Below are 56,450 nucleotides of genomic sequence, written 5' to 3'. Positions count from 1 at the left end.
TGCGATGTACGCGCCGCAGGCGGCCTTCTTCTCGGAGATGTTCGCGACCCGCATGCGGTACTCCGGCGCCTCCATCGGCGCCCAGTTCGCCTCCGTGGCCGCGGGCGCCCCGGCGCCGCTCATCGCGACCGCGCTGCTCGCCGCCTACGACAGCTCGGTGCCGATCTCGCTGTACGTCATCGCCGCCGCCCTGCTCACGCTGGTCGCGGTCGGGGTGGCCAAGGAGACGCGCGGCCGGGACCTCGACGCCCTCGATGCCGAGACGGCGCAGGACGCCCCGCTGGCCCGGTCCGGCCGGGTGGGCTGACCCGGGGGGGCGGCCACCGTCCGCACCCTCGATGCGTGGACCCCGCCGCTGTCGGTGGCGGGGTCTACTGTCGTGACCGTGGGTGACGGGAGAGCGGTGACGGGGGTGCTGCACCATGTCGAGCTGTGGGTCGCGGATCTGGAGCGCGCGGACGCCGAGTGGGGCTGGCTGCTGGGCGAGCTCGGCTACGACCGGTACCAGCGGTGGGAGGCCGGCCGCAGCTGGCGGCTGGGGGCGACCTGTATCGTCGTCGAGCGGTCGCCGGATCTCGTCGTGGGGCGGCACGAACGCCGCAGGGCGGGGCTGAACCACCTCGCCTTCCATGTGGCGGGCCGCGCGGAGCTGGACGCGCTGGTGACGCGCTCGCCGCCGCACGGCTGGACACTGATGTTCCCCGAGCTGCATCCGCACGCCGGCGGCGAGGAGCACTACGCCGCCTATCTGGAGAACGGCGACGGGTTCGAGGTGGAGCTGGTCGCGGGCGCGGATCAGTCCTGACCGGCGGGCCCGGACGGGTCCGGCCGCCCGGCCGCGAGCCGGTGCAGGCGCAGCGCGAGCTGGATCTCCAGCGCGCGCTCCGGGGACTGCCAGTCGGCGCCGAGCAGGTGGGAGATGCGCTCCAGGCGCTGCGCGACGGTGTTGACGTGCACGTGGAGGGCGTCCTTGGTGCGTACCGGGCTCATGCCGCTGGCGAAGTAGGCGTCCAGGGTGCGCACGAGATCGGTGCCCCGGCGGCCGTCGTAGTCGGCGACGGCGCCGATCGTGCGGTGCACAAAGCCGTCGACGTCGCGCGACCCGGTCAGCAGCAGGCCGAGGAAGCCGAAGTCGTCGCCCGCGGCGCCCTCCCCGGCCCGGCCGAGGGCGCGCAGCGTGTCACCGCAGCGCTGCGCCTCCGCGTAGGCCAGGGCGACGGCGCCGGGAGCGCCGCCCGGCGTGCGGACGGGGCCCGAGGCCCCCACGGTGACGGCCGCCTGCACCGCCGTGCCCAGCTGCTGGGCGATGCGGCGGGCGGTGGCGGAGGCGTCGGAGCCCGGCTCCAGCGGGAGCATCAGCACCGTGCCGCCGTCGCGCGCGGCGGCCAGGCCCCGCCGTGTGGCGGCGAGGTGGGAGGCGGCCGACCAGAGCCGCTGCCGGTCGGCGGCGGCCCCGGCGTGCTCCTCGTCGACGCGGGCGGCGAGCACGACGTGCGGGGCGTCGAGGTCGGCGCGGAGCCTGCCCGCGCGTTCGCGCAGCAGTCCGGGGTCGCGGTGCGGGGCGTCGAGCAGGTCGTCCAGGAGTTCGCCGCGGAAGCGCTGCTCGGCCTCGGCGGCGGTGCGCCGGGCGAGCAGCAGCAGGGAGGTGACCATCGCGGCCCGCTCCAGGGTGCGCTGGTCGACGGGGTCGAGTCCGGGGTGGCCGTGCAGCACCAGGGCGCCCAGCAGTTCGCCGCCCGCGGTGACGGCGGCCGTCCAGGTCTCGCCCTGCCGTACGGCGTGGCCGTCCTTCCGGGAGCGGGCGACGGCGTCGGCGAGCGCGTCGGGGACGGGATCGCGCTCGGTGCCGACGACTCGCACCGTCCCGGAGAGCACCTCGGCGACGGCGTCCGCGACGTCGTCCACTCCGCCGCCGCGCAGGACGAGCTCGGTGAGCCGGTCGTGCACCTCGGAGGCCCGTTCCAGCACGGCGCTGTGGTTGCGGATGGTCTCGTTGGCGGTTCCGAGGTCGGCGAGCGCGGAGCGCGTCTCGTCCAGCAGGTTCGCGGTGTCGATGGCGACGGCGGCGAGCGAGGCGAGGGAGGCGAGCAGGGCGATCTGGCCGCGTTCGAAGACCCGGGCCCGGCGGTCCGCGGCGTACAGGACGCCGATGACCCCGGTGCCGAGCACGAGGGGCACGCCGAGGATCGCCACCAGTCCCTCGTCGTGCACCGCCGAGTCGATCGGGTGGGTGTGCCGGAAGCGCTCGTCGTCGAAGTAGGAGTCGGTGACATAGGGCAGGGCGGTCTGCGCGACCAGGCCGCCGAGCCCCTCCCCCATCCCGAGCCGCACGCGCTGGAACTCGGCGGAGACCGATCCCTCGGTGACCCGCATGTAGGTATCCCCGGCCTTGCGGTCGATCAGGCTGAGGTAGGCGACGTCCGTGCCGAGCAGCGACCTGGCCCGCTGCACGATGGCCTGCAGCACCGAGTCCAGGTCACGCAGCCCCGCCAGGTCGCCGGCCGTCTCGAAGAGCGCCGACAGCTCGGCCTCGCGCCGCCGCCGGCCCTCCAGCTCCGCCCGCACGCGCAGGGCCAGCAGCTTGGCCTGCTCCATCTCCGCGAGCACGGCGGACGGCGCGCCCTCCGCACGGGCCGCGAGGACCGGCCGCTCGTACTCCTCGGCCGGTGCCCCGCGGGCGAGCAGCCGCAGGAAGGGTGCGTCGGAAGGGCTGTGGGGGGCCATGGTTCCGCCGTGGTCGTCGGGGGCTTCTTCTGGGTCACGCGGCACGCTGTCAGGGATACCGGCAGATCAGTGCGCCGTCCATCCACCGTCCATGCTGAGCGAGGCACCGGTGATGAAGGATGCCTGCGGCGAGCAGAGGTAGGCGGTGAGTTCGGCGACCTCCTCCGGCTCCACCAGCCGCTTCACGGCGGAGTCGGCGAGCATGATCTCGGTGACGACCCGCTCGGGCTCGATGCCGTGCGCGGCCGCCTGGTCGGCGATCTGCCGCTCGACGAGCGGGGTGCGCACATAGGCGGGGCTGATGCAGTTCGAGGTGACGCCGCGCGCCGCGCCCTCCAGGGCGGCGGTCTTGGAGAGCCCCTCGAGCCCGTGCTTGGCGGAGACGTAGGCGCTCTTGTAGGCCGAGGCCCGCAGTCCGTGGACGGAGGAGATGTTCACGATCCGGCCCCAGCCCTGCCCGTACATGTGCGGCAGTGCCCCCCGGATCAGCCGGAAGGGGGCCTCCAGCATCACCCGCAGCACCGTGGCGAAGACCTCGGGCGGGAAGTCCTCGATGGGGCGGACGAGCTGCAGCCCGGCGTTGTTGACCAGGATGTCGGTGCCCTCGGCGGCCTGCTCGGCGGCGTCGAGGTCGGTCAGGTCCAGGGTCAGGGTCTCGACGGCCCCGGGGCGGCCGCCCGCCGCGGCCTGTCCCGCGAGCTCGGCCAGGCCTTCGGCGTCCCGGTCCGCGGCCCGCACCTTGGCGCCGGCGGCCGCCAGGCGCAGGACGCACGCGCGGCCGATGCCGCCGGCGGCACCGGTGACGAGCGCGGTGCGTCCGTCCAGGTCCGGCACTCCGGACGGCGGGACGGGGCCTGCTGCGGGACGGGGCGCGGGGGGCGTGAGCGTCATGTACTGCAGGCTAGGCAGCGCGCGGGCCCCGACCGATGTGTGCGCCGCCCACACTCATGTCACCGCCCGTGGGGGCGGCGCACACTCACTCGGGCGGCGGGCCCGCGGGCTCGAACCAGGTGGGGCCGTCGGTCAACGCGTGCTTGAGGCGCAGCCGCCCGTGGTTGCCGAGGTCGGGCAGACCGTCCACGTCGAACCAGCCGACGTCCAGCGACTCGTCGTCCGCGACCCGGGCCTGCCCGCCGACGGCCCGGCAGCGGAAGGTGATGTCCACGTACTGGCAGCGGTCCCCGTTGGGGTAGAGGACCGGGTCGATCGTCTGGACGAGGACGGCACGCTCCGCGACCGCCCGTACCCCGGTCTCCTCCAGCACCTCGCGGACGGCGGTCGCGGCGGGTTGCTCGCCGGGTTCCGCGATGCCGCCGATGAGGGACCAACGGCCGTTGTCCGCCCGCCGGTTCAGCAGGACGCGGCCGTCGTCGTCGAGGACGACCGCCGTGACACCGGGCAGGAGCAGCTGCCGGTGGCCGACGAGGGCCCGCAGCTCGCGAAGGAATTCGGGAATCGGCACGCCCCCGAGCCTACGTCCTCGGCCGTGCCCTCCCGTGGATCACGCCCGCGATCGCGGCACTTGCCGTTCGCGCACCGGACCTCCACATCCGAAGGCCCCAGCGGTTACGGTGACCCCCGGGGTCGGGGGGTTCCCCGGGGGTCAGGGGGTGCGGGTGATGGACACGCGAACCGGTGGCGCGCGGCCGGGCGCCGGGATTGCCGCGGGCGGCCAGGCGGAGCGCCCGCGCTCCGGATGGACGGACGCCGTCGGCGCGCTGGTCCTCGCCGGCTGCGCGGTGTGGTCGCTGGTCGCCGCGGCGGGCCGCCCGGCCCGCCCGGAAGGGGTGCTCCTGGCCGTCCTCGCGGTCGCCGCCGGATACGCGGCCGGTCGCATCGGCGGCGCCCTGCGGCCGGTTGGCGTCCCCGCCGTGGCCGCCCTCACCGTGGTCGTCCTGGTGATCGCCCTGCCCGGCCGGCTGTCCGGAGGCCCGGACACCCCGCCGCTCGGGTACGCGAACGCCGACGCCGCGCTCATGGTGCTCGCCACCGGCGCCGCCTGCTGCGCCGCCTGGGCCGCGCGGTCACGCCCGCTCCGGGTGGGCCTGCGCCTGCTCGGCGCCACCGCGGCCGGGTTCGCGCTCGCCGTCGGCTCCGCGGCGGGCTTCGCCGCGTGCCTCGGGGTGGTCCTGTGCTCCCTCGCCGCCGACCGCACGCGCCGCGCGCTCGGTCTCGCGGGCCTGGCCCTTGCCCTCGTCGTGGCGGTCGGCGGCACGTGCGCGGTCGCCGTCGACGCGCTGCCGCCCGGCCTGTCGGCCTCGCTGTCCGGGCAGCTCACCCCGGCCCGGGTCCGGCTGTGGAGCGACGCCCTGGAGACCGCCCGGGAGCATCCCGTACGCGGGATCGGCCCGGGCCGCTTCACCGAGGCGGGCGCGGGAACGGCGCCGTCGGCGACCGGCGCGGGCACCCCGCAGTCCGCGCCCCTGCAACTGGCGGCGGAGCAGGGCGTGCCGGGCGTCGCCTTGCTCGCCGCCTGCTGTGTCTGGCTGCTCTGGGCCCTCCAGCGCTCCCCGCGCCCGACCCCGGTCGTCCTGACGGCCGCGGCCGCGCTGACCGGCCTCGCCATGCAGTCAGCCGTCGACCACGTCCTCAGCTACCCCGTCGTCACCGCCGGCGCCGGCCTCCTCGCCGGGCTCGCCACCTCCCGCCCGCTCAGCGCTCCCCCGGACCACGGCGCGGACCCATGAGCGCTGGCCCGCCCCGCCGCCCCACGGGCGACAGGGGCCCATTGCCTCACCCCGGGGCGCCGACGTAGCATCGTGCACCGTAGTGGTGAATCGATTCGACGAATCGATTCGACAACCGGTACCGGTACAGGGGCCGCGAAGGAGCCGCATGACCACCATCAAGGACGTCGCCCAGCGCGCCGGGGTCGCGCCCAGCACCGTGTCGTACGTCTTGAGCGGCTCCCGCAAGATCTCCGAGGACACCCGCCGCACCGTGCAGCAGGCGATCGACGAGCTCGGCTACCACCCGCGCGCCAGCGCCCGCACCCTGCGCAGCACGCGCACCAACGTGCTGGCGCTCGCGCTCCCCCGCGTGGCGGGCGGCTACCGGGCGGTCGACGGGCGCTTCGCGATCGAGATCAGCGACGCAGCCCGCGCCCACGGGTACGACGTCCTGCTCATGACCGCGCAGGAGGGCGTGCCGGGACTGCGCCGCATCGCACGCAGCGGCCAGGCGGACGCCGCCATCCTGATGGCCGTCGAGATGGACGACCCGCGCATCGCGGCCATGCTCGAACTCGGCTTCCCCGCCGCGCTGCTGGGACGCTCCGCCGACGACGCCGCGCTGCCGTGGACGGACCTGGACTGGGAGGCGGCCGCCACCCTCGCCGTCCGCGAACTCGCCGCCGCCGGCCACCGGGACATCGCGTACCTGGCCACCACCGAGCGCGAGATCCAGGCGCAGCGCGGCTACGCGATCCGGGGCCTGGCCGGTGCCCGCCGCGCGGCGCCGGAGACCGGTGCCGACGTGCGCGTGCACCAGTCGACCGGGGACATGGCGCGGCTGGCCCGCCGCATCGGCACGCTGCTGCACGGGGAACGCCCGCCCACCGCACTGGTGGTGCAGCACGTCGCCGCGCTCCCGCACATCCTCGCCGCCGTGGCGGCCGAGGGGCTGCGGGTGCCCGAGGACCTCGCGGTCGTGGCGGTCGGCAACCTGCCCGACGACCTGGGGGGCCAGGACCTGCCGCGCGTCGAACTGCCCGTCCCGGAGATGTCCGCCGCGGTGACACGACTCGCCGCGGAGGCCATCGCCACCCGCACACAGGGCACGTCCCCCACCCCGCCCGGGCACCTGCTGATCCCCCCGGCGTTCGTGCCGGGCCCGCGGATCGCCCCGCCCGGCCCACGCGCGGCGAACGCCTGAACCCGGCGCCGTCCGGCCGCCGTTCTACATCCGCCGTTCTCCGCTCTCCGTTCCCACCCGACCGACCGCAATCCACCCGAGCCCAGGGAGCACACCCCCATGTCCACCGATTTCCCGGTCTTCCCTCCCGGTTTCCGCTTCGGTGCCGCCACCGCCGCCTACCAGATCGAGGGTGCCCACGACGAGGACGGCCGCGGGCCGTCCATCTGGGACACCTTCAGCCACACCCCGGGCCGCACCGCCGAGGGCGCCACCGGTGACGTGGCCTGCGACCACTACCACCGCCACGCCGAGGACGTCCGCCTCCTCACCGACCTGGGCGTCGACTCCTACCGCTTCTCCGTCTCCTGGCCGCGTGTCGTCCCGCAGGGCCGCGGCGCCGTCAACGGCAAGGGCCTGGACTTCTACGACCGCCTCACCGACGACCTGCTCGCCGCGGGCATCTCCCCCGCCGTGACGCTCTACCACTGGGACCTCCCGCAGGCCCTGGAGGACGAGGGCGGCTGGCGCAACCGCGCGACGGCCGAGGCCTTCGCCGAGTACACGGCCGCCGTGGCCGAGCGGCTCGGGGACCGCGTGGAGCGCTGGATCACCCTCAACGAGCCGTACTGCTCGGCCTTCGTCGGCTACGCCGAGGGCCGGCACGCCCCCGGCGCCCAGGAGGGCACCGGCGCGCTGGCCGCCGCCCACCACCTGCTGCTCGCCCACGGCCTGGCCGTGCGCGCCCTGCGCGAGGCGGGCGCCCGCGAGGTCGGCATCACCCTCAACCTCGACCGCATCGAGGCCGCGAGCGACTCCGCCGCGGACCTGGCCGCGCTGCGCCGGGCCGAGACGCTGCACAACGACACATGGACCGAGCCGCTGTTCGCCGGCCGCTACCCCACGGGCGAGGCCGAGACGTGGGGCGCGCTCGCCGACGGCTCGTACCGCCGCGAGGGCGACCTGGAGGTCATCGGGGCGCCGCTGGACTTCGTGGGCCTCAACTTCTACCGCCCCCTCACCGTCGTCGACGCCCCGCACCGCGAGCCCGAGCCGGCCCTGCGTACCGCCGTCGACATCGGCGTGCGCGAGACCGACCCGTACGGGACGCGGCACACCACCATGGGCTGGCCCGTCGTCCCGGAGTCCTTCACGGCGCTGCTGCTCGACCTCAAGGAACGCTACCCCTCGCTGCCGCCGGCCTTCATCACGGAGAACGGCTCGGCCGAGGCCGACGTCGTCTCCCCCGACGGCCGCGTCGACGACGCCGACCGCGTGTCCTACCTGCGCGACCACCTCCACGCGCTCCTCGCCGCGATGGACGCGGGCATGGACGTGCGCGGCTACTACGTCTGGTCGCTGCTGGACAACTTCGAGTGGGCCCGCGGCTACGGCCAGCGCTTCGGCATCGTCCACGTCGACTACGACAACGACGCCAAGCGCACGCCCAAGGCCAGTTACGGCTGGTACCGCGACCTGATCGGCGCCCACCGGGCGGGACGGCAGGACCAGTCGTGAAGTTCACCGACGGCTTCTGGATGATGCGCCCGGGCGTCACGGCGAAGTACGCGACCTCCGTCGCCGACGCCTCGGTCGCGGACGACCGGATCGTCCTGCACGCCCCGGTGAAGCCGGTGCACCGCCGCGGCGACACGCTCAACAGCCCGCTGCTGACGGTGGAGTGCTGGTCCCCCGCCGAGGGCGTGATCGGGGTGCGCACCACCCACCACGCCGGGAAGGCCCGCCGCGGCCCGGAGTTCGGCCTGCCGGGCGCCACGGACGGCGGCGGCGGCAAGACCTCCCGCGACGGCTCGGTGCTCGAGCTGGCCTCGGGCGGACTGACGCTGCGCGTCGACACCTCCGCCCCGTGGCGGCTGGACTTCACGGCGGACGGCCGCACCCTCACCTCGGCCGGCGCCCGCGGCACGGGCTTCGCCACCGACGCGGACGACCGGCACTTCATGGTGGCCCAGCTGTCGCTCGGCGTCGGCGAACTGGTGTACGGGCTCGGCGAGCGCTTCACCCCGTTCGTGAAGAACGGCCAGACCGTGGACATCTGGCAGGCGGACGGCGGCACGATCAGCGAGCAGGCCTACAAGAACGTCCCCTTCCACCTCACCAACCGCGGCTACGGCGTCTTCGTCAACCACCCCGGCAAGGTCTCGTACGAGGTCGGCTCGGAGGTGGTCGACCAGGTGCAGTTCAGCGTCGAGGACCAGTCGCTGGAGTACTTCGTCGTCCACGGGTCCACCCCGAAGGAGATCCTGGCCCGCTACACGGCCCTCACCGGCCGGCCCGCGCTGCCGCCGGCCTGGTCGTTCGGCCTGTGGCTGTCGACCTCCTTCACCACCTCCTACGACGAGGCGACCGTCAGCCACTTCGTGCAGGGGATGGCGGACCGCGGGATCCCGCTGAGCGTCTTCCACTTCGACTGCTTCTGGATGCGCGAGTACCAGTGGAGCGACTTCACCTGGGACGCGGAGGTCTTCCCCGACCCCGAGGGCATGCTCGCCCGGCTCAAGGAGCGCGGGCTGCGCGTCTCCGCCTGGATCAACCCGTACATCGCGCAGAAGTCGGCGCTCTTCGCCGAGGGCATGCGCGAGGGCTTCCTCGTCATGCGGCCGAACGGCGACGTGTGGCAGTGGGACCTGTGGCAGCCGGGGATGGCGCTGGTGGACTTCACCAACCCCGCCGCCCGCGCCTGGTACGCGGAGAAGCTGCGCGCGCTGCTGCGGCAAGGCGTCGACGTCTTCAAGACCGACTTCGGCGAGCGCATCCCGGTCGACGTGGTGTGGCACGACGGCTCCGACCCGGAGCGGATGCACAACTACTACGCGCAGCTCTACAACCAGGTCGTCTTCGACCTGCTGCGCGAGGAGCGCGGCGAGGGCGAGGCGGTGCTCTTCGCCCGCTCGGCGACCGCGGGCGGGCAGCAGTTCCCGGTGCACTGGGGCGGCGACTGCGAGTCGACGTTCACGGCGATGGCGGACAGCCTGCGCGGCGGTCTGTCGCTCGGGCTGTCGGGCTTCGGCTTCTGGAGCCACGACATCGGCGGCTTCGAGGGGACGCCGGACCCGGCGCTGTTCAAGCGCTGGGTGCAGTTCGGACTGCTGTCCTCGCACAGCCGGCTGCACGGCAGCAAGTCCTACCGCGTGCCGTGGGAGTTCGGGGAGGAGGCGGTCACCGTCACCCGCGACTTCACCCGGCTGAAGAACCGCCTCATGCCGTACCTGTTCCGGGCGGCGTCGCAGGCCCGTGACGAGGGCACGCCGATGATGCGGGCGATGGTGCTGGAGTTCCCCGACGACCCGGCCTGCCACCACCTCGACCGGCAGTACATGCTCGGCGACGACGTGCTGGTCGCCCCGGTCCTCAGCGCGGACGGCGAGGTCGAGTACTACGTCCCGGCCGGCACCTGGACGCACCTGCTGACCGGCGAGCGCGTGCAGGGCCCGGGCTGGCGGCGCGAGACGCACGGCTTCGACACGCTCCCGCTGCTGGCCAGACCCGGCTCGGTGGTGCCCTTCGGCGCCTTCGAGGAGGCACCGGAGTACGACTGGGCGGACGGGGTCACCCTGCGGGTGCACGCCCCGGCCGACGGCGGCGCGACGGTCACCGCCGTGCCCGCTCCGGACGGCTCGACGGCCGCCGTCTTCCGCGTGGGCCGTACGGGTGACACGGTCACGGTCGAGGCCCTGGGCGAGCGCCCGCCGCCCGCGCCGTGGAGCGTGCTGCTCGTCGGCGCGGACGTCACGGACGGGGTCGAGGGCGCCGTGTCGGCCGAGCGCACGGCGCTGGGCGTGCTCCTGGCGTGCGCCGCGGGAACCGGGAGGGTGACGGCGCGCTGGTCGTGAGTGACCGCGCGCCGGCCGTACGGGGCCTGCGCCCTGGCCCTGTCGGGCTACGGGAGCAGGCCCAGCCGGCTGCGGATGGCCTGGACGGCGCCCTCGGCGTCGTCCACGGTGACGGTGAAGTGCCGGCCGTTGCCGAGGTCGAGCACGACACCCGGCCCGCGGCGGACCACGACCGCGGTGCCCTGCTCGGGCCGCCAGCGGTAGCCCCAGCCGCCCCAGTGGCGGGGGCTGACGACGGGGGCGAGGTGGGCGTCGTTGATCTCCTCCCACCGGATCCGGCGGCGGGGCACGCCGATGTGGCCGCAGCGCACCTGGAGCCCGTCTCGGTCCACGTTCACGCGCACGTGCGTGAACGCGAGGGTTCCGAACAGCACCAGCAGCCCCGCCGCGATGCAGCCCACCACCGACATGACCAGCGGCACTGTGCCCGAGGTGTAGGGCGAGGTCACGGCGAGCTCGATGCCGAGCGCCATGCAGGCCGCCCCCGCGGCTGCGAGGAGCCACTGGAACCGGTTGCTCGCGTGGCCTGTCCACACCTGGGATGTACGCGCGTCGTCACGCTGCGCGTCCGTCATAGTGCGCAGCCTACTCATCCCACGGCGTATTGGCACCGTTGCACGGGGGGATACGCGCCGAGACGGACCGGCGCGCCGGGGCCCGGGGGGCGTGTGGCGTGGATCGCGGTGCGGGTCAGCACGCCTCGGCCGCCGCGGGAGCGGCGGCGGCGCCGAGGGAACGGCCCTCGGCGTAGGCCAGGGCCTCGGGCGTGACGGTGCCCGCCCGGCCGCTGAGGATCACCGCGAGGCTCCCGGTGGGTGCGGCGTCCGGCCGCGGCTCTGCGCCGATCCGGCGGAGCGTCTGGGCGGCGACGGCGTCGGCCGAGCCGTACAGCAGCGCGGGGGCGGCCAGCGCGGCCCGGATGCGGTCGGCGACCAGCTCGTAGTGGGTGCAGCCGAGGACGACCGCCTCGACGTCGGAGGGCGTGAGCGCGGCCGCGGCGGCGACCGCGCCGGCGGTCGCGGCCTCGTCGGCCCGGTCGACGGCGTCGGCGAGGCCGGGGCAGGGCACCTCGGTGATCTCGGCGCCGTTGCCGAAGTCCTCGATCAGTCCGCGCTGGTAGGGGCTGCCCGTGGTCGCCGGGGTCGCCCAGATCGCCACCTTGCGGGCCCCGGCGGCGGCCGGCTTGATCGCCGGGACGGTGCCGATGACCGGGACGGCGGGTTCCAGGGCCGCGCGCAGTGCGGGCAGCGCGTGCACGGTGGCGGTGTTGCAGGCCACGATCAGCGCCTGCGGACGGTGCTCCGCGGCGGCGAGGGCGCAGGCCAGGGCGTGCGCGGTGACGTCCTCGGGCGTGCGCGGGCCCCAGGGCATGCCGTCGGGGTCGGAGGAGAGCACCAGGTCCGCGTCGGGCCGCAGCCGGCGGATGGCGGCGGCCGCGGCGAGCAGGCCGATACCGGAGTCCATCAGCGCGATCTTCACGGGGCACAACCTTACGCGATGCGATCGTCGGCCCGCCCTGCGGCCGAACCGGGGGAAATGACGCACGCGGGAGGGCCTCGGCGGCAGACTGCCCGGGTGACGTGGCTGACGTGGGTGACCGTGGTGTCGTTGCTGGCGTGGGTGTGGCTGCTGCTGGCGCAGGGACTGTTCTGGCGGACGGACGTGCGGCTGCCGGCCGTCGCGGCGGAGCCGCGGGAGTGGCCGGACGTGGCGGTGGTCGTCCCGGCGCGGGACGAGGCGCAGGTGCTGCCGCGGAGCCTGCCGAGCGTCCTGGCGCAGCGCTACCCGGGACGCGCCGAGGTCGTCCTGGTGGACGACGGCAGCAGCGACGGCACCGGGGAACTGGCCCGCGGGCTGGCGGACCGGGCGGACGGGCTGCCGCTGCGCGTGGTCTCGCCGGGGCCCGTCCCGGAGGGCTGGACAGGGAAGCTGTGGGCGGTGCGGCACGGCATCGAGGTGGCCACCTCGTCCGGCGGCCCGGAGTTCCTGCTGCTGACGGACGCCGACATCGCACACGGCCCGGACTCGTTGCGCCACTTGGTCGCCGCGGCTGAGGGCGCCGGTCTGGACATGGTGTCGCAGATGGCCCGGCTGCGGGTCGCCACCACCTGGGAGCGGCTGATCGTCCCCGCCTTCGTCTACTTCTTCGCGCAGCTCTACCCGTTCCGCCGGGTGAACCGGCCGCGCGCCAGGACCGCCGCGGCCGCCGGCGGGTGCGTGCTGATCCGCCGCTCGGCGGTGGAGCGCGCGAGGGTGCCCGACGCGATCCGGCACGCGGTGATCGACGACGTGGCGCTGGCCCGGGCCGTCCAGCGCGCGGGCGGGCGGATCTGGCTGGGCCTGGCCGACGAGGTCGACAGCGTCCGCCCCTACCCGGGCCTGGCCGAGCTGTGGCGGATGGTGTCGCGCAGCGCGTACGCGCAGCTGCGGCACAGCGCGGTGCTGCTGGCCGGCACGGTGCTCGGCCTGCTGCTCGTGTACGTGGTCCCGCCGCTCGCCGCGATCGGCGGGGCGCTCGCCGGCGACCGGTGGCTGTGCGCGGCGGGCGCGGCGGCGTGGGCCCTGATGTGCGGCACCTACCTGCCGATGCTCCGCTACTACCGGCAGCCGCCCTGGCCTGCGCTGCTGCTGCCGTTCACGGCGGTCCTCTATCTGCTGATGACGGTCGACTCGGCCGTGCAGCACGCCCGGGGCCGCGGGGCCGCGTGGAAGGGCCGCACCTACGCGCGGCCGCGGCCCGACGACGCCTCGGCGTAGACGACGGCGAGCCGGGCGCCGACGGCCGCCGTGCCGTAGCGGCGCCGGGTGCGGTCGGCGAGGACCGTGGGCCGGCGCGCGGACAGCCGGGCGGCGCCCTCCACGAGCGCCCGGCCTAGGGCGGGGGCGTCACCCGGCTCGACGAGCACCCCGCCGTCGTGCCCGACGAGTTCGGGCAGCGCGCCGGTGCGGGTCCCGACGACGGGGGTGCCGCAGCACAGCGCGTCCAGCGCGCGAACGCAGAAGCTCTCCACGTGGCTCGCCATCAGGAAGAGGTCGGCGTGCGCGACGGTGTGCAGCGCCTCGGCACGGCCGCGGGCCCGGCGGACCGTGACGAAGTGGGCCACTCCGCACTTGCGTATCAGCTCGCGCACGTCGGCGGGGAGTTCGGCGGACCCCTCGGCGATGACGTCCAGCCGCAGCCGCGGGTCCCTGACCCTGGCGGTGGCGAAGGCGTGGACCAGCACCTCCCAGCCCTCGTACGCCTCGAAGCGCCCGGCGGCCACCACCCGCACCGGGTCCTGGCTGATCCGGGTCCGGGCGGGCACCGGCGGCAGCAACTCGGGGCCGACGGGGTGCGGGACCAGGCGGTGCCGGCCGGGGAGCCGGAGTTCGCCGAGCCGCAGCAGCACGGCGTCGCTGACCGCCAGGACGGCGGCGGCCTCGCGGTAGATCCGGGCGCGGACCCGTCGCGCGGGCCGGCCGGGGAGCGGGCGCGTGGGGTGGCCGAACAGGCAGGGGTCGTCCTCGGTGAGGACGTACGGCAGCCCGGCGGACCGTGCGAGCCGGGGCAGCAGCTCCTGGGCGCCCGGCAGATGGCCGTGCAGGAGGTCGAACCGGCCGCACTCGGCCGCCTCGTGGCGCAGCACGCCCTCGACGCGGCCCGCGGTGACCCGGCGCGCCACGGTGCCGCCGTGGGGGACGGCGACCTGGTAGTGGTGCGGCCGCTCGGGATCGCGGCCGGCGTAGGGGAGCCCGCGGACGGCGGGCAGGGTCAACGCGTGGACGGCCACCACGTCGACGACGTCGGCGACGGCCGCCGCGGCCTTGTGCCATTCGTCCGGCCGTGCCGGCCGGTTCTGCCCGAAGAGCATGGCGACGCGCATGGCTCACTGTGGCACATCAGGGGCCTCCCGGGACGAAGTTCTCCGGAGTCACGGAAACGCCGCGTTCCTCCTTCGTGCGGGTGACCTGTTGGTGCGCGAGAGTGTCGGCCCCGTCACCCTCCGGCACCATCCGGCCGGGCACTTCCCCGCGCCCGTGTTCCCACGTGACGAGGGGTAACGCCCCAGGCCCAGCGCCTTTACGGGATCCGAACGGCGGCCACGGACCGATTTCCTCCGATTCGATGGCAATAAGGTTCAGCCGTCACTCACTGCACATGAAATGACCTGCTAATCGGTCTCCCCAACCAGCACATCGTGGGCTTAACTTATGGGCTATGACCTCCCCCCGCGGTTCTTACGGCGGTGGCTACTACACGTCGCCGTTCTTCCCCGACACCCCGATCTACGACAGCCTGGTCGCAGAGCGGGGCACCCCCCAGATCGCGCCGATCCGCGTCCCGTCCGCGTACGAGACCACCGGCAGCAATCTCCCGGCCCTGCCGGCCGCGCTCCCCGCGCTGCCCGCCGGTCCCTCCCACCACTCCTCCGCGCCGAGCACGCCGTCGTACTCCGGCTACTCGGCGCCCGGTTACCAGCAGCCCCAGCTGCAGCAGGCGCCGGCGCCCTACATCCCGCAGCAGGCCACCGCGCCCCGGCCCGCGGCCTTCAACGGCGGGTACCAGACGCAGCAGGCCCCGCAGCAGTACCAGGGCCCGGCCGGCTACGAGCAGGTGCGTCCCGCCGCGGCCCCGCGTCCGGCGCCGCCGCGCCCCGTGGCGCCCACCGGCTACGACGAGCAGCCGTACCAGCGGCGCAACCTCGGCCAGGGCTACTACTCGGGCTGACGCCCACGGGCGGCCCGGTCCCCGCCGACGGGTGACCGCGCCGCCTGGCACGATGGCGGAATGACGACTCCGACGCCGACACCCCGCCTCAGCGCACTGCACGTCCACCCCGTCAAGTCACTCGGTGGACAGCGGTTGTCCGAGGCAGAGGTGGAGCCGTGGGGGCTCGCCGGAGACCGCCGGTGGATGCTCGCCGACGCTGCGGGACGATGTGTCACGCAGCGCGAGCAGCCCCGGCTGGCCCTGGCGCGCGCGGAGTCGTCCCCCGGCGGTGGGCTGCTGCTCACCGCCCCGGGGATGCCGCTGCTGGACATCGCCGTACCGGGACCGTCCACGACGGTCCCGGTGCACATATGGGGCGACAAGGTGGAGGCCGTACCCGCGGGAGAGGCGGCCGCCGCCTGGTTCGCCGGGTACCTGGGGGTGGAGGTCACCCTCGTCCACCTCGACGACCCCGGCCGCCGCCGCCCGATCGACCCGGACTACGCACTCCCCGGTGAGACCGTCAGCTTCGCCGACGGCTTCCCCCTGCTCGTGACGACCGAGGCCTCGCTGGCCGCCCTCAACGCGCTGATCGCCGCGGGCGACCACCCCGGGGAGGGGCCGCTGCCCATGGACCGCTTCCGTCCCAACGCCGTGATCGCGGGGACCGACGCCTGGGCCGAGGACACCTGGACCCGGATCCGCATCGGGGAAGTCGAATTCCGCGTGGTGAAGCCCTGCGGACGTTGCGTGGTGACGACGACGGACCAGGACACGGCGCTCCGCGGCCGGGAGCCGCTGCGCACCCTCGCGCGCCACCGCAGATTCGGGGGCAGACTGGTTTTCGGACAGAATCTCGTGCCCGTACGACCCGGAACACTCCGGGTGGGCGACGCGTTGTTGTCAATGGACTGAACGCGTCCCGAGACCGCGGCACGGTCCGGGCCCCGGCGGGTGCCGGCGTGAGATGGCCCCCTCCCGCCCGGTCCATGCCGCGCATGTGCCGTGCCATGTGCGGTACTTGGACGGTGATAGGGGGTGCGACGACCGATGACGGCCACGCACGTGCGGTGGTGGCGTTGGCGGAAGAACAGCCTGCGCCGCCGTTCCGACGTGTTCGAGGCCTGTGCGGGGGTCGCGGCGGGGTGCGCCATCGTCCTGGGGGCGCCGGCCGCGGGGCTGACGGCCGGGCTGGCCGTGGACCACTCCCTCCAGCACACCGTCAGGGTCCAGCACGCCAACCGCACGCAGGTCGCCGCCGTGGTGCTCAAGGCCGGGCCGCGTGAGGCCGCCGATCCCGACCCCGAGTCCGGCCGCGTCCGCGAGGAACGCCGCGACGCCGTGGTCCGCTGGACCGCGCCGGACGGACACGTCCACACCGCCCAGGTGCGGGTGGGCGCCGCCCACGACAAGGGCGACCACGTCGCCATGTGGACCGACAAGTCCGGGGCCGTGCCCGCACCCGCTCCCCTGGACTCCCGCTCCGCCACCACGCACGCGATGCTCGCCGGCATCGGCACCTTCCTCGCCGCGAGCGTGCTGGGGTTGATGGGGCGCCAGTTGCTCATGTGGCAGCTGATGCGCCGCAGGCTCGCCGAGTGGGAGCGCGAGTGGGCCGCGGCCGGCCAGAGCTGGGGCCGGGCCGGAGCGGGCGGCTGACCACACCGGGTACGCACGCCGGTGCTTGCGATCATCCGCAATCGGCCTCATCCGGCCGGATCCATCAGGTGATCCATCAGCATCTGGGTGCTGGCGCGCGCCCGGCGCGCGCTACCGTGGAGGCCCCCAGGTCGGCGCAGTGCAAGAGGACGGGGCAGAGCATCTCCATGGCACACGGCGTGGTTCAGGTGACGCACACCAGCAGTTCGCGGTGGCGCCGCCGCACGGGAGAGTACGAGAGCCTCGCCGCGGCCCTGGATGCGGCCGCCGAGGGCGACGTGCTCTCGGTCAACCCCGGGACCTACCGGGAGAACCTCGTCGTGGAGAAGGTCATAACGCTCCGCGCGGCCGAGGGGCCGGGCTCCGTGCGGATCGCCCCGCCGGCCGGTGTCGCCCTGACCGTCCGCGCCGCGGCGACGGTCCAGGACCTCTCCGTCGAGGGGCAGGACACCTCCGCCGCCGCCCTGCTCGTCGAGAGCGCCACGCCCGAACTCACCGGACTGCGGGTCAGCACCCGTTCCGCGGTGGGCATAGAGGTCCGCGACGGGGCGCGGCCGACCGTACGCCGCTGCACCGTGGACAACCCGGCCGGGCTCGGGATCAGCGTCCTGGAGGCCGCGGGCGGCCTGTTCGAGGAATGCGAGGTGGTGGCCGCCGGCCAGACCGGCATCTCGGTGCGCGGCGGCGCCTCCCCCCGGCTGGAACGCTGCCGGGTCCGCAACGCCTCCGGCGCGGGGATCTCCCTCACCGGGGAGGGCACCGTGGCCGAGGCCGTCGGCTGCGAGGTGTACGAGGTCAAGGGCACCGGCGTACAGGTCGCCTCGCGCGCCGCCGGACACCTCACCGAGTGCCAGGTGCACCGCACCACCGGCGACGGCATCACCCTGGACACCGACGCGGTCCTGACCCTCTCCGACTGCGACATCCACGACGTGCCCGAGAACGCCGTCGACCTGCGCTCCCGCGCGGTCCTCACCCTCACCCGCACCACGGTGCGGCGCTTCGGCCGCAACGGGCTGTCGGTCTGGGACCCGGGCACCCGGGTGGACGCCAACCAGTGCGAGATCCACGACAGCCAGGGCGACTACCCGGCGGTCTGGGTCAGCGACGGCGCGGCCGTCGTCCTCGACTCCTGCCGCGTGCACGACGTGCCCGACGCCCTGTTCGTACTCGACCGGGGCTCACGCGCCGACGTCGTCGACAGCGACATCTCCCAGGTCCGCAACACCGCGGTCTCGGTCAGCGACGGCGCCACCGTGCAACTCGACGACTGCCGCATCCGCGAGGCCTCCACCGGCGCCTGGTTCCGCGACCACGGCAGCGGCGGCACGCTGTCCGCCTGCACCATCGACGACACGGCGACCGGTGTCATCGTGACGAAGGGCGCCGACCCCACGTTGGAGCGCTGCGTCGTCACCAACCCGGCCGAGGCCGGGTTCTACGTCTCCGCGGGGGGCCGCGGGACCTTCACCGGCTGCAGGGTCACGGGCAGCCGGGGCTACGGCTTCCACATCATCGACGGGTGCCGCTCCACGCTCACCCGCTGCCGCACGGAGCGCTGTGCGCGCGGCGGTTACGAGTTCGCCGAGCCGGGCCCGGTGACGGAGGACTGCACCGGGGACCAGAGCGGTGAGCGCCGTACCGTGCCCGAATCGCCGGGTGTGCCCGCTCCGGCGGGCGAACGGCAGCCCGCGGCTGCGTCGTTCGGGCTGCTCGGCGGGCTGCCGGTGACACCGACCGGCGGCACCGAGGCGGCGTCCGTGCCCGCCCCCTCCCCGGCCGGGGACACCCGGCCCTCGGACGAGGTCCTGGCCGAACTCGACGCGCTGGTGGGCCTGGAGAACGTCAAGCGTGAGGTGCGCTCCCTGATCGACCTGATCGCGGTGGGCCGCAGACGCCGCGAGGCCGGGCTCAAGGCCCCCTCCCCGCGCCGCCACCTGGTCTTCACCGGCTCCCCGGGCACGGGCAAGACGACCGTCGCCCGGCTCTACGGCGAGATCCTGGCCACCCTGGGCGTGCTGGAGCGCGGCCACCTGGTGGAGGTGGCCCGCGTCGACCTGGTGGGCGAGCACATCGGCTCGACGGCCATCCGCACCCAGGAGGCCTTCGAACGTGCCCGGGGCGGGGTCCTGTTCATCGACGAGGCGTACGCCCTCGCCCCCGAGGACTCCGGCCGGGACTTCGGGCGGGAGGCGATCGACACCCTGGTGAAGCTGATGGAGGACCACCGCGACGCCGTGGTGGTGATCGTCGCGGGCTACACGGCGGAGATGGAGCACTTCCTGTCCGCCAACCCCGGTGTCGCCTCCCGCTTCTCGCGGACCATCACCTTCGACGACTACACCCCGGTCGAACTGCTGCGGATCGTGCGGGCCCAGGCCGAGGAACACGAGTACCAGCTCTCCGAGGACACCGGCGAGGCGCTGTACAAGTACTTCACCGCGATCCCCAAGGGCCCGGCCTTCGGCAACGGCCGCACCGCCCGGCAGACCTTCGAGGCCATGGTCGAGCGCCATGCGGGCCGGCTCGCCCGGATCAGCGAGCCCAGCCATGAGGAGCTGCAGCTGCTCTACCCCGAGGACCTCCCCCCGCTGCCCTGACCCTGCACGGGCAGCGTCCCCTCCGTGTTCCGCTGGAGCCAGCCGAGCAGCGCGCCGCGCTCGGCCGCGAAGGCCGGATCGGCCTGGTAGTCGAAGTGGGTCAGCAGGGGCGCGGGCAGCGGGTGTTCCTCCGTCCGCCCGTACGCCGCAGGATCGGGCAGCGGCGCACGGTCGACCGGTGGCCCGGGCTCGTCGAGGTGGACCGGGCCGCCGATGGGATCCGTACGCCGCCACAGATTGCGCCAGGCGTGCAGCTCGCCGTGGAGCGAGGTCAGGGCGGGGGGCCCGAAGTAGGCCGGGAACCAGCGCCCATACAGCCGTCCCAGCGGAGAACCGTAGGTGAGCAGGGCGATCCTCGCCCGGGTCGCCGGATCCAGCTGCCAGACCGCCGCCGCGGCCAGGACGCTCCCCTGGGAGTGCCCGGAGAGGATGATCCGGCCGCGGTGCGCCCGCGTCCAGGTCGTCATGCGCCAGGTGAGGTCGGGCACGGCGCGCTCGGCGTAGCAGGGCGGGGCAAAGGGGTGCGCGGCGCGGGGCCAGAAAGTGCCCACGTCCCAGAGGATGCCCACGGTGCGGCGTGCCCCGGCGTCGCGGTAGGCCCTGCGGCCGAGCGCGATCAGGGCGACCACGCCGGCGCCGACCAGCCAGGAACCGAGGTTCTGGGCGGTCTCGGCGACCGTGCGCACCCATCCGGGCGCGCCGGCCCCGGCGCGCCCGGGGACGGCGCCGCTCAGCCAGGCCCCGGCGAGCGCCCCCGCGCCCAGCAGAAAGGCCACGATCCCGACGACCCCGATGAACAGGGCGGCCTGGTCGGTGAGTTCCGCCCTGGCGCGGGCGATGGCGATCTGGCGGCTGCGCGCGGGCTCGTGCTCCTCCCCCGGGTAGTCCGCCTCCACCTTCGGCACCAACGCCCGGGTCCGCCGCAGCAGCCGCCTGCCGCGCACGACGACCACCACGGCCAGCACCAGCAGCAGCACCGGGATCGCCGAGGCCTGCCAGGACAGCAGCACGGGCGGCCCGGCGACGACGCCGCCCCCGCTGCCGGGCGTGGCACCGCGGTCGAGCCAGTCCGCGACCCGCTGGGCGATCCCTCCGGTGAGCACCCCGCCGAGGGAGCACGCCAGCAGGGCCACCGCCGGTCCGCCCAGGCCGCGCAACTCCGCCCGGCCGCCGCCTGAGCGGTGCATCAGACGGGCGACGCACGCGAGCGCCACGAGCAACAGCCCCTGGGTGAGGGCGAGCCAGCCGAAGGCCTCCCCGGACGGCAGCCGCCCCGCGGCGCTCCAGCCCGGCCGGTGCCAGCAGGCGTATCCGGCCGCGGCCAGCAGCGCGGCGGCCGTCCCGCCGAGCATCACCCGCGCCAGCCGTGGATCCAGGGCCTCGTCCGGCGCGTGCTCGCTGCGTCCCATGCCGCAGGTCACGGCGACCACCGCGACCGTCAACCCGGCCAGGGCGCCGGTCAGCAGCCAGCCGACGGCGGCGAGTATCCGGATCCCGCCCACGTCCATGTCCCGTTCCAGCGGGGGGACGACCAGCGCGACCGCCACCGCGAGCAGCCCGGCCGCCGTGTGGGCCGCACGGAGCCGGGCCACCAGCCGCCGCCCGTACCAGAAGCCGCGCCGGGCCAGCGGCGTGACGTCCGGCCCCTCGCGCTCGTCGGGATGCGCGCCGGGCAGGGGCCGCTGGGACTCGTAGGCGTACCAGGTCCGCCGGGAGAGCCACCACAGCAGCAGGGTCAGCCCGGCGGGCAGCGCCGCCCCGGCGGCGATCCGGCGCCCAGGCTCGCCGGCGGCGAGGAAGGAGAGCCAGCTCTTGCCGCCCGCGCAGGCGGCGTTGCCCGCGCACTGCCAGGCCACCAGGTCCATCGCGACCTCGCAGGCCGCGGCCACCAGCAGCACCGTCAGGGACAGCGCCAGCAGCCGGACCAGCACGTCGTACGCCCGGTCCAGGCCCGGCCGGGAGACCGGCGGCCGCATCCAGTGGGCCAGATTGGCCACCATGAAGGGGAGCAGGAGCAGCCAGAGCGCGCGACTGCCGTCCCCGGACGTCAGATTGCACCAGGAGTAGGCGTCGGGCACCGGGCCCTCGCCGTACTCCGGCGAGCGGCGCTCCGCGTCGGCGTCGGCGGCACGCCGGTAGATCCCGGCGGTGTCGTCACCGCAGACGCGCGTGATGCGCGGGTCGTTGAGCATCGTCTGCGGCGTCGTCCCGCCGACGCCGTGGACCAGCAGCTCGAGCGACAGCTCCGTCCGTACCGTATCCGACCGCATCGCGATCGCCTCCCGTACTTTCCCCGTGGCGCGCGTACGGCATCGCGCGTATTCAGAATCGGGCACACGTACCAGTACTGGACAGAGGTGTTCACGAATGCCACCCGAACGTGTCACACGCGGTGCGTGTGGGACCGGTCACCCCGCCCCTTTCGCCCCCCGTCGCGCGGGGGAGGTCGTGGAAGGATGGCGAGACTGCCGGTCCGGGCAGCATCGGGATCACATCAGAGGATGGGACGGGACCTCGGGTGAGCGACAACCAGAACCTGCTCGCGGAACAGCGGCGTGCGCTGATCCTGGACGAGGTCCGGCGGCGCGGCGGGGTCCGGGTCAACGAGCTGACCCGGAGGCTGAACGTCTCGGACATGACCGTCCGCCGCGACCTCGACGCGCTCGCCCGTCAGGGCGTGGTCGAGAAGGTCCACGGCGGCGCCGTGCCGGTCGCCCCGGCCAGCAGCCACGAGCCGGGCTTCGAGGCGAAGGCGGGCCTCGAACCCGGGGCCAAGGAGGCCATCGCCCGCGCCGCCGCGCGGCTGGTCACCCCCGGCAGCGCCATCGCGCTCACCGGCGGCACGACGACGTACGCCCTCGCCCACCATCTGCTCGACGTGCCGGACCTCACCGTGGTCACCAACTCCGTACGGGTCGCCGACGTCTTCCACTCCGCGGCCCGCGGCGCGGCCGCGGGCCGCGAGGGCGCCGCGACCGTCGTCCTCACCGGCGGTGTGCGCACCCCCTCGGACTCCCTCGTCGGCCCCGTCGCGGACCGGGCGATCGGCTCGCTCCACTTCGACCTGCTCTTCCTCGGCGTCCACGGGATCTCGGTCGAGGCGGGCCTGTCCACCCCCAACCTGGCCGAGGCGGAGACCAACCGGCGCTTCGTCCGCTCCGCCCGCCGGGTGGTCGTGATCGCCGACCACACCAAGTGGGGCACCGTGGGCCTGAGCTCCTTCGCCACACTGGAGGACGTGGACACCCTCGTCACGGACGCGGGCATCCCCGAGGTGCTCCGGGCGGAGATCGCCGAGCACCTGTCGGACCTCGTCGTCGCCGGAGAGCCGGGGGACTCGGAGCCGGGCACCGGCACGGGCGAGGGTCCCGCAGACAACTGACGGTCCATCAACTACCGTACGGCGCATGACGCGCCGACTGCGCCCCACACGCCAGGTGGACCTGGACTTCCTCGTCTCAGCGCCGCTCCGTCTCGTCTTCGCCGCCGACGCGGCGGCGCCGCCCGACGCCGTCCACACCGCTCTCGCCAAGGACACCGAGGGCTGGACGGCGTGGTTCGACGCCGTCACGGCCGCCGTGCCGACCGCGACGGGCCGCGCGGTCGGGCTGCGCGGGGGAATCCGCTTCGAGGAGACGGTCCTCGCCGACGAACCCCCGCGACGCTTCGCCTATCGGGTCGACGCGACCAACGCCCCCGGCCTGCGCGCCCTGCTGGAGGAGTGGGCGCTCTCCCCCACCGCGGCCGGCGGCACCCGTGTGCGCTGGACCTTCGCCGCCGACGGCCGGCCGGCCCTTCGCGCCTTCCTGCTCATGTCCCGGCCGGGCCTGGGCCTGTCCTTCCGTTCCGCGGTCCGCTCGCTGGACCGCCGGCTGGCCTCCTGAGCGGGTCCGGGGGCCTCAGGTGCGGGAGACGGTGCCGCAGTCCCCGGGCCCGGACCGCTCGGCCGCCAGGTCCCTGCTGCGGTCGTAGGGGTCCACGGTGGGCCCCGACCGATCGGCGTCGTCACCCTGCGAGGCGTCGGAGGCGAACTGCGGGTGGAGCCAGCCGTCGTGGACGGAACAGGCCGAGTTGGCGATGTCGTCGTCGTACCGGGTGATCGCGAACTTGCCGGGGGTGACCCGGTAGCGGGACGGGTCGGGGAACTCCACGTCCAGGATGCGGCGGATGATCGTCCGGGCGACCTCGGTGGATCCGGACCCCGCCTTCACCACGGGGTACACGAAGGTGTAGTCGGCGTGGACGACGACGGCGCGGTCCTTGCCCTTCGTGAAGGCCATCCGGCCGCGGGCCTTGACCACGTCTCCCGCCAGGGCGACTTCGGAGGGCTTGAAGCGCACCGCGAGCCGGAGCGGGTCGTTCTTCTCGGTCGGCTCGCGGAAGGCCGTCTCGAACCGGGTGCGCGTCTCGCGCTGGCTCGGATCGAGCATCCCCAGGGCCGCGTCCGGGCGTTCGCCCCGAAGCGTCGCGGGGTCGAGGTTGGTGTCGACCAGATACGCCTTGACGTTCTTCAGGGCCGACGTGACCTGCGCCGACGTCATCCAGCCGGCCGGCCACGCCTTCGGCGGGACGATCCCCGCGGCGCCGTCGGCGTACTGCTTCGCCGGAGAGCCGGCGAACGGGTCCTGGAGCGTGGGCGTGCCGGGGAACGGCTCCTTCGAAGGGGCACTCGTCGGCTCCGCCGTCTCGATGGGGAGCGGCGTGGAGTCCGGGGCCGCGCCGCCGTCGCCGCCGCGCATCGAGTCCAGCGCCCAGCCCGGGTTCAGGGCGAACAGCAGCACCCCGACGGCGGCGAGGACACCGATCAGCCCGAGCCAACGGCCGCGCCGGTGGCCGCGCTCCTCGACCCCGTAGACCGCGGGGCCGGTGCGCCAGCCTTCCGGCCGCGCGGGCGGCGGGTTGCCGCGTCCCCTGCGCTTGCCGCGGCGCGCCGCCTCCTCGTCCTGCTGCCGCAGCCGCTCGGTGACCATACGGGCGCGCGCGGAGGGTTCCTTGGGCGCGGACGCGCGGATCTCCGCCTCGGAGTCCTGTACGAAACGGTCCCAGACGTCGTCGGGAATGGAGGGGACGTCGTCGGGGGACGGCGGGGAGGTGGTCACCGGAGGCTCTCTCACAAGGGCGGGCTGACAGGACTTTCTATGGCCGAACACAGGTTCCCACAAGTCCCGTCGGCCCCGCCGCGTCCGCGATCGGCGCCTCAGCGGTATTCCGCGAGCCGCGGCCGCACCCCCACGACGACGAGTACCGCCGCGACGCCGAGGAGACCCGCGGGAACGGCGGGCCAGCCGTCGAGCCCGGAGCGCGCGGCGTCCGTGCGCGAGACGAAGTCGGCCTGCTGGTCCCGGGCGAGGGCGTCCAGGGTGGTCGCGAAGTCCCAGAAGTCGAAGCCCACCTCACCGCGGCCGACGTCCGTGAGCACCACGGCCGCCTCGTCGATCCGCTTGCCGGCCATCAGCTCGACGAGCTTGCGGTCGTCGGCGCGGAAATGCCCGTAGCGCTCGTTGACGTCGGCGTACGCGCGACGCTCGTCCGCCGAGGCCCAGCCACCGGGCGCGAGCAGTCCCTCCAGCCGCCGGTTGAGCGCGTCGAGTTCGGCGCGCTGCTGCGGCTCCGCGCCGTTGACGAGCCACCGGCTCTGGGTGGCGGCGGCCTCGGCGGCGACGGCACGGGCCTGCGCGAGCCGCGACCAGGGGCGCAGCCCGTCCCGGGTACCGGCGTCGAGGTCGGCGGCGGCGCCGGTGAAGGAGACCACCCCGGCCAGGGTGACACCGAGCGCCACGGCCGTCGCGGCGGCCAGCGCCGGGTTGAGCACGCGACGGTAACGGCGCGCCAGGTCGCGCTGCCACCACAGGAGTACGGCGACGGCGACCAGGCCGAGGACGCCCACGGCCACGGCCGAGCCCCATGCGGCGTCCTGCGCGGTGCGTGAGGCCGCGACGGCCTGCGCGTCGTAGGCGTTCGCCAGCGTCGCGACCTTGGGCAGCAGATGGCTGTGCATGATGTCGCCCGCCTCCGCGGAGAACGCGACGGCGACCGCCGGGGGGTGGCCCGCGGCCCGCTCGTGGTGCTGTTCGTCGACGTAGGCGGCACGGCCGCCGGCGTCGTCGTAGCGCCCGAGCAGGTCGAGGATGCCGCGCACCTGCGCGGCGTGGGCCTCGTCGCCGCCGAGCTGCCGCAGGAGGTCGCTGGCCTGGGCACGGCGCTGCTGCGCGGTGATGAGCGCGAGCAGCCGGTTGCCGACCGACACCTCGGGGTCGTCGGCCGCGTGCCCGGGCACCAGCTGGTTGGCGCGCTGGGCGTCCAGGTCCGCGAGGGCGAAGCCGAGTTCGGCGGCGACGGCGGCGCGGTGCGCGGACGTGTCGCGCAGCCGCTCCGCGTCCGACCGGACGGCGACGGCCCCGACAACCACGGCGAGGCACAGGGCGAGGACGGCGACGAGTGCGGCGGTCGCCTGGACGACCAGCCGCGCCGGAGGCGGCATGCGCCGGCGCCGCGCCCGGACGGGCGGCACCGGCGCCCGGGGCGCCGGCGGTGCGGACGCACCGGGCGCGGGGGGCGGCGGCGCGACCGCCGGAGGCGCCACTTGAGAGATCGTCATATCGGGACGCTAAGAGCGCCCGGAGAAGGGAAGGCGGTACTCCGGCGGACCCCGGGTGACCACGACGTAACAGAACGGAACGGACGGACCGGGTCAGTCCCGCCAGTCCCCCGCCGCCAGGAAGGCGTCGATGGTCGCGGCGTACGGCCCGATGACCAGGCCCTGTTCGGCGACCCAGGCATCGGAGTAGTACTTGTCCAGGTACCGGTCGCCGGGATCGCACAGCAAGGTGACGACACTGCCCGTGCGGCCCGCCGCGACCATCTCCGAGACGATCTTGAACGCGCTCCACAGTCCGGTCCCCGTCGACCCGCCGGCCTTGCGCCCGATGGCCGCCTCCAGGGCGCGCACCGCAGCCACGGAGGCCGCGTCCGGCACCTTCATCATCCGGTCGATGGCACCGGGCACGAAACTCGGCTCCACCCTGGGGCGGCCGATGCCCTCGATCCGCGAACCCCGTTCGCAGCACACGGCGTCGTCACCGCTCACCCAGCCGTCGAAGAACACCGAGTTCTCCGGGTCCGCGACGCACACCAGGGTGTCGTACTGCATGTAGTGGACGTAGCGGGCGATGGTGGCCGATGTGCCGCCGGTGCCGGCGGTCGCCACGATCCACGCCGGGCAGGGGTTCCGCTCCAGGCGCAGCTGCTGGTAGATCGACTCGGCGATGTTGTTGTTGCCGCGCCAGTCGGTGGCGCGCTCGGCGTAGGTGAACTGGTCCATGTAGTGGCCGCCGCTCTCCTGCGCGAGGCGGGCGGACACCTCGTAGACCGTCCGCGGGTCGTCCACCAGGTGGCACCGGCCGCCGTGGAACTCGATCAGCCGCTGCTTCTCCCAGCTCGTGGTGCGCGGGATGACGGCGATGAACGGCACGCCGACCAGGGCGGCGAAGTACGCCTCGGACACCGCGGTCGAGCCGCTGGAGGCCTCGATGACGGGCTTGCCCGGCCGGATCCAGCCGTTGCACAGGCCGTAGAGGAAGAGCGAGCGGGCGAGGCGGTGCTTGAGGCTGCCGGTCGGGTGGGTCGACTCGTCCTTCAGATAGAGGTCGATGCCCCATGCATCGGGGAGCGGGAAGCGCAACAGGTGGGTGTCGGCGGAGCGGTTGGCGTCCGCCTGGACTTTTCGCACGGCCTCTTTGAGCCATCCTCGGTAGTCCGGGTCGGTCCGGTCCACATCGACGGTGGACATGGCCTCCGTCGTCCTCCCACGGTCCTCGCGGTCACCCTTCTCGTTGCCGCCCACCTGCGCCGCCTTCCCCTCGCGCCTGTGTCCCGATCATAGGCAGACGCTGGTGCGGCGCCCTCCGGAGCGGGCAGACTGCGACCGGACGAAGGAGGGGATGCGCCGTGTCCGAAGCGGAGTTCAGCGCCACAGGGGTACGGATCGGACGGCGGCTGAGGTCGCTCACCCGGGGCGGGCAGGTCGTGATCCAGGACGGCCGCCTGGTGCTGCTCACCAGCCGCGGGCGGGAGATCGACAGCGCGCCGGTGGAGGACGTCCACGCCCTGACCCCGCGTTTCGCCGTGCGGCGGCGCACCCTGACCCGGCTCAACGGCACGGGCTACTTCCTGACCCTGCGCAAGCAGGGCACGGCTTCGGCGGGCCGCTTCCTGGACGCCCTGCGAACCGCCCGGGAGCGGGTCGCGCGCCGTTGACGCGAACGGAACGGCACTCTCCGCGTTCACGGAGTTGCGGTAAGCATCCATCGGGGTGATCCTTGAGTGGCGTCACGGAGTCACTGCAGCAGTCACTCACAGCAAACCCGCAAAGGTGTTCCCATTCCATGCGGGCGGGGCATGCCCCGGTCACAGGGGCGCGCCCTCCACCGCGGAGGGAGTCGCAGCCGTGATCAGCTCAGAAGGCAGTAAGCGGCAGTGCGCTCTGGAACTTGAGGCACTGCCGTCCCGGATCCAGCAGGTACGCCGTATCGTCGCCGCTCAGCTGCGGTACTGGCGGCTGGACCCCCTGACCGACCCCACTCTGCTGGGTATCACCGAACTGCTCGGCAACGTCCACCGGCACGCCCGGCCGGACAAGCGCTGTTCCGTCGAGCTGAGCTTCGCCTCCGGCTGGCTCACCGTCGCCGTCTCGGACAACGATCCGCGCCTGCCGCGGGTCCGCGAGTTCGAGCCCCTGGCCACCTGCGGCCGCGGCCTCGCCATGGTCGTGTCGATGAGCGACAGTTGGGGCACCGAGACCCTCAACGACGGTGGCAAGGTCGTGTGGTTCACGCTCCGGGCCGAGGCCACCGTCTCGCCCAGGGCGATGATCGAGCAGGTCTCGGCGGCCGTGGTCCGCAAGGTCGCCCCGCGGACGCTGCCGGTGCTCCCCGAGACGCCGGAGGCCTGGCCGCCGGTGCTCGATCGGCTGGTCCCGGCGGCGGCCGAACCGGTTCTGGTCTGACGCGCGGCCGCCGCACCCCTCGAGGGGCACGGCGGCCGTGGCCCTCCGGGCCGTCGTCGGCGGACTCATTCCGCGGCGATGGCCCTCAGTACGTCCAGACGCGCCGCGCGCCGGGCCGGGCGCCATCCGGCCAGGACCCCGGCGACGAGCCCGACCAGCAGCACGACCGCGAGCCGGCCGGGCGGCACCGCGAAAGCACTCGTGCCCGCGGAGTCCGAGGCCTTGACCAGCGCCCAGCCGAGGAACGCCCCGAGCGCCAGGCCGCCGGCCGTGCCGAAGGCGGCGACCAGGACCGACTCCCAGCGGACCATGGACCGCAACTGGCTCCTGGTCTGCCCGACCGCCCGCAGCAGCCCCAGTTCGCGGGTGCGTTCGTGCACCGACAGGGTGAGCGTGTTGGCGATGCCCAGCAGCGCGATGAGGACGGCCAGCGCGAGCAGCGCGTAGACGAGCGTCAGCATGATGTCCACGCCCGAGGCGGCGGATTCCGCGTACTCCTGGCGGGTCTGCACCTCGGGGTTGCCGTATCCGCGGGCGGCCTCCTGGACGGCTGCCCGTCCGTCGTCCGGCGCGACGCCGTCCTTGAAGGCGACGGCGACGAGGGCGTCGGAATCCTGCACCTTGTGCGGTTCCCAGGCGGTACGGGTGACGATGTAGTCGCCGCCGAGGCCCGCCTCCTGGTAGACGGCGCGCACGGTGAAGCGCCGGCGGGCGCCGTCGGCGAAGGCCAGCACCATGGTGCTGCCCGGCGCCCAGTGGTGCTTGTCCGCCTCCTGACGGGAGACGGCGATGCCGTCCCGGCCGAGGCCGCTCAGCGAACCGTCGACGGCTCCGAGATCGAGCACCCGGGTCAGGGCGACGGGGTCGGTGACCGTCAGCTGCCGCCCACCGCCGTCGACTTCGGCGACGCCCTTGCCGAGCCCGACCGCGGTCGCCACCTCGGGCAGCCTTCCCACGGCGGGCGCGAGCTTCGGGCTGAGACCGCCCGCACCCGCACCGAACCCCGAGGCCGTCACGGCGACGTCCCCGGCGAAGGACCGGTCCACGGTCCGGTCCATGGTGGCCTTCAGCGAGGCGCCGAAGACCGTGAAGAGCGACACAACGGCGACGCCGATCATCAGCGCGGTGGCGGTGGCCGCGGTGCGCTTCGGGCTGCGCAGTGCGTTGCGCCGGGCCAGCGCCCCGGTGACGCCGCGCAGCCGCGCCAGTGGTGCGCCGAGGACGCGTACCGCGTACGAGGAGGCGACCGGCCCCAGGACCACGAACGCGACGACGACGAGGGCGGCTCCTGCGGAGGTGAGCCACACCTGGGGGGTGCCCGCCGCGCCCGCCACGGTCGCCGCGGCACCGGCCGCCGCGAGTACCGCCCCCAGCAGTGCCCGTCCGCGCGAGGCGCCGGAGTGGTCGACAGCGGTCTCGCGCAGCGCGGCGAGCGGCGCCGTCCGGCCGGCCCGGACGGCGGGCAGCACGGCCGAACCGGCGCACACCAGCAGGCCTACGCCGAGCGGTACGGCCATCGCGGTGGCGCCGACGACCAGTTCACCCTCCGGGAAGGGGAATCCGACGGCCGGGAACAGCGCCTGGAGCCCGGCCGCGATGCCGATCCCGCCGAGGAGCCCGGCGGCCGAGGCGGCCAGCCCCACGGCCACGGCTTCGGCGAGGGTCGAGCCCAGCACCTGGCGCCGGGACGCGCCGAGCGCCCTCAACAGGGCGTTCTCCCGCGTGCGCTGGGCGACGACGATCGCGAAGGTGTTGTGGATGCTGAAGGTCGCCACCAGCAGGGCGATCCCGGCGAACACCGTCAGCAGGGTCGTGAACAGCGACAGGAACCGCCCCGAGACCTGGTCGAGGTTCTCGTCCGCGGCCTGCTGCCCGGTGACCGCCTCGACGCCGTGGGGCACCACGCCCGCGACACGCCTCGCCAGTTCCTCCTGGCCGACACCGGAATCCGCGCGCACCTTGATCGTGGACGCCCGGCCGGGAGCCGGCATCAGCCGGCGCTCGGCGTCGGCGCGGGTGAGGCCGGTGAAGGTCGACTGGCCCATGCCGTCCTCGCCGCCGAAGGTGACCAGCCCCACGATGGTCACGCGCAGCGGATCAGGGGTGCGCAGCACAGTGGTGTCCCCGAGGCCCAGCCCGCCCTTCTCGGCCGCGGCGCGGTTCACCACGGCCTCGCCGGAGGTCCTGGGGGCGCGGCCCTCGGCGAGGACGTAAGGGTTGAGCCCGGCGTCGTCGATCCAGTTCCCGGCGAGCGTGGGCGGACCCTGGCCGCCGACGGGCTCGCCGTCGCGGCCGACGAGCTGACCGGCGCCCTCGATGGCGGGCGCGACCGCCGCCACCCCGGGCACGGAGCGCAGCCGCGTCACGAGCGCGGTGTCCACGGGCTCGCGGGTGCCCTGTCCCTCCCCGGGGACGGTGACGACGTCGGCGCTGCGGACGACGACGGCGGTGCCGCTGTTGGCGTTCGCGAAGAGTGTGTCGAAACTCGCGCGCAGGGTGTCCCCCATCACCATGGTGCCGGCGAGGAAGGCGACACCCAGGAAGACCGCCAGGAAGGTGCCGGCGAAACGGCGCTTGTGGGCCCTCAGGGAGGACAGGCTCAGCCGCAGCGACGCGCGGGCCGGTCCGGTCGGCGCGCTCACGACGTCACCCGCTGCCGTGGTGCGGTGCCGCGACCCGTGTCGCGGGAGGAGTCGAAGGCCTTCATACGGTCGAGGACCTTCTCCGCGGTCGGGTCGGCCATCGTGTCCACCAGGCGTCCGTCGGCGAGGAAGACGACCTCGTCGGCGTGGGCGGCGGCGACCGGGTCGTGGGTGACCATGACGACGGTGCGGCCCATGTCGTGGACGGCCCGCCCCAGCAGACGCAGCACCTCCTCGCCGGAGCGCGAGTCGAGGTTGCCGGTGGGCTCGTCGGCGAAGACGACCTCGGGCCGCCCGGCGAGCGCACGGGCCACCGCCACGCGCTGCTGCTGGCCCCCGGAGAGCTCGCTCGGGCGGTGCCGCAGCCGGTCGCCCAGGCCGACGACGTCGATCAGGGCGTCCACCCACTCGCGGTCCGTCCCCGTACCGGCCAGGTCCTGGGGCAGGGTGATGTTCTCCGCCACGGTCAGGGTCGGCAGCAGGTTGAAGGACTGGAAGACGAAGCCGACCCGCTGCCGGCGCAGCAGCGTCAACTGCCGGTCCCCGAGCGCGCCCAGCTCGGTGTCGCCGATCCAGGCGGTCCCGGAGGTGAGGGTGTCCAGACCGGCGGCGCAGTGCATGAGGGTGGACTTCCCCGATCCGGAGGGGCCCATGATCGCGGTGAACCGTCCGCCGGGGAAGCCCACCGTGACCCCGTCCAGGGCGCGCACTCGGGCGTCACCCGTCCCGTAGGTCTTGACGGCGTCGACGACGCGGGCGGCGGTCATCGCTCCCCGCCCTTGGAGAAGCGGCCGAACTGCTCGTCCAGGACGGACAGCCGGCGCCGGTACTCGTCCTCGTCGATCTCGCCCGCGGCGAAGCGGCGGCCCAGTGCGGCGATCGGCGAGTGCTCGCCGATCGCCGCACTGGCGTGCCAGGGGCCGCGGCCCAGGCCCCGGCGCCACATGGTGCGGCGCAGCAGGAATGCGACGCCCGCGATGACGGCGGCCCAGATCAGGGGGAAGAACAGGATCCAGGGGCCGGGTCCCCCGTCCCAGTGGTCGGCGAGCGAGGTCAGTGCGGTGGCGTCCATTGCGATGCGTCTCCTTGGTGATGCCGTGTTTCCCGACACCACGAGACTGGTCCGCCGGGCGCCGCCGGTCGTCGTACGGCCAGCGGCACCTCGGGTACCACCCGGGGAGTACGGCCGTTGTCGGTGCCTGCGCCTAGCATGCGGATCATGTGGCGATGCACGGGTCTGCGATGGGTGTCCGGGGGCCCGGTGTGGACCTGGTGGCACCCCCGCCTCGGCGACCGGCGCAGTCCCGTGCGCCTCGGCGACCCGCTGGCGCTCGCCGTGCAACCGGGCGCGGTACGGCGGTGCACGGGCGTGTGGCGTTCGGGGCGCTGGACCCCGTGCCCGCGGGCCGCGGAGCTTCCCGCGCAGGCGCGCCGCGACCAGTGCGAGCAGTGCGCGGCGCTGGACCGCTCCCGTTCCGTGGCCGCGGACACGCGGCTGGACGACCCGCGGCCCTTCGCGGTGTACCTGGCCTGGTTCGGCCCCGGTCTGGGCAAGGTCGGCATCACTGCGGCCGAACGGGGCAGCGCGCGGCTGCTCGAACAGGCGGCGATCTGCTTCACGTTCCTCGGCCGGGGCCCGCTGATGGCCGCGCGCCGCACCGAGACGGTCCTCGGGACGGCGCTTGGCATCCCGGACCGGGTGTCGACGTCCGCGAAGCGTGCCGCCCGCGCCGCGCTGCCGCCCGCGGCCGCACGGGAGGCCGAGCTGCGGGCGCTGCACGAGGCGGCGGCCGCGGTCCCCGACTGGCGGGACACACTGGCGGCCACCGCGTTCCAAGCCGTCGACCACGCGGCGGTGTTCGGACTGGAGCCCGAGGCACCGCGGGCGACCGCCGTGGTGACCGGGCTCGCCCCGGGGACCGCCCTGGGCGGCACCGTCGTGGCCGTGGCGGGAGGCGACGTCTACCTCCGCACCGCCGGACCGGCCGGCGGTGTCCTGCTGCTCGACTCCCGCCTGGTGCCGGGATGGCCGCTGACCTCTCCGGCGCAGGACATGCCTGCGCCGCCCTCCAAGGCGCTGCCGCCGCCCACCGCGCCCCCGGAGCCGCTGTTCTGACGGCCCGCCGGTGGCTTTCTGGGGAGGCTAGGCGCCGAGCGCCGTGAGCGGGTCGTCCAGCACCGGCTGCCAGGCCAGTTCGGCGGCTCCCACAAGGCTGTTGTGGTCCAGGGCGCAGGCGAGCAGTGGGACGCCGCCGCTGCGTCCCCACAGGCTGCGTTCGGCGACCACGGCGCGCAGTCGCTCCGGGTCCGCGTCGAGCAGCCAGCGGTGCAGGCCGCCGAGCAGGATCCGGTCGGGGTTGAGGACGTTGACCAGTCCCGCGAGTCCCTGACCGAGGTGGTCGATGAGGCGGTCGGCGGCGCTGCGCACGGCGGGGTCGTCGTACTCCTCACGGAGCAGGGCACGGCACTGGTCCGGCAGCGAGCCCTCGGGGCCGGGGATGCGGCCGGCGGCCTCCAGGAAGGCGAGGGGGTCCACTTCGACGTCGAGGCAGCCGCGGCTGCCGCAATGGCAGGGACGGCCCTCGGGGTTGACGGTGAGGTGGCCGACCTCGAGGGCGAGTCCCGCACTGCCGGTGTGGAGCTTGCCGTGCAGGACGAGGGCACCGCCCACGCCGCGGTGCCCGGTGGCGACGACCAGCAGGTGCTCGGCCCCCTGTCCGGCGCCGTGCCGGTGCTCGGCGAGCGCGGCGACGTTGACGTCGTTGCCGACGAAGCACGGCGGCGGCGCCCCGTTGGGGGAGATGATGCCGGACCGCCCGATCTGCTCGCGGAAGATGTCCAGCACCGGTGCGCCCGCGGGCCACGCGAGGTGCAGGGGGTTGAGCGCGGCGCCCTCCGGCTCGGCGACGGCGGACGGCACGGCGAGGCCGGCGCCCGCGCACGCCCGGCCGGCGGCGTCCAGCAACTCCGCGCCGGCCTCGACCACGGCGCCGAGGACCCGGGCGGGATCCGCGGGCACGGTCATGGCGACCGGCTTGGACGCGAGGATGTGGCCGCCGAGTCCGACCAGGGCGGCACGGAAACCGTCGGCGTGGATCTGCGCGGCGAGGACGACGGGCCCCTCGGGGTTGACGGCCAGTCGGTGCGAGGGCCGGCCCTGCGCCCCGGCGGGTCCGCCCGGCCGGGTGTCGACACGGATCAGGCGCAGCGCCTCCAACTCGGCGGCGACGGCCCCCGCGGTCGCCCGCGTCACACCGAGTTCGGCGGTGAGCACGGCGCGGGTGGGCGCGCGCCCGGTGTGCACGAGCGCGAGCGCGGGACCGAGCGCACCGCGGCCCCGCTCCAACCTTGTCCGAGTCTGGGTCACAGTCCTATTCTCACTTTGTGCCGAGCCTAAACAAAATACGGAGCGTACTCGCCGGGCAAGATCGCGCAAGTCCGCCGTTCCCGCTGCGGAGCCTGCGAGTCGCCCTGACCGCGTTCTTCGCCCTCGACGGATTCGTCTTCGCCGGCTGGGTCGTTCGCATCCCCGCCGTCAAGGAGCAGGTCGGCGCCTCGGCGGGGGCGCTCGGTCTCGCGCTGCTCGGTGTGTCGGCGGGAGCGGTCGTGACCATGATCCCCGGCGGGCGGCTGTGCCGGCGCTTCGGGGCCCGGCAGGTGACCGTCGGGACCGGCGCCGTCCTGTCACTGAGCGTCGCGCTTCCTGCCTTCACCCACTCCCCCGTCACCCTGGGTCTCGTGCTGCTCCTGCTCGGCGTGGGCTTCGGCGGCATGAACGTCGCGATGAACACCGTCGCCGTCGACCTGGTGGCCGCACTGCGGCGCCCCATCATGCCCGGTTTCCACGCGGCGTACAGTCTGGGCGGACTGGTCGGGGCGGGTGTCGGCGGACCGCTGGCGGCATGGCTGACGCCGGCCCAGCACCTCGTCGGCGTCGCCGCGTTCGGGCTCGTGGCCACCGTGCTGCTCGGACGGCTCCTGCTCCGGCACGCGATCCCCCGTCCCGTGGAGCACTCGGATCCCGCGGATCCGCCGGCCGTCGCCGCGGAGGGCGTGGACGGCAGCGTACGTCCCGGCGGCGCCCGGCGGATGGTCGCCGTCTTCGGGCTGATCGCCCTGTGCACCGCCTACGGCGAGGGGGCGCTCGCCGAATGGGGTCCGCTCCATCTGCAGGAGGACCTGCACGCCGGTCCGGCCCTCGCGGCCGCCGGATACGCCGCCGTCGCCCTCGCGATGACCGCCGGACGGCTCTCCGGCACCGCCCTCCTGCTGCGGCTCGGCCCGACCCGGGCGGTGGTGCTCGGCGGACTGACGGCGTGTGCCGGCATGCTGCTGGGGGCGTTCGGTCCGACGGTCTGGCTCGTCCTGACCGGCTTCGCGCTCACCGGACTCGGGCTAGCCAACGTCTTCCCGGTGGCGATCGGCCGGGCCGGCGCCCTCGGCGGCTCCGGCGGTGTGGCCACCGCCTCCACCCTGGGGTACGCGGGCTTCCTGCTCGGGCCGCCCACCATCGGCTTCCTCGCCGACGGCTTCGGGCTGCCGGTCGCGCTCACCACGGTCGCCGCTCTTGCGGCGGTGGCCGCCGTGGTCGCGCACACGACCCGGCACGCGTCGGCGGCCGCCGGCGTCTGACACGTCCGTCCGATGCCGCCCACGGCCAGGGGGCCCGGCCTCGTCACGCGGGACCGCCGCCGAGGTCGCCACGCACGCTGAGCGAGTGCGGCCCGGCCGTCGGTGGTGGCTGCCACAATCGCCCCATGGAGACAGCCGAGTTCATCGAGGCACTGCGACGCGACGGCGCGCTGCTCGCCGACGCCGCGGAAGCGGCCGGGCTCGACACCGAGGTGCCGTCCTGCCCGGGCTGGCGCGTGCGCGAACTGGTCCGTCATCAAGGGGCCGTGCACCGCTGGGCGACCCGTTATGTGGCGGAGGGACGCCGGCAGCCGGAGCCCATCGAGGCCGAGGTCCCGACGGACGAGGCCGCGCTGCTCCCCTGGTTCCGCGAGGGCCACGAGCGGCTGGTGGCGGCCCTCGATGCGGCACCCGACGACCTGGAGTGCTGGTACTTCCTCAAGGCTTCGTCCCCGCGGGCCTTCTGGGCGCGGCGTCAGGCGCACGAGACGGCGATCCACCGGGTCGACGCGGAACTGGCCCTGGGCCGGGATCCGTCCCCGATGGATCCGGGGTTCGCGGCCGACGGGGTCGACGAGTTGCTCGCGGGTTTCCACATCCGGCCGAGGAGCCGGGTCCGCAGCGAGACGCCCAGGACGCTCCGCGTGCGCACGACGGACACCGACGCCGAGCGGGACGACTGGCTCGCGCGCATGTCGGCCGATCCCCTGGTCGTCGAGCGGGCCGCGCCGGGCGCGGCGGACTGCACGGTGAGCGGCACCGCCGAGGAGCTCTACCTCACCCTCTGGAACCGGGGCGCGTACGAGAAGCTGCAGGTGACGGGGGATGCCTCCGTGATCGACCTGTGGCGGCGCACAGCGGCGATCGGCTGATTCGGCGCTCCCGGTCCGGGACGGGACCTCGGGTCACCGGCGACGCCGTACGCCTCAGACCTGCCCGAGCATCCGCTCCAGCACGGCACGCTGCACCGGCTTGACCTCTTCATGGCGGGCCCGTCCGGCGTCGGTCAGTGCGACCCGCACCCCGCGCCGGTCCTCGCTGCAGATCCCCCGGCTCACGAGGCCGTCCTTCTCCAGCCGGCCGACCAGCCGGGAGAGCGCGCTCTGGCTCAGGTGCACGCGGTCCGCGAGCTCCTGGACGCGATAGGTGCATCCGCCCTCGTCCGGGTTGCCCTCGGAGAGCAGGTCGAGCACCTCGAAGTCGCTCGCGCCCAGTCCGTGCGGGTTCAGCTCACGGTCGAGTTCGCACGCGGTGCGCGCGTGCAGGGAGAGGACCTCCCGCCACCGCTCAACGAGCACATGCTCACTCTTCACGCCGGTCATGGCCGCAGGATAGCAGAAAAACAACACTAGATGTACGCACATTAAATGCGCTTGCATTTGATGCACATGCATGTAGTGTTCCTCGGCATGACCTCTCCGCACACCGCCGCCCCCGGTACCGACGGGCGCTGGAGCGCCCGGCAGTGGGGCACCCTGCTGGTGCTCTGCGCCGCGCTGTTCCTCGATGCCCTGGACGTCTCGATGGTCGGCGTGGCCCTCCCGTCCATCGCGGACGACCTCGACCTGTCCACCTCGTCGCTGCAGTGGGTCGTCAGCGGCTACATCCTCGGCTACGGCGGCCTGCTGCTGCTCGGCGGCCGTGCCGCCGACCTGCTCGGCCGGCGCCGGGTCTTCCTCGTCGCGCTCGGCGTGTTCGCCGCCGCCTCCCTGCTCGGCGGGCTCGTCGACTCCGGTGAACTCCTCATCGCCAGCCGCTTCATCAAGGGCCTGAGTGCCGCGTTCACCGCCCCGGCGGGCCTGTCCATCATCACCACGACCTTCGCCGAGGGACCGGTCCGCAACCGTGCCCTCAGCATCTACACCACCTGCGGCGCGACCGGCTTCTCGATGGGCCTGGTCCTGTCCGGCCTGCTCACCGAGGTCGGCTGGCGCTGGACGATGCTGCTGCCCGCTCCCGTCGCGGTCCTGGCCCTCGTGGCCGGCATCAAGCTGATCCCGTCGAGCCCCCGCGAGCGCCACACCGGCCGCGGCTACGACCTGCCCGGCGCGCTCACCGGCACCAGTGCGATGCTGCTGCTGGTCTTCACCGTCGTCGAGGCCCCGCAAGTGGGATGGAGTTCGGCCCGCACCCTGCTCTCCTTCGCCGCGGTCGCCGTCCTTCTGGCCGCCTTCGCGGTGATCGAACACCGCAGCAGCCACCCCCTCATCCGGCTGGGCGTCCTGCGCTCGCCCCACCAGATCCGCGCCAATCTGGGCGGTGCCGCCTTCTTCGGCTCCTACGTGGGCTTCCAGTTCCTCGTCACCCAGTACATGCAGTCGCTGCTGGGCTGGTCGGCGCTGCAGACCGCGCTGGCGTTCCTGCCCGCGGGCGCGCTGGTGGCGCTGGCCTCCACCCGGATCGGCCCGCTCGTGGACCGCTTCGGAACGCCGCGGGTGATCGCCACCGGATTCACCCTGCTCTTCCTGGGCTATGTGCTCTTCCTGCGCGTCGACCTCAGCCCGAGCTTCGCCGCGGTCATCCTGCCGTCCATGCTGCTGCTCGGCGCCGCGTGCGCGCTGGTCTTCCCGTCGCTCAACATCCAGGCCACCAACGGGGTGCGCGACGAGGAGCAGGGCATGGTCTCCGGCCTGCTCAACACCTCGTTCCAGGTGGGTGGCGCCATCTTCCTCGCGGTCGTCACCGCGGCGATCACCGCCGGTTCCGGCGACGGGCCCCCGGCCTCCCCGCAGGCCGTGCTCGACAGCTTCCGGCCCGGACTGGTCGTGGTCAGCGCGATCGCCCTGGCCGGGCTGCTCATCACCCTCACGGGGCTGCGCCGCAGGGTGTCGTACGGAATCGTGGTCGCCTCCTCCGACGCCGTCGCACCGGTGGACGAGCAGCGCAAGGTGCCGGTGCGGGACTGACCGGCTCGCCGTCGGGGGCCCGCGCGGACCGTGGTCCGCGCGGGCCCCTTCGGCTCAGCCGAGCCAGCCGGGCCGCACCAGGCCCGACTCGTAGGCCAGGACGACGAGCTGGGCCCGGTCCCGGGCTCCGAGCTTCACCATCGTGCGGCTGACGTGCGTCTTGGCGGTGAGCGGGCTCACCACCAGGCGGCGCGCGATCTCCTCGTTGGACAGGCCGATCCCGACCAGGGCCATCACCTCGCGCTCCCGCTCGGTGAGCCGCTCCAGTCCCGCCGCGGCCGAGGGCTCCTTGGACCGCGCGGCGAACTCGGCGATGAGCCGCCGGGTCACGCCGGGCGACAGCAGCGCGTCGCCGTCCACCACCGCCCTTACGGCGCGCACCAGTTCCTCCGGCTCGGTGTCCTTGACCAGGAAGCCGGAGGCGCCCGCGCGGATGGCCTCGAAGACGTACTCGTCGAGCTCGAACGTGGTGAGGATGACGACCTTGACCTCGCTCAGCGCGGCGTCCTCGGTGATCCGGCGGGTGGCCTCGAGGCCGTCCATGACCGGCATGCGGATGTCCATCAGCACCGCGTCCGGGGTGAGTTCGCGGACCAGGCTCAGCGCCTGGGCGCCGTCGGACGCCTCCCCCACGACCTCGATGTCGGGCTGGGCGTCCAACAGGGCGGCGAAGCCCGCCCGCACCAGCATCTGGTCGTCGGCGAGCAGTACCCGGGTCATGGGTTCTCCTTGTCGGGGGCGGACGCCGCCGCGGCGCCGGCGGTGAGCGGCAGAAGGGCCAGGACGCGGAAGCCGCCGTCGGCGCGGGGTCCGGCCTCGACCGTGCCGCCGAGCGCCGCCGCCCGCTCGCGCATCCCGAGCAGCCCGTTGCCACTGCCGCCTGAGTCGTGGGCGTGGTCCGTGCCGGTCGTCGCGGGCCCGTCGTCGTCGACCCGCAGTTCGACCGCGTCCCCTCGGCGGGTGACGCGGATGCGGGCGGTACGCGAGCCGGAGTGGCGGATGACGTTGGTCAGCGCCTCCTGGACGATACGGAAGGCCGCCAGGTCCACGCCGGGCGGCAGGGCTCCGGCGCGGCCGTCGCGGGTGATGTCGACGGCCAGGCCCGCGCCCGCGGCCTGTTCGAGCAGTTCGGGCAGCCGGTCCAGGCCCGGGGCGGGCGACCGGGGGGCCTCACCGGGGCCGCGCAGGGTGCCCAGCACCTGGCGCACCTCGCCGAGCGCCTCCTTGCTGGCCGCCTTGATGGTGGTCAGCGCCTGCCGGGCCTGCTCGGGGCGCTCGTCCATGAGGGCGAGGGCCACCCCCGCCTGCACGTTGATGACGGAGATGCTGTGGGCCAGCACGTCGTGCAGCTCGCGGGCGATGCGCAGCCGTTCCTCGTCGGCGCGGCGCCGCTCGGCCTCGGCCCGCTCCCGCCGCTCGCGGACGAACTGCTCCCTGCGCAGCCGCCACAGCTCCGCGACGGCGAGGATCGCCAGCAGCCAGGCGGCGGCCCCCGACACCTGGGCCCACGAGGCGGCCTTGTCCCCCGCGGGCGGCAGCCAGCGGTACAGCCACATGGTGATAAGCAGGTAGGCCGTGTACAGGGCGCCGGCGATGACCAGGACGGCTCTGCGGCGGCCGGCGGCCACGGCCGTGAAGTAGGCGGCCACGATGCTGAGGAAGACCGGCCCGTACGGGTAGCCGGCGGCGACGTACACGAGCGTCACGGCCGAGACTGCGGCGGCGACGGCGACGGGCGCGCGGTGGCGCCACAGGAGCAGGACGGGCCCGGCGAGGAGCAGCGCGTACCCGAAGTGGTCGAGGGTGACCCGGCCGGCCGCGTTGTGCGAGGCGGCCGTGCTCCCGACCACCTGGACGACCGCCACGACCAACGACGAGACCCAGGGGTGGCGCGGGCGCTCCCCGGCGTTCCCCGGGCCGGGGCCAGGGCCGGGCAACGGCGCCGAGCGCCCGCGCCACCTGGGCCTCCGGGGCGGGCCGCCTCCCCGCGTCACGTCGTCGGTCATGCGGCCACGCTAGACCGGGGGGCGGCGGGTCGGCGTCCGGTCGGCGGGGTGACCGCGTCTACTCCCCGTGGAGTACGCGCCCACGGCGGAGCCCCGCCTGGTGCGCGAGGCCCGTGACGGCGTGGTCGAAGAAGTCGTCGCGCGCCTCGACCACGTTGTTGAACTGGCCGAACACCTCGAAGCTCACCAGGCCGAAGAGCTGCGCCCAGGCGGCGACGAGGGAGGGGAGCGCCCGCGGTGGCAGGTTGCGGTCCAGGTCCTTGCTGAGGCGCCAGGCGTCGGCGTGGGCGGCCTCGGACAGCGGTACGTCGGGCGGGGGCACGGCGAGCGCCCCGGCGGTGTCGGCCTCCTCGGCCACGGCGATCAGCGCGAGCCCGACCCGGGACGCGGGTCCGATCGTGTCGAGCGGGGCGGAGTAACCGGGCACGGGTGACCCGTAGATGAGGGCGTACTCGTGCGGATGGCCGAGGGCCCAGCGGCGCACGGCCCGGCAGACCTCGCTCCAGCGCTCCACGGGGTCGGTGCCGCCGGAACGGGCCAGGGCCTCCTCGGCGGCGGCGCCCACGGCGTCGTAGGCGTCGACGATGAGGGCGGTGAGCAGCTCGTCCCGGCTGGGGAAGTACCGGTAGAGCGCGGACGAGACCATGCCCAGTTCCCGCGCGACGGCGCGCAGCGAGAGCCTCGAGGCGCCCTCGTCGGCGAGCTGCCGGCGCGCCTCTTCTTTGATGGCCGCGGTCACTTCGTCGCGGGCCCGTTCCCTGGCGGTTCGGATGACGCTCATGGGGTCAGTGTAGGCACGATCGGAGCGACGACCAAGAACGAGAGCAGTGCTCTTGCCATGGAGCGTGAAGGCGTGCACACTGTTCTCAAGCGAGAGCACCGCTCACGGACCGCTTCGGGTCCACGGTCCGCGCGCCTTGGAGGAGTCCTGATGTCCGAGCACGTCATCAAGCCCGGCTGGTTCACGATCAACGTCTTCAACCGCGCGGTGGCCTGGCTGACCCGCCGCGGCCTCAGCGTGTGGGGCTCCCGGGTGCTGGCCGTCCGCGGCCGCAAGAGCGGGGAATGGCGGCGCACCCCCGTCAACCTGCTGGTGGTGAACGGGGAGCGCTACCTCGTGGCGCCCCGCGGGCACGTCCAGTGGACGCACAACATGCGGGCCGCCGGCGGCGGTCGACTGCTGCTGGGCAAGCGGGTGGAGGAGTTCAGCGCGACCGAGGTCGCCGACGACGCCAAGCCCGAGGTGCTGCGTGCCTACCTCAAGCGCTGGAAGGCCGAGGTGGGCGTGTTCTTCGGCGGTGTGGGGGCCGGCTCCACCGACGAGGAACTGCGTGCCATAGCCCACAAGCACCCGGTCTTCCGCATCACCGAACTCCGGCCCGTCAGCTGAAGCGGACCTCCACCTTCTCGAATCCCAGCGAGGTCAGCAGCCGTTCCAGCATGGCCCGGGTGTTGGTCTCCGCACGCTTCGTCAGCTCGGTGGACTTGGCGGCCTGCTGGATCTTCTTCGCGGCGAGCTGCTGGACCTGCTGCTCGTCCCCGGGGTGGGAGGAGAAGAAGTCGCCGAGCCGGTCGAAGAAGCCCCGCTCCTGGGCGACCACGTAGGAACGGTCGGGGTCGAGCGACGCCCGCTCGAGGCGGGCGTGGGGCAGGGTGAGGACCGCGGAGGTCCGGTCCTCGGAGACCGTGACGCCCTTCGGGCCGACGTCGCCGAGGTCCACGTAGGCGTCGACGCTGCCGGCCCCCACGTACAGCGTGCGCCTGCCGCGCACCGCGTCGGGAAGGAACTTCGCGTCCTTCTCCAGGTCGACCACGACCTGGAACTCGCCGCTGGCTCCCTCGAAGCGGCTCATGTCCTGGATCGCCTTGAGCACCACGGGGCCGGTGCGGTCCTTGGTCTCCTCGGCGAAGGGGTTGGGCAGACCGGGTATCAGGTCGGCGCGTGCGACCAGAAACAGAAGTCCGCCGAGCACCACCAGCCCGGTGAGCGTACGCACCCACCACGGCAGTCTTCCGTCCACATTCCTCAAGGGCATGACGAGGACACCTCCCACAAGTTGTCTGCCCCTCAACTCCCCCTTTATGGCGTGCCGGAGGGTGTCAACGCAAGATCAATCGAGACAAGATCAATCGACGCGGGATCAGCCCCGGTCGAAGGACTCCAGTGCGCGACGGGCCAGCGGATGGGAACGGACGAACTCGGCGAGCGAGCTGGATCCGCGGGTGATCCTGGCGAAGGCGTTCCACGCCGGAGGGAGGGTGGTGAGTGCGGCGTGCAGAAGACCGGGGCGCTTCTCGAAGATGCTCAGCATGCGGCGGCCGACACCCATCTCGACGCCGAGACCTGCCTTGACGGCGAACGCGTAGTTCAGGGCCTGGCGACGTGCGTCCACCGCGTCGTGCGCCTCGGCGATCCGCACCGCCCACTCCCCCGCCAGGCGGCCGGAGCGCAGGGCGAAGGAGATGCCCTCGCGGGTCCACGGCTCCAGCAGTCCCGCCGCGTCACCGCACACCAGCACGCGGCCGCGGGAGAGCGGGGATTCGTCGGCGCGGCAGCGGGTGAGATGGCCGGAGGAGATGCTCGGCTCGAAGCCGGCCAGACCGAGCCGGCCGACGAAGTCCTCCAGATAGCGCTTGGTCGCGGCGCCGTCGCCGCGCGCCGAGATGACGCCGACGGTCAGGGTGTCGCCCTTGGGGAAGACCCAGCCGTAACTGCCGGGCAGCGGGCCCCAGTCGATGAGCACCCGCCCCGCCCAGTCCTCGGCGACCTCCGCGGGCACCGGGATCTCGGCCTCGAGTCCCAGGTCCACCTGGGCCATCTTGACGCCGACATGGGCGCCTATCCGGCTGGCCGAGCCGTCGGCGCCGACCACGGCGCGGGCGAGGATCGTCTCGCCGTCGTTGAGGACCACCGCCACGGTCCGCCGGTCCGGGACGGAGGTCCCGTGCTGCTCGACCCGGGAGACCGAGGCCCCGGTCCGCAACTGCGCGCCCGCGTCGACGGCCGCGTCCACGAGCCGGGCGTCGAACTCGGGCCGGTTGATCAGCCCGAAGAGCATCTGCCGGGACCGTCGGGTCCGGCTGAGCCGGCCGTTGAGACTGAAGGTCACCGCGTGCACCCGGTCGCGCAGCGGGAGCTCGAAGCCCGGCGGCAGCGCGTCGCGGGAGGGGCCGATGATGCCGCCGCCACAGGTCTTGTAGCGGGGCAGTTCGGCCTTCTCCAGCAGGAGCACACGGCGTCCCGCACTTGCCGCGGCGTAGGCCGCCGAGGCCCCGGCCGGCCCGGCACCCACCACGACGACGTCCCACACCGCTGTGTCGTCGACGCCGTCCGCCGAACCGCCGTCCTGCGCCTGGTACTCGCTACTCACGTGTGCTTCCGCTTCCGTTCGACCCGCCGACTGCCGTCACCCCTGCTCAGCCGCATACTAATCCGCGGGGTGAGCGGGGCAGCCTGTGGCACCATCGATCACGACCACCCGTCCACGAACATCGCGTTCGACGTGTCCCCATCAGGAGCGCCCATGTCCGCCGCACCACTCGCCGCAACCGTCGCCGCACTGATGCCGCGGGCCCGGACCGAGCTGGCCGAGCTGGTGTCCTACCGCTCGGTCGCGGACCCGCGGCAGTTCCCCAAGAGCGAGTGCGAGCGGGCCGCCTCCTGGATCGCCGACGCGCTGCGCGCGGAGGGCTTCGAGGACGTCGCCCTGCTGGACACCCCGGACGGCACGCAGTCGGTGTACGGCTACCTGCCCGGCCCGGAGGGGGCGCCCACCGTGCTGCTGTACGCCCACTACGACGTGCAGCCGCCGCTGGACGAGGCCGGCTGGCTGTCGCCGCCGTTCGAGCTCACCGAGCGCGACGGCCGCTGGTACGGGCGCGGCGCGGCCGACTGCAAGGGCGGCCTGATCATGCACCTCACCGCCCTGCGCGCGCTGCGCGAGAACGGCGGGGTCCCGGTCGGCGTGAAGATCATCGCCGAGGGTTCGGAGGAGCAGGGCACCGGCGGCCTGGAGCGCTACGCGGAGGAGCACCCGGAGCTGCTCGCCGCGGACGCCATCGTCATCGGCGACTCCGGCAACTTCCGCGTCGGCCTGCCGACCGTCACGGCGACCCTGCGCGGCATGGCGCTGGTCGACGTCAAGGTGACCACCCTGGAGGGCAATCTCCACTCCGGCCAGTTCGGCGGCGCCGCGCCGGACGCGCTGGCCGCCCTGGTCCGCATCCTGCACACCCTGCACGACGACTCCGGCGCCTCCACCGTGACCGGTCTCACCGCCGACGCCGCCTGGGACGGGCTGCAGTACGAGGAAGGCGCCTTCCGCGGCGACGCCAAGGTGCTCGACGGCGTGGACCTGATGGGCACCGGGACGGTCGCCGACCGCCTCTGGGCCCGCCCGTCGGTCACGGTCATCGGCATCGACGCCCCTCCGGTCGTCGGCGCCACGCCGTCCGTGCAGGCCACGGCGGGCGCGAAGGTCAGCCTGCGGGTCCCGCCGGGCGTGGACGCCCAGCAGGCGGCCAAGCTGCTGATCGCCCACCTGGAGGCGGCCGCCCCCTGGGGCGCCCGGGTGGAGGTCACCCAGGTCGGCAGCGGCCAGCCGTTCCGCGCGGACACCTCCAGCCCGGCGTACGCCTCCATGGCGGAGGCGATGCACGCCGCCTACGGCACGGAGATGGAGATCGCCGGCATGGGCGGCTCGATCCCGCTCTGCAACACCCTGGCGACGCTGTACCCGGACTCGGAGATCCTGCTGATCGGCCTGAGCGAGCCGGAGGCGCAGATCCACGCGGTGAACGAGAGCGTCTCCCCCGAGGAACTGGAGAAGCTCTCGCTCACCGAGGCGCTCTTCCTGCAGAAGTACGCCGCCAAGGCGGTGTGAGCCCGGCGGGCGGCCGGGGGCGCGCCCGTCGCCTCTCAGCCGCCCACCGGCACCCCCGCCTCCAGGTTGAGCACGGTGGCCCGCTCGCGCGCCCGCAGCGCCCAGCGCAGCCGGGTGTGCCGGACGGGCGGCAGCATGGAGGCCGCCTCGTCCTCCGTCGCGAAGCGCCAGCCCCGCAGCTCGGCGCCGGGCAGCAGCAGGCGCTCGGCGTCGGCCGCGGGCAGCCGCCCACCGTCGAACAGCAGCCGCAGACCGCCGTACCCGGGCGGCAGCGGCGGCTCCCAGTCGACGACCAGGAGCCGGGGCACCACCGGGAGCCGCAGGCCGAGTTCCTCGGCGACCTCCCGCATCCCGGCCCGGGCGGGCGCCTCGCCGGGCTCCACGACCCCGCCGGGGAACTCCCAGCCCGGCTTGTAGGTCGGGTCGACCAGCAGCACCCGGTCGTCCTCGTCGAAGAGCAGCACCCCCGCCGCGAGGGTCTCGGAGGTGGGCTCGGGGGTCTGCACGATGTCGCAGGAGCCCGCGCCCTCGCGTATCGCCTCGGCGATCCGCTCGGCGGTCGTACGAGGGGCGAGCCCGGCGGTGTCGACGACATGGGCGTCCCCGGTGAGCCAGGGCAGTGCCTCGTGGTAGGCGGGCAGATGGTCCAGGCACCACGCACGGATCCCCGCGCTGGCCTCGGCGTCGCCCGGCACGTCGGCCCGCTGGTCGATCCGCTCACGCAGAACCGTTTCCTCAGCGTGCAGCAGCACATGCCGCACGGCGATCCGGCGGGCCGCGAGCCCGCCGAAGATCTCGTCCCGGTACTCCTGCCGCAGCAGGGTCATCGGCACCACCAGCGGTCCCCCGCCCACCTCGGCGAGCAGCGCGGCGGCGGTGTCGACGACCAGCCGCCGCCACGCGGGCAGTTCCTGGTAGTCGGAGACCTCGCCCAGCCGCTTCTCCGGGAGCATCAGCCGCAGCCCGCTGCCGATGAGTTCCGGATCGTAGAGCACGCTGCCCGGCAGCAGTTCGAGCAGTTCGCGTGCCGCAGTGGTCTTCCCCGCGCCGAACGTGCCGTTGAGCCAGACGATCACGGTGCCCCCTCTTCCGTAGCCCGGTAGCCCCCTACGAATTGCCCGGATCATCGGCGTCGGCAAACGCGCAGACCCGGCCATCGGCGCATACCGGCGACTTCGGCACCCGGGAACACGGCGGTCCGCCCCTGTTGGCCCCGCAGTCGGTCCGGCGACGAACTGCCGCTGCGGCAGCATGAACACGAGCACGGTCGGCAGGGCCACGAGGCCGTGTCGGCACATGGGCTCCGCCAGGTGCGGTGCATCGCAAGGCTGAGGGTCGCCCTCGTAATGGGCTACTCGGACGATTCGACCCCGGCCGAAGGTTGGGGGAGGGCATGTGACGACACGGCCTGGCACCGAGCCGGCCGCCGGCGGGTTGCAGTCGCCTCACGTCACCCTCGCCGGGAGCGGCCGCATGCCGTCCGTGCCGACGCCCGGGCCGGCCGGCCGAGTGTGAGGCTCCCACAGGCAGCGCCGTCACCTCGGCGCCCCGGCACCGGAGCGGACGTCGGAGCCCGCGTCGGCGAGGGCGCCGGCGAACGCGCTCCTCACCGCCGACCGCTCCACGACCCGCGTTGAAGAAGGCGTAGAAGCCCGCTACCGAATCCCCGGCCCACGAGAGTGCGCGGGCCTCCTCGGCCGAGGCGGTCGAGGCGCGCCGTGAGGACCGCCTTCAGCGCCGCCGGGCCGTGACCCGCGGCCCTGGGATAGGCCGAACGGGTGAACCGCCCCTACCGGGATCGCCTAGTGGGCGCCGGTCGCGAAGGCCTCAAGCCGCAGGGCCTGCGCCGCGGCGGCGGCCGCGCCAACCAGGCCCGCGTCCGTCCCGAGCACGGCGGGGACGACCTTGACTCCGGACGCGAACGACAGCGTGGCGTACCGGCGCATGTGCGCGCGCAGGGGCTCGAAGAGCAGCGGGCCCGCGCCCGCGACACCGCCGCCGATCACGGCCACGTCGATCTCCACCAGGGTGGCCGTCGCGGCGATGCCCGCGGCCAGCGCCTGCGCCGCGCGGTCGTACGACGCGAGGGCGAGGGCGTCGCCCTCACGGGCGGCCCGGGCGACGGCGGCCGCGTCGGACTCCTCGCCGTGGGCCGGCCGCCAGCCGGACTCCAGGGCGCGCCGGACGATGTTGGGCCCGCTGGCCAGGCGCTCGACACAGCCTCGGCTACCGCAGGGGCACACGTCCCCGTCGAGGTCGACACTGATGTGTCCGATGTGCCCGGCGTTGCCCGTCGGGCCGGGGTGCAGCTTGCCGCCGAGGACGAGACCGCCGCCCACGCCGGTCGACACCACCATGCACAGCGCGTTGTCGTGCCCGCGCGCGGCGCCCTGCCAGTGCTCCGCCGCGGTGATCGCGATGCCGTCGCCGGTGAGCACGACCGGCAGCCCGCCGACCCGCTCGCCGACCTGCGCCACCACCGGGAAGTCCCGCCAGCCGGCGATGTTGACCGGGCTCACGGTGCCGCGCGAGGCGTCGATCGGTCCTGCGCTGCCGATGCCCACCGCGACGACCCGCGGCCAGCCCGCGGACTCCCGCAGCCCGGCCAGCACCTCCGCGAGCGATCCCATCACCGTCGCCGCGTCCCGGTCGGCCGGCGTCGGGCGCTGCACGCGTACGAGCAACTCGCCGCGGGCGTCCACCAGGGCACCCGCGATCTTCGTGCCGCCGATGTCCACGGCGGCGATCAGCGGACCCGCACCGGCGGCACCCGACGGCGGGACGATGGACTCGGCAGAGCTCTCGAACGGCATGGGCGTAGTGTCGCCCTTTGTTGACAACGTTGTCCAGCCCATAGGATCACGCCGTGACCGATATTCCGCGCACCGCCCGTCCCACCATGAAGGATGTCGCGGCCCGGGCCGGTGTCGGCCTGAAGACGGTATCGCGTGTCGTCAACGAGGAACCGGGCGTCACCGAGGACACGATCTCGCGTGTCCAGGCGGCCATCGACGCCCTCGGATTCCGCCGCAACGACAGCGCGCGGCTGCTCCGCAAGGGCCGTACGGCCAGCATCGGGCTGGTCCTCGAGGACCTCGCCGACCCCTTCTACTCCCCGCTCAGCCGTGCCGTCGAGGACCTGGCACGGGCCCACTCGACGCTGCTGTTCACCGGGTCGAGCGCCGAGGACGCCGACCGCGAGCAGGAACTGGTGCTCGCCTTCTGCGCCCGGCGTGTCGACGGGCTGGTCATCGTGCCCGCCAGCGAGGACCACCGCTATCTGGAACCGGAGATCGCGGCAGGCGTCGCCACCGTCTTCGTCGACCGCCCCGCGGGCGGCATCGACGCGGACGTGGTCCTCAGCGACAACGCCGGAGGCACCCGCGAGGGCGTCGCCCACCTCATCGCCCACGGGCACCGGCGCATCGGCTTCATCGGCGACCTCCCCCGCATCCACACCGCCGCCGAGCGTCTGCGGGGCTACCGCGAGGCGATGGAGGACGCCGGGCTCCCGGTGCACGGGAACTGGGTCTCCTGCGGGCCCACGGCCCCGGGCCGCGTCCGCGCCGCCGTGGAGTCCATGCTCAGCGGCCCCGAGCCGGTCACCGCCCTGTTCGCCGGCAACAACCGGATCACCGTGACCGCGGTGCGGGTGCTCGCCGACCTGCCCAGCGTGGTCGCCCTCGTCGGCTTCGACGACTTCGAGCTCGCCGACCTGCTGCGTCCCGCGGTCACCGTCGTCGCCCAGGACCCCGGGCAGCTCGGCCGCACCGCGGCCGGACTGCTCTTCCAGCGGCTCGACGGCGTCGCGGGCGCTCCCAAGCGGGTCGAGCTCGCCTGCCGGCTGATCCCGCGCGGTTCCGGCGAGCTCCCGCCGGTGCCGTAGCGGCCCGGCGCCCGGTCAGGACGGTTCCTCCGCGACCAGCCCGCAGGCGAAGCCGAAGGATTCGAGGGCGCGGCGCCGCGCCGGGTCCGGCTCGGCGGCGGCCAGGTCGTCGAGCACCCGCAGGAACCGGGCGCGCTGCCGGGGCGGCAGGTTGTGGAGCACCCACCCGGCGTGCTCCGCCGTCCGCACGGCGACATCGGGGGCGACCTCGTCGTCCCCGCAGGTGTCGAGGAAGTGGACGACGTCCACGACGATGCCGGCGAGCAGGGGCACGAGCGGGTCCGCGTCGGTCACCGCGGCACCGTGGCCGACGCCGTGCGTCGCAGCGCCGGGCCGGGACCCGTCAGCAGGCATGCGCCATGGCGGTGAAGGTCAGCACGGTGAAGGACCCCGGTCCGCGGTCGTACGCCACCGTCGCCGTCCAGCCGCCCTTGCCGAGGTTGACGTACGTATCGCCGCCGGGGCTGTCCTCCCGGCGCAGTTCCGTCCACCCGTGCTCACGCAGGACCGCCGTCACGGCGGCGTACTCCCGCCCGCCCGCCCCCTCGGCGGCCGCCCAGGCGAGCATGCAGTCCTCGCTGGGCCGGTCGGACTCATTGTCGGCGGTCACGACCAGGCCCATCGCGGTGTACTCCGCCCTGCGTACACCGGCTTGTTCCGCCGCCGCGTCGAGCTCCGCCTCCACCGCGGCACGGCTCAGCGGAACCCAGGTGGCCGGCACGGCACTTGCCGGCCCCGCCACCAGCCCGGCCGCCACGGCGACGGCACCAACCCTGAGCATCGCGCGCGTCACCGGAGAGTGGAGCGCCGGATCCCAGCCGATCTCTTCCATCACGGCACCATCCCATGACGGGCGGACAACCGGGCTGCGTCAGGCGACCGTTGACACCCCGGCCCCTGAAACGATTCGATACCGGCCATGCCGCTCACCGACCTGCCGCTGGACGAACTGCGCCGCTACGCACCGGAGATCGCCGAGCCCGCGGACTTCGACGCCTTCTGGGCCAAGACACTGGCCGCCGCCCGCGAGGCAGGCACCGACCCGGCGGAGTACCGCCGGGTCGACTCGCCGCTGGCCACGGTCGAGGTGTTCGACGTGCGCTTCCCCGGCTGGGGAGGCCAGCCGGTCGCGGCCTGGCTGCTGCTGCCCCGCGGCGCGGACGGGCCGCTGCCCGGGGTCGTCACGTACATCGGCTACGGCGGCGGGCGCGGGCTGCACCACGAGAACCTGCTGTGGAGCGCCGCGGGCTACGCCCACCTGGTCGTCGACTCCCGCGGCCAGGGCCACGACACGCCGGACCCCGACCCGGCGCCGGGTCCCCAGTACGTCGGCGGGTTCATGACCCGCGGCGCGGAGGACCCCGAGCACTACTACTACCGCCGGCTGATGACCGACTGCGTGCGCGCCGTGGACGCGCTACGCGCCCACCCGGCGGTCGACGCGGGACGGGTCGTCGTCTCCGGCGGCAGCCAGGGCGGCGGGCTCGCCCTCGCGGTGGCCGGCCTGGCCCGCGAGGCCGTCGCGGCGGCCCTGGTCGACGTGCCGTTCCTCTGCCACTTCCGGCGGGGCGCCGAGACCGCCGCCGAGGGCCCGTACCCGGAGCTCGCCCAGTACCTCGGCGTCCACCGGCGCATCGACCCCGAACGGCTCTTCGGCACCCTCGACTACTTCGACGGCGTCCACTTCGCCCCGCGCGCCACCGCGCCGGCGCTGTTCAGCGTGGGCCTGATGGACCCCGTCTGCCCGCCGTCGACGGTGTTCGCGGCCTACAACCGCTACGCGGGACCCAAGGACATCACGGTGTGGCGGTTCGGCGACCACGGCGGCGGACGCGACTCCCAGCCGTACGAGCAGATGCTGTGGCTGCGCGGCCTCGGACTCGCCCCGGCGGCGGACCGGTAGCCGCCGCTCCCCCCGGTCGGTGCGCTCAGGCGCAGGACGGGCACAGGCCGCGGTAGGTGACCTCGGCCTCGGAGACCGCGAAGCCGAACCGCTCCTCGGCGGGGAGGTCGGCCAGCGGGTCCCCGGTCGGGTGGACGTCGCGGACGGTGCCGCACCCGGAGCACACCAGGTGCTGGTGCGGACGGTGCGCGTTGGGGTCGTAGCGCTTGGCACGGCCGTCGGTGGAGACCTCCATGACCTCGCCGAGCGACACCAGTTCACCCAGCGTGTTGTAGACCGTCGCCCGGGAGATCTCGGGCAGCAGCCGTGCGGCGCGGGCGTGCACCTCGTCGGCGGTGAGGTGCACGTGGTCACCGTCGAGGACCTCCGCGACGACACGCCGCTGGGACGTCATGCGCCAGCCGCGCCCGCGCAGTCGCTGCAGCAGGTCGCTCATGTCTGCTCACCCATTCAGCTCGGTGGACGTCCGGAATTCACCCCGTGGACGCGTCCGGGTTCTGATTGCATATGGAATTGACGCTCTTCTTGACTTGGACTGCGTCCATCGTAGGATCGGTTCCGGCGCCAGCCAAGGGACAGGAAGACTCCAGTACGGCAGAAGAGAGAGACGTGACGGGACCACCGCCGAGCAGCCGCGCGGTGCCGCCTGGGAAATCCGGGCGTCCGCGTCGCACTGCCGCAGCCGGCCCCGCGCCCTCTCCCCCTGTCATGCCGCCGGTGAGGCCCCCGTGCACTCACCGCGGCGGCCCCCGCCCGAAAGCGTCCGACGGCCCGCAGTCCTGAGCACCGTGATCCGCCAGGTCCGGAAGGATTCCCATGTCTGAGAACCACGAAGCAATCGTCACAGACCCGAAGACGGAGGGTGTGAACGGTTGCCCCGTCGCGCACGGGCGCGCCCCGCACCCGACCCAGGGCGGCGGAAACCGGCAGTGGTGGCCGGAACGGCTGAACCTGAAGATCCTCGCCAAGAACCCGGCGGTGGCGAACCCGCTCGGTGAGGACTTCGACTACGCCGAGGCGTTCCGGGCCCTCGACCTCGCGGCCGTCAAGCAGGACGTCCTCGAGGTCCTGACGACCTCTCAGGACTGGTGGCCGGCGGACTTCGGCCACTACGGCCCGTTCATGATCCGCATGGCGTGGCACAGCGCAGGCACCTACCGCATCAGCGACGGCCGCGGCGGCGCCGGCGCCGGTCAGCAGCGCTTCGCCCCGCTCAACAGCTGGCCGGACAACGGCAACCTCGACAAGGCCCGCCGCCTGCTGTGGCCGGTGAAGAAGAAGTACGGCCAGAGCATCTCGTGGGCCGACCTCATGATCCTCACCGGCAACGTCGCGCTGGAGTCGATGGGATTCGAGACCTTCGGCTTCGCCGGCGGCCGCGAGGACGTCTGGGAGCCGGAGGAGGACGTCTACTGGGGCCCCGAGTCCACCTGGCTCGGCGACCAGCGCTACACCGGCGACCGCCAGCTGGAGAGCCCGCTCGGTGCCGTCCAGATGGGCCTGATCTACGTCAACCCGGAGGGCCCCAACGGCAACCCGGACCCGATCGCCGCCGCGCGCGACATCCGTGAGACCTTCCGCCGGATGGCGATGAACGACGAGGAGACCGTCGCCCTCATCGCCGGCGGCCACACCTTCGGCAAGACCCACGGCGCCGGCCCGGCCGACAACGTCGGCGCCGACCCCGAGGCCGCCTCGATGGAGGAGCAGGGCCTCGGCTGGCGGAGCACCTACCGCACCGGCAAGGGCGCCGACGCGATCACCAGCGGTCTCGAGGTCACCTGGACCAGCACCCCGACGCAGTGGGGCATGGGCTTCTTCGAGAACCTCTTCCGCTACGAGTGGGAGCTGACGACCAGCCCCGCCGGCGCCAACCAGTGGGTCGCGAAGGACGGTGCCGGCGCGGGCACCATCCCCGACGCGCACGACTCCGCCAAGAGCCACGCCCCGACGATGCTGACCACGGACCTCTCCCTCCGGTTCGACCCGGTCTACGAGCAGATCTCGCGGCGCTTCCTGGAGAACCCGGACGAGTTCGCGGACGCCTTCGCCCGCGCGTGGTTCAAGCTGACCCACCGCGACATGGGCCCGCTCGTGCGCTACCTCGGTTCCGAGGTCCCGTCCGAGGTCCTGCTCTGGCAGGACCCGCTGCCCGCGCGGACGCACGAGGTCGTCGACGCCGCCGACGTCGCCGCCCTCAAGGAGCAGGTCCTCGCCTCGGACCTGACCGTCTCGCAGCTGGTGTCCGCCGCGTGGGCGTCCGCCTCGTCCTTCCGCGGCAGCGACAAGCGCGGCGGCGCCAACGGCGCCCGCGTGCGCCTGGAGCCGCAGCGCGGCTGGGAGGCCAACGACCCCGACCAGCTCGCCATGGTGCTGCGCACCCTGGAGGGCATCCAGGAGTCCTTCAACGCGGGTCAGTCCGGCGGCAAGCGGATCTCGCTGGCCGACCTGATCGTGCTGGCCGGTTCCGCCGCCGTCGAGAAGGCCGCCGCGGACGGCGGTCACCCGGTCGAGGTGCCCTTCACGCCGGGTCGTGTGGACGCCGCACAGGACCAGACGGACGTGGAGTCCTTCGCCGCGCTCGAGCCGGCCGCCGACGGGTTCCGCAACTACCTGGGCAAGGGCAACCGCCTGCCGGCCGAGTTCCTGCTGCTCGACCGGGCGAACCTGCTCACCCTCAGCGCCCCCGAGATGACGGTCCTCGTCGGCGGTCTGCGCGTCCTGGGCGCGAACCACGGGCAGTCGTCGCACGGCGCCCTCACCGCGGCCCCCGGGTCGCTGAGCAACGACTTCTTCGTCAACCTGCTCGACCTGGGCACGTCCTGGAAGGCGACCTCCGAGGACCAGTCCACCTTCGAGGGCCGTGACAACGTCACGGGCGAGGTCAAGTGGACCGGCACCCGTGCCGACCTCGTCTTCGGCTCCAACTCCGAGCTGCGCGCGCTCGCGGAGGTCTACGCGAGCGACGACGCGAAGGCGAAGTTCGTGAACGACTTCGTCGCGGCGTGGGCTAAGGTCATGGACCTCGACCGGTTCGACCTCGTCTGATCGCCCGCACCACCGGGACGTCCGGGCCGGCCCCCTCGGGGGCCGGCCCGGACGTCTTCGCGCAGGAGGTGCCTCAGACGCCGGGGGCCCGGCCCGCGAGGGCGTCGAGGTCGGCGCGGGTCAGCCCGGTGGCGGCGGCGACCTCGGCGAAGTCCAGTGCGCCGCAGTCGAGTCCGCGCAGCAGGTAGCCGCTCAGGGCCCGGGCGGTGGCCGGTTCGTCCAGGACGTCGCCGCCGGCCTTGGCGACGTACGCCGCGAGCCGGGCCGCCGCCGCGTCGAGGCCCTCTCGGTAGAAGGCGTAGACCGCCGCGTACCGCGTGGGCAGTTGGGCGGGGTGCATGTCCCAGCCCTGGTAGTACGCGCGGGCCAGTGAGCGCCGGACCAGGCCGTAGTGCAGCCGCCACGCCTCGTGGACGCGGGGGCCCGGGCCGACGGGCAGCACATTGGTGGAGCCGTCGGAGAGCCGCACGCCCGTGCCGGCGGCGGCGACCTGCATGACGGCCTTGGCGTGGTCGGCGACCGGGTGGTCCATGGACTGGTACGCCGCGCTGACCCCGCAGGCGGCGCTGTAGTCGAAGGTCCCGTAGTGCAGGCCCGTGACGCGGCCCTCGGCGGCGTCGATCAGCCGGGCCACCGTGGCCGTCCCGTCCGGCCCCAGGATGGACTGGGTGGTCTCGATCTGGATCTCGAACCCGAGGCGCCCGGCCCGGAGTCCGTACGCCTTCTCGAACGCCTCGGCGAGCCTGACGAAAGCCGTCACCTGCTGCGGGAAGGTGACCTTGGGCAGGGTCAGCACCAGGCCACCGGGCAGCCCGCCGGCCTCCATCAGACCGGTGAGGAACACGTCCAGGGTGCGGATGCCGCGGTCGCGCACGGCGGCCTCCATGCACTTCATGCGGATGCCGACGTACGGGGGCGCGGTGCCGTCCGCGACGGCGCCGGCCACGATGCGGGCGGCGTGCGCGGCCGCCGCGTCCTCCTCGGCGTCGGGCCGGGGGCCGTACCCGTCCTCGAAGTCGATCCGCAGGTCCTCGACCGGTTCACGCCGCAGCTTGGCGCGCACACGGTCGTGGACGGGCGCGGCGAGTTCGGGCGGCAGGCCCAGCACTTCGGCGAGCCGCTCCGCGTCGGGGGCGTGCTCGTCGAGGGCCGCGAGCGCCCGGTCGCCCCAGGTGCGCACGATGTCGGCGGTGAGGGCGTCGGCGGGGACGTAGACGGTGTGCACGGGCTGGCGAGTGCCGGGATCCCCGGGGTAGCGGCGGGCGAGTTCGGCGTCGACGGCGGCGAGCGAGGCGCCGATGTCCTGCCGTACCGCGTCACCGAGCGATGTGCGGACCGTCTCGTTCTGCGCCATCTGGCACCCTCCCGATCTTCAACAAATCGTTGAAGCGAAGCTAACGCCCTCTGCTTCGCAGCGTCAACGACCCCTGGGAACGCCGGGAGCCCCGTGGTGCCGGTGGGGGCGTCACGGGGCTCCGGTCGGTCGGTGGTGCCGCGGGGTCAGCCCTTGCGGGCGGTGACCTCCTCCGTCAGCTGCGGCACCACGGCGAACAGGTCACCCACCACGCCGTAGTCGACCAACTCGAAGATCGGCGCCTCCGGGTCCTTGTTGACCGCCACGATCGTCTTCGACGTCTGCATCCCCGCCCGGTGCTGAATCGCACCCGAGATACCCGCCGCCACATACAACTGCGGCGACACCGACTTACCCGTCTGACCCACCTGATTGGTGTGCGGATACCAGCCCGCATCCACCGCAGCGCGGGAGGCGCCCACCGCCGCGCCCAGCGAGTCCGCCAGCGCCTCGATCACCGCGAAGCTCTCCGCACCACCCACACCACGACCACCCGACACCACGATCGCCGCCTCGGTCAGCTCCGGACGACCCGTCGCCTCCCGCGCGGTGCGCGACACCACCTTCGTGCCCGTGGCCAGCGCACCGAACTCCACCGCAAGCGCCTCCACGGTGCCCGCCGCCGCGGCAGCCTCCACCGGCGCCGAGTTCGGCTTCACCGTGATCACCGGCGTGCCCGTCGTAACCCGCGACCTCGTCGTGAACGACGCCGCGAACGCCGACTGCGTGGCCACCGGACCCTCAGGACCCGCCTCGACATCCACCGCGTCCGTGATGATCCCCGAACCCAGCCGCAACGCCAGCCGC

51 protein-coding genes (1 of these 51 running past the window's edge) are annotated in these 56,450 nt (G+C 74.1%); 24 read left to right on the top strand and 27 right to left on the bottom strand.

The features are described 5' to 3' along the window. Positions 1–307 carry the end of an MFS transporter gene (locus CHF15_RS28465; RefSeq protein ID WP_089226754.1) on the top strand. Its footprint begins 1,070 nt before the window's first position, so the window shows 307 of its 1,377 coding nt (coding positions 1,071–1,377); the start codon falls outside the window, past its left edge; the stop codon is at positions 305–307. Positions 308–385: 78 nt separating this feature from the next. Beyond that, complete coding sequence (locus CHF15_RS28460) at positions 386–805, top strand: VOC family protein (protein WP_245939082.1); 420 nt, start codon at positions 386–388, stop codon at positions 803–805. On the opposite strand, the gene CHF15_RS28455 is transcribed toward CHF15_RS28460, so the two are convergent. From CHF15_RS28455 to CHF15_RS28445, 3 genes are all read right to left on the bottom strand, one after another. Beyond that, positions 796–2,724, bottom strand: a complete 1,929-nt coding sequence (locus tag CHF15_RS28455) for a helix-turn-helix domain-containing protein (RefSeq protein ID WP_089226753.1) — start codon at positions 2,722–2,724, stop codon at positions 796–798. The genes CHF15_RS28460 and CHF15_RS28455 overlap by 10 nt on opposite strands. Positions 2,725–2,790: 66 nt before the next feature. Beyond that, on the bottom strand, positions 2,791–3,615 hold the full coding sequence (locus CHF15_RS28450) for a 3-hydroxybutyrate dehydrogenase (protein ID WP_089226855.1): 825 nt from the start codon (positions 3,613–3,615) through the stop codon (positions 2,791–2,793). An 85-nt stretch (positions 3,616–3,700) separates the two neighbouring features. Next, positions 3,701–4,186, bottom strand: a complete 486-nt coding sequence (locus tag CHF15_RS28445; protein WP_089226752.1) for an NUDIX hydrolase — start codon at positions 4,184–4,186, stop codon at positions 3,701–3,703. Positions 4,187–4,343: 157 nt separating this feature from the next. On the opposite strand from CHF15_RS28445, the gene CHF15_RS28440 reads away from it, so the two are divergent. The 4 genes from CHF15_RS28440 to yicI all read left to right on the top strand — a co-directional run bounded on the left by CHF15_RS28440 (position 4,344) and on the right by yicI (position 10,430). Beyond that, positions 4,344–5,411: an O-antigen ligase family protein gene (locus CHF15_RS28440; protein ID WP_089226751.1), complete on the top strand. Its 1,068-nt coding sequence runs from the start codon at positions 4,344–4,346 to the stop codon at positions 5,409–5,411. Between the two features lie 148 nt (positions 5,412–5,559). Further along, positions 5,560–6,597, top strand: coding sequence for a LacI family DNA-binding transcriptional regulator (locus tag CHF15_RS28435; protein WP_089226750.1), 1,038 nt, complete (start codon positions 5,560–5,562; stop codon positions 6,595–6,597). A 99-nt stretch (positions 6,598–6,696) separates the two neighbouring features. Next, entirely contained in the window at positions 6,697–8,094 is a 1,398-nt protein-coding gene (locus CHF15_RS28430; RefSeq protein ID WP_089226749.1) for a GH1 family beta-glucosidase, read from the top strand. Next, a complete protein-coding gene (gene yicI, locus CHF15_RS28425; protein ID WP_089226748.1) occupies positions 8,091–10,430 on the top strand; it encodes an alpha-xylosidase in 2,340 nt (779 codons plus the stop codon). Before CHF15_RS28430 ends, yicI begins: the two co-directional genes overlap by 4 nt. 47 nt (positions 10,431–10,477) lie before the next feature. Here the strand turns inward: yicI and CHF15_RS28420 are convergent, their stop codons facing one another. Both CHF15_RS28420 and CHF15_RS28415 read right to left on the bottom strand, forming a co-directional pair. Further along, a complete protein-coding gene (locus CHF15_RS28420; RefSeq protein WP_089226747.1) occupies positions 10,478–11,005 on the bottom strand; it encodes a hypothetical protein in 528 nt (175 codons plus the stop codon). Between the two features lie 115 nt (positions 11,006–11,120). After that, positions 11,121–11,909 carry a glutamate racemase gene (locus tag CHF15_RS28415; protein ID WP_089226746.1) on the bottom strand — a complete coding sequence of 263 codons (789 nt, stop codon included), beginning with the start codon at positions 11,907–11,909 and terminating at the stop codon, positions 11,121–11,123. Positions 11,910–12,005: 96 nt separating this feature from the next. On the opposite strand from CHF15_RS28415, the gene CHF15_RS28410 reads away from it, so the two are divergent. Beyond that, positions 12,006–13,187 (top strand): glycosyltransferase, encoded by a 1,182-nt coding sequence (locus CHF15_RS28410; protein ID WP_089226745.1) that lies wholly within the window; start codon positions 12,006–12,008, stop codon positions 13,185–13,187. Here the strand turns inward: CHF15_RS28410 and CHF15_RS28405 are convergent. Then, the gene (locus tag CHF15_RS28405) at positions 13,151–14,293 is read right to left on the bottom strand and encodes a glycosyltransferase family 4 protein (protein WP_089226744.1); all 1,143 of its coding nucleotides are present in this window, start codon (positions 14,291–14,293) and stop codon (positions 13,151–13,153) included. The genes CHF15_RS28410 and CHF15_RS28405 overlap by 37 nt on opposite strands. A gap of 335 nt (positions 14,294–14,628) precedes the next feature. Between CHF15_RS28405 and CHF15_RS28400 the strand changes: the two genes are divergently transcribed. From CHF15_RS28400 to CHF15_RS28385, 4 genes are all read left to right on the top strand, one after another. After that, a complete protein-coding gene (locus CHF15_RS28400) occupies positions 14,629–15,138 on the top strand; it encodes a DUF6643 family protein (RefSeq protein ID WP_018562685.1) in 510 nt (169 codons plus the stop codon). A 60-nt stretch (positions 15,139–15,198) separates the two neighbouring features. Beyond that, positions 15,199–16,035, top strand: a complete 837-nt coding sequence (locus tag CHF15_RS28395) for an MOSC domain-containing protein (protein ID WP_089226743.1) — start codon at positions 15,199–15,201, stop codon at positions 16,033–16,035. A 135-nt stretch (positions 16,036–16,170) separates the two neighbouring features. After that, entirely contained in the window at positions 16,171–16,779 is a 609-nt protein-coding gene (locus CHF15_RS28390) for an Rv1733c family protein (RefSeq protein WP_089226742.1), read from the top strand. A gap of 167 nt (positions 16,780–16,946) precedes the next feature. Continuing rightward, positions 16,947–19,379 carry a right-handed parallel beta-helix repeat-containing protein gene (locus tag CHF15_RS28385; RefSeq protein WP_089226741.1) on the top strand — a complete coding sequence of 811 codons (2,433 nt, stop codon included), beginning with the start codon at positions 16,947–16,949 and terminating at the stop codon, positions 19,377–19,379. On the opposite strand, the gene CHF15_RS28380 is transcribed toward CHF15_RS28385, so the two are convergent. Further along, positions 19,349–21,649, bottom strand: coding sequence for a hypothetical protein (locus CHF15_RS28380; RefSeq protein ID WP_089226740.1), 2,301 nt, complete (start codon positions 21,647–21,649; stop codon positions 19,349–19,351). The two genes, CHF15_RS28385 and CHF15_RS28380, sit on opposite strands and share 31 nt — an antisense overlap. A 248-nt stretch (positions 21,650–21,897) precedes the next feature. On the opposite strand from CHF15_RS28380, the gene CHF15_RS28375 reads away from it, so the two are divergent. Further along, positions 21,898–22,761 (top strand): DeoR/GlpR family DNA-binding transcription regulator, encoded by an 864-nt coding sequence (locus tag CHF15_RS28375; protein WP_089226739.1) that lies wholly within the window; start codon positions 21,898–21,900, stop codon positions 22,759–22,761. Between the two features lie 25 nt (positions 22,762–22,786). Next, positions 22,787–23,263, top strand: coding sequence for an SRPBCC family protein (locus CHF15_RS28370; RefSeq protein WP_089226738.1), 477 nt, complete (start codon positions 22,787–22,789; stop codon positions 23,261–23,263). Between the two features lie 15 nt (positions 23,264–23,278). On the opposite strand, the gene CHF15_RS28365 is transcribed toward CHF15_RS28370, so the two are convergent. The 3 genes from CHF15_RS28365 to CHF15_RS28355 all read right to left on the bottom strand — a co-directional run bounded on the left by CHF15_RS28365 (position 23,279) and on the right by CHF15_RS28355 (position 27,168). Beyond that, positions 23,279–24,478, bottom strand: coding sequence for a hypothetical protein (locus tag CHF15_RS28365; protein WP_089226737.1), 1,200 nt, complete (start codon positions 24,476–24,478; stop codon positions 23,279–23,281). A gap of 98 nt (positions 24,479–24,576) precedes the next feature. Beyond that, positions 24,577–25,977 (bottom strand): hypothetical protein, encoded by a 1,401-nt coding sequence (locus tag CHF15_RS28360; protein WP_143681650.1) that lies wholly within the window; start codon positions 25,975–25,977, stop codon positions 24,577–24,579. Positions 25,978–26,070: 93 nt separating this feature from the next. Further along, positions 26,071–27,168, bottom strand: a complete 1,098-nt coding sequence (locus tag CHF15_RS28355) for a PLP-dependent cysteine synthase family protein (RefSeq protein ID WP_089226854.1) — start codon at positions 27,166–27,168, stop codon at positions 26,071–26,073. 158 nt (positions 27,169–27,326) lie between these two features. Here CHF15_RS28355 and CHF15_RS28350 point away from each other — a divergent pair, with 158 nt between their 5' ends. Further along, a complete protein-coding gene (locus tag CHF15_RS28350; RefSeq protein WP_089226735.1) occupies positions 27,327–27,635 on the top strand; it encodes a hypothetical protein in 309 nt (102 codons plus the stop codon). A 190-nt stretch (positions 27,636–27,825) separates the two neighbouring features. Beyond that, positions 27,826–28,383, top strand: coding sequence for an ATP-binding protein (locus CHF15_RS28345; RefSeq protein ID WP_089226734.1), 558 nt, complete (start codon positions 27,826–27,828; stop codon positions 28,381–28,383). A gap of 65 nt (positions 28,384–28,448) precedes the next feature. Here the strand turns inward: CHF15_RS28345 and CHF15_RS28340 are convergent, their stop codons facing one another. From CHF15_RS28340 to CHF15_RS28330, 3 genes are read right to left on the bottom strand one after another with little or no spacing between them, the layout of a single operon-like run. Further along, on the bottom strand, positions 28,449–31,025 hold the full coding sequence (locus tag CHF15_RS28340; protein ID WP_089226733.1) for an ABC transporter permease: 2,577 nt from the start codon (positions 31,023–31,025) through the stop codon (positions 28,449–28,451). Further along, entirely contained in the window at positions 31,022–31,792 is a 771-nt protein-coding gene (locus tag CHF15_RS28335; RefSeq protein WP_089226732.1) for an ABC transporter ATP-binding protein, read from the bottom strand. The genes CHF15_RS28340 and CHF15_RS28335 overlap by 4 nt, the downstream gene beginning before the upstream one ends. Then, the gene (locus tag CHF15_RS28330) at positions 31,789–32,097 is read right to left on the bottom strand and encodes an SHOCT domain-containing protein (RefSeq protein WP_410169664.1); all 309 of its coding nucleotides are present in this window, start codon (positions 32,095–32,097) and stop codon (positions 31,789–31,791) included. Before CHF15_RS28330 ends, CHF15_RS28335 begins: the two co-directional genes overlap by 4 nt. 147 nt (positions 32,098–32,244) lie before the next feature. Between CHF15_RS28330 and CHF15_RS28325 the strand changes: the two genes are divergently transcribed. Next, a complete protein-coding gene (locus CHF15_RS28325; protein ID WP_179280000.1) occupies positions 32,245–33,141 on the top strand; it encodes a DUF2797 domain-containing protein in 897 nt (298 codons plus the stop codon). A gap of 27 nt (positions 33,142–33,168) precedes the next feature. Here CHF15_RS28325 and CHF15_RS28320 read toward each other — a convergent pair whose 3' ends face one another. Next, a complete protein-coding gene (locus CHF15_RS28320) occupies positions 33,169–34,392 on the bottom strand; it encodes an ROK family protein (RefSeq protein WP_089226730.1) in 1,224 nt (407 codons plus the stop codon). 17 nt (positions 34,393–34,409) lie between these two features. Here CHF15_RS28320 and CHF15_RS28315 point away from each other — a divergent pair, with 17 nt between their 5' ends. Together CHF15_RS28315 and CHF15_RS28310 are read left to right on the top strand one after the other, a co-directional pair. After that, a complete protein-coding gene (locus CHF15_RS28315; protein WP_089226729.1) occupies positions 34,410–35,657 on the top strand; it encodes an MFS transporter in 1,248 nt (415 codons plus the stop codon). Positions 35,658–35,782: 125 nt separating this feature from the next. Beyond that, positions 35,783–36,529, top strand: coding sequence for a maleylpyruvate isomerase family mycothiol-dependent enzyme (locus CHF15_RS28310; RefSeq protein ID WP_089226728.1), 747 nt, complete (start codon positions 35,783–35,785; stop codon positions 36,527–36,529). Between the two features lie 54 nt (positions 36,530–36,583). Here the strand turns inward: CHF15_RS28310 and CHF15_RS28305 are convergent, their stop codons facing one another. Further along, on the bottom strand, positions 36,584–36,979 hold the full coding sequence (locus CHF15_RS28305; RefSeq protein ID WP_089226727.1) for a MarR family winged helix-turn-helix transcriptional regulator: 396 nt from the start codon (positions 36,977–36,979) through the stop codon (positions 36,584–36,586). Between the two features lie 87 nt (positions 36,980–37,066). On the opposite strand from CHF15_RS28305, the gene CHF15_RS28300 reads away from it, so the two are divergent. Continuing rightward, positions 37,067–38,563, top strand: coding sequence for an MFS transporter (locus CHF15_RS28300; protein ID WP_089226852.1), 1,497 nt, complete (start codon positions 37,067–37,069; stop codon positions 38,561–38,563). A gap of 54 nt (positions 38,564–38,617) precedes the next feature. On the opposite strand, the gene CHF15_RS28295 is transcribed toward CHF15_RS28300, so the two are convergent. Genes CHF15_RS28295 through CHF15_RS28285 form a run of 3 tightly spaced genes read right to left on the bottom strand, consistent with a single transcriptional unit; the run spans position 38,618 to position 41,350 of the window. Next, a complete protein-coding gene (locus CHF15_RS28295) occupies positions 38,618–39,283 on the bottom strand; it encodes a response regulator (RefSeq protein ID WP_089226726.1) in 666 nt (221 codons plus the stop codon). Next, positions 39,280–40,569 (bottom strand): sensor histidine kinase, encoded by a 1,290-nt coding sequence (locus CHF15_RS28290; RefSeq protein ID WP_089226725.1) that lies wholly within the window; start codon positions 40,567–40,569, stop codon positions 39,280–39,282. The genes CHF15_RS28295 and CHF15_RS28290 overlap by 4 nt, the downstream gene beginning before the upstream one ends. A gap of 58 nt (positions 40,570–40,627) precedes the next feature. Further along, a complete protein-coding gene (locus tag CHF15_RS28285) occupies positions 40,628–41,350 on the bottom strand; it encodes a TetR/AcrR family transcriptional regulator (RefSeq protein ID WP_089226724.1) in 723 nt (240 codons plus the stop codon). A gap of 150 nt (positions 41,351–41,500) precedes the next feature. Here CHF15_RS28285 and CHF15_RS28280 point away from each other — a divergent pair, with 150 nt between their 5' ends. Beyond that, positions 41,501–41,959: a nitroreductase family deazaflavin-dependent oxidoreductase gene (locus CHF15_RS28280; protein WP_089226723.1), complete on the top strand. Its 459-nt coding sequence runs from the start codon at positions 41,501–41,503 to the stop codon at positions 41,957–41,959. Here CHF15_RS28280 and CHF15_RS28275 read toward each other — a convergent pair. Continuing rightward, positions 41,952–42,605 (bottom strand): DUF4230 domain-containing protein, encoded by a 654-nt coding sequence (locus CHF15_RS28275; RefSeq protein ID WP_089226722.1) that lies wholly within the window; start codon positions 42,603–42,605, stop codon positions 41,952–41,954. The genes CHF15_RS28280 and CHF15_RS28275 overlap by 8 nt on opposite strands. 105 nt (positions 42,606–42,710) lie before the next feature. Further along, positions 42,711–43,940 carry a geranylgeranyl reductase family protein gene (locus CHF15_RS28270; RefSeq protein ID WP_089226721.1) on the bottom strand — a complete coding sequence of 410 codons (1,230 nt, stop codon included), beginning with the start codon at positions 43,938–43,940 and terminating at the stop codon, positions 42,711–42,713. Between the two features lie 153 nt (positions 43,941–44,093). Here CHF15_RS28270 and CHF15_RS28265 point away from each other — a divergent pair, with 153 nt between their 5' ends. Next, entirely contained in the window at positions 44,094–45,452 is a 1,359-nt protein-coding gene (locus CHF15_RS28265; protein ID WP_089226720.1) for a dipeptidase, read from the top strand. A 35-nt stretch (positions 45,453–45,487) separates the two neighbouring features. Here the strand turns inward: CHF15_RS28265 and CHF15_RS28260 are convergent, their stop codons facing one another. Next, positions 45,488–46,528 (bottom strand): NUDIX hydrolase, encoded by a 1,041-nt coding sequence (locus CHF15_RS28260; protein ID WP_089226719.1) that lies wholly within the window; start codon positions 46,526–46,528, stop codon positions 45,488–45,490. A gap of 726 nt (positions 46,529–47,254) precedes the next feature. After that, a complete protein-coding gene (locus CHF15_RS28255; protein ID WP_245939081.1) occupies positions 47,255–48,265 on the bottom strand; it encodes an ROK family protein in 1,011 nt (336 codons plus the stop codon). 86 nt (positions 48,266–48,351) lie between these two features. Between CHF15_RS28255 and CHF15_RS28250 the strand changes: the two genes are divergently transcribed. Then, entirely contained in the window at positions 48,352–49,338 is a 987-nt protein-coding gene (locus CHF15_RS28250) for a LacI family DNA-binding transcriptional regulator (RefSeq protein ID WP_179280005.1), read from the top strand. 15 nt (positions 49,339–49,353) lie between these two features. Here CHF15_RS28250 and CHF15_RS28245 read toward each other — a convergent pair whose 3' ends face one another. Continuing rightward, positions 49,354–49,632 carry a hypothetical protein gene (locus CHF15_RS28245; RefSeq protein ID WP_089226717.1) on the bottom strand — a complete coding sequence of 93 codons (279 nt, stop codon included), beginning with the start codon at positions 49,630–49,632 and terminating at the stop codon, positions 49,354–49,356. A gap of 49 nt (positions 49,633–49,681) precedes the next feature. After that, the gene (locus CHF15_RS28240) at positions 49,682–50,170 is read right to left on the bottom strand and encodes a hypothetical protein (RefSeq protein WP_089226716.1); all 489 of its coding nucleotides are present in this window, start codon (positions 50,168–50,170) and stop codon (positions 49,682–49,684) included. Between the two features lie 87 nt (positions 50,171–50,257). On the opposite strand from CHF15_RS28240, the gene CHF15_RS28235 reads away from it, so the two are divergent. Beyond that, positions 50,258–51,241, top strand: a complete 984-nt coding sequence (locus tag CHF15_RS28235) for an acetylxylan esterase (protein ID WP_089226715.1) — start codon at positions 50,258–50,260, stop codon at positions 51,239–51,241. Positions 51,242–51,266: 25 nt separating this feature from the next. Here CHF15_RS28235 and CHF15_RS28230 read toward each other — a convergent pair whose 3' ends face one another. Then, positions 51,267–51,677 carry a Fur family transcriptional regulator gene (locus CHF15_RS28230; protein WP_089226714.1) on the bottom strand — a complete coding sequence of 137 codons (411 nt, stop codon included), beginning with the start codon at positions 51,675–51,677 and terminating at the stop codon, positions 51,267–51,269. A gap of 380 nt (positions 51,678–52,057) precedes the next feature. On the opposite strand from CHF15_RS28230, the gene katG reads away from it, so the two are divergent. Continuing rightward, positions 52,058–54,289 carry a catalase/peroxidase HPI gene (gene katG / locus CHF15_RS28225; RefSeq protein ID WP_089226713.1) on the top strand — a complete coding sequence of 744 codons (2,232 nt, stop codon included), beginning with the start codon at positions 52,058–52,060 and terminating at the stop codon, positions 54,287–54,289. A 73-nt stretch (positions 54,290–54,362) separates the two neighbouring features. Here katG and CHF15_RS28220 read toward each other — a convergent pair whose 3' ends face one another. Together CHF15_RS28220 and CHF15_RS28215 are read right to left on the bottom strand one after the other, a co-directional pair. Continuing rightward, positions 54,363–55,643 (bottom strand): DUF6986 family protein, encoded by a 1,281-nt coding sequence (locus CHF15_RS28220; RefSeq protein ID WP_089226712.1) that lies wholly within the window; start codon positions 55,641–55,643, stop codon positions 54,363–54,365. Between the two features lie 146 nt (positions 55,644–55,789). Next, a partial coding sequence (locus CHF15_RS28215; RefSeq protein ID WP_089226711.1) for an electron transfer flavoprotein subunit alpha/FixB family protein occupies positions 55,790–56,450 on the bottom strand: 661 nt, incomplete at its 5' end.

Origin of the sequence: Actinacidiphila glaucinigra (assembly GCF_900188405.1) — a bacterium.
Classification (GTDB): Bacteria; Actinomycetota; Actinomycetes; order Streptomycetales; family Streptomycetaceae; genus Actinacidiphila; species Actinacidiphila glaucinigra.
Note: the sequence above shows the minus strand (reverse complement) of the source record. Positions and strands in the feature narration are given on the sequence as shown.

Bases quoted from the DNA above. Each gene is read 5' to 3' on its own strand.
- CHF15_RS28455 (WP_089226753.1), bottom strand. From the start codon at position 2,724: ATGGCCCCCCACAGCCCTTCCGACGCACCCTTCCTGCGGCTGCTCGCC.
- CHF15_RS28450 (WP_089226855.1), bottom strand. From the start codon at position 3,615: ATGACGCTCACGCCCCCCGCGCCCCGTCCCGCAGCAGGCCCCGTCCCG.
- CHF15_RS28440 (WP_089226751.1), top strand. From the start codon at position 4,344: ATGGACACGCGAACCGGTGGCGCGCGGCCGGGCGCCGGGATTGCCGCG.
- CHF15_RS28435 (WP_089226750.1), top strand. From the start codon at position 5,560: ATGACCACCATCAAGGACGTCGCCCAGCGCGCCGGGGTCGCGCCCAGC.
- CHF15_RS28430 (WP_089226749.1), top strand. From the start codon at position 6,697: ATGTCCACCGATTTCCCGGTCTTCCCTCCCGGTTTCCGCTTCGGTGCC.
- CHF15_RS28420 (WP_089226747.1), bottom strand. From the start codon at position 11,005: ATGACGGACGCGCAGCGTGACGACGCGCGTACATCCCAGGTGTGGACA.
- CHF15_RS28405 (WP_089226744.1), bottom strand. From the start codon at position 14,293: ATGCGCGTCGCCATGCTCTTCGGGCAGAACCGGCCGGCACGGCCGGAC.
- CHF15_RS28400 (WP_018562685.1), top strand. From the start codon at position 14,629: ATGACCTCCCCCCGCGGTTCTTACGGCGGTGGCTACTACACGTCGCCG.
- CHF15_RS28395 (WP_089226743.1), top strand. From the start codon at position 15,199: ATGACGACTCCGACGCCGACACCCCGCCTCAGCGCACTGCACGTCCAC.
- CHF15_RS28390 (WP_089226742.1), top strand. From the start codon at position 16,171: ATGACGGCCACGCACGTGCGGTGGTGGCGTTGGCGGAAGAACAGCCTG.
- CHF15_RS28385 (WP_089226741.1), top strand. From the start codon at position 16,947: ATGGCACACGGCGTGGTTCAGGTGACGCACACCAGCAGTTCGCGGTGG.
- CHF15_RS28380 (WP_089226740.1), bottom strand. From the start codon at position 21,649: ATGCGGTCGGATACGGTACGGACGGAGCTGTCGCTCGAGCTGCTGGTC.
- CHF15_RS28370 (WP_089226738.1), top strand. From the start codon at position 22,787: ATGACGCGCCGACTGCGCCCCACACGCCAGGTGGACCTGGACTTCCTC.
- CHF15_RS28360 (WP_143681650.1), bottom strand. From the start codon at position 25,977: ATGACGATCTCTCAAGTGGCGCCTCCGGCGGTCGCGCCGCCGCCCCCC.
- CHF15_RS28355 (WP_089226854.1), bottom strand. From the start codon at position 27,168: ATGTCCACCGTCGATGTGGACCGGACCGACCCGGACTACCGAGGATGG.
- CHF15_RS28335 (WP_089226732.1), bottom strand. From the start codon at position 31,792: ATGACCGCCGCCCGCGTCGTCGACGCCGTCAAGACCTACGGGACGGGT.
- CHF15_RS28330 (WP_410169664.1), bottom strand. From the start codon at position 32,097: ATGGACGCCACCGCACTGACCTCGCTCGCCGACCACTGGGACGGGGGA.
- CHF15_RS28325 (WP_179280000.1), top strand. From the start codon at position 32,245: ATGTGGCGATGCACGGGTCTGCGATGGGTGTCCGGGGGCCCGGTGTGG.
- CHF15_RS28310 (WP_089226728.1), top strand. From the start codon at position 35,783: ATGGAGACAGCCGAGTTCATCGAGGCACTGCGACGCGACGGCGCGCTG.
- CHF15_RS28305 (WP_089226727.1), bottom strand. From the start codon at position 36,979: ATGACCGGCGTGAAGAGTGAGCATGTGCTCGTTGAGCGGTGGCGGGAG.
- CHF15_RS28300 (WP_089226852.1), top strand. From the start codon at position 37,067: ATGACCTCTCCGCACACCGCCGCCCCCGGTACCGACGGGCGCTGGAGC.
- CHF15_RS28295 (WP_089226726.1), bottom strand. From the start codon at position 39,283: ATGACCCGGGTACTGCTCGCCGACGACCAGATGCTGGTGCGGGCGGGC.
- CHF15_RS28290 (WP_089226725.1), bottom strand. From the start codon at position 40,569: ATGACCGACGACGTGACGCGGGGAGGCGGCCCGCCCCGGAGGCCCAGG.
- CHF15_RS28285 (WP_089226724.1), bottom strand. From the start codon at position 41,350: ATGAGCGTCATCCGAACCGCCAGGGAACGGGCCCGCGACGAAGTGACC.
- CHF15_RS28280 (WP_089226723.1), top strand. From the start codon at position 41,501: ATGTCCGAGCACGTCATCAAGCCCGGCTGGTTCACGATCAACGTCTTC.
- CHF15_RS28275 (WP_089226722.1), bottom strand. From the start codon at position 42,605: ATGCCCTTGAGGAATGTGGACGGAAGACTGCCGTGGTGGGTGCGTACG.
- CHF15_RS28265 (WP_089226720.1), top strand. From the start codon at position 44,094: ATGTCCGCCGCACCACTCGCCGCAACCGTCGCCGCACTGATGCCGCGG.
- CHF15_RS28255 (WP_245939081.1), bottom strand. From the start codon at position 48,265: ATGCCGTTCGAGAGCTCTGCCGAGTCCATCGTCCCGCCGTCGGGTGCC.
- CHF15_RS28250 (WP_179280005.1), top strand. From the start codon at position 48,352: ATGAAGGATGTCGCGGCCCGGGCCGGTGTCGGCCTGAAGACGGTATCG.
- CHF15_RS28240 (WP_089226716.1), bottom strand. From the start codon at position 50,170: ATGGAAGAGATCGGCTGGGATCCGGCGCTCCACTCTCCGGTGACGCGC.
- CHF15_RS28235 (WP_089226715.1), top strand. From the start codon at position 50,258: ATGCCGCTCACCGACCTGCCGCTGGACGAACTGCGCCGCTACGCACCG.
- CHF15_RS28230 (WP_089226714.1), bottom strand. From the start codon at position 51,677: ATGAGCGACCTGCTGCAGCGACTGCGCGGGCGCGGCTGGCGCATGACG.
- katG (WP_089226713.1), top strand. From the start codon at position 52,058: ATGTCTGAGAACCACGAAGCAATCGTCACAGACCCGAAGACGGAGGGT.
- CHF15_RS28220 (WP_089226712.1), bottom strand. From the start codon at position 55,643: ATGGCGCAGAACGAGACGGTCCGCACATCGCTCGGTGACGCGGTACGG.